The organism is Nonomuraea sp. NPDC050153 (assembly GCF_044460125.1).
Taxonomy (GTDB): Bacteria; Actinomycetota; Actinomycetes; order Streptosporangiales; family Streptosporangiaceae; genus Nonomuraea.
The window spans coordinates 1-55380 of the sequence record NZ_JBITJQ010000044.1; the positions used below are offsets into that span (position 1 = coordinate 1).

The following is a 55380-nucleotide window of genomic DNA, read 5'->3' on the forward strand; positions in this document are numbered from 1 at the left end:
TGCGCAGCAGGTACTTGCCGTCCAGGTTGGCTTCGCGTTCGATCGCGCGGGCGTCGATGCGTAGCAGCCCGCGTGGGGTGGTGCGCAGGTAGCGGTGGAGGCCGGGCTTGGCAGAGATCTTGCCGCGCAGTTCGGCCCGCTGCTCGGCGGTGAGCGTATCGGTGCCAGCGGAGCTTCTCGCCGATGATGTAGTGGTGGTCGCCCTTGCGCAGGTAGCGGCGGTTCTCGGCGGAGGCGAATCCGCGGTCGGCGACCCACACGATCTTCGACAGGGTCCAGTCCCGCATATCGTCCTTGACCTGGCGAATCAGCTTCGAATCGCTGGTGTTGCCCGGCCAGGACCACACCCGCACCGGGATGCCGGAGCGGGTGACGGCCATCCCGATGACGATCTGCGGCAGGTCATCGCGGCTGTCCTTGGACTTGCCGAAGGTGCGAAAGCCCACACATCCTGTGGGGCTCGAATATTCAGCCACAGAGTCCGACCTGCGGGTTCGCTGGACACGCTGGATCTTCAGCCTCAGGGTTTGGGCAGTTGCTCAAGCCGTTTTGAGTAACCGCTCAGACGGCAACGCCAAAGATCTGCAAGCCTGCCAAGGACTGCAAGTCAGCGCATGAATCGCATATTCGAGCCCTGCACCGTGCCGGCGTGCGCCGGTCGGCAGCCTCGACGGCGGCGGCCCCAGGACACCCTTCTGACCCCCAGGTATCACAGAACGTGATCGCGGGTAGCGACCGCTTGGAACAGTGAGTGACTGAGGGGGATGGCGATGTTGGATGGCCGCTGGATGCACGGTGTGCTGGCTGCGCTGGTCCCGCTGGGGCTGACCGCGGGCCAGCCCGGCCCGTCCGGGTCTCCGGCGCGGGAGAAACCCCCGGTCGTGCTGTTCCCCGCATTCCATTTCACCAAGCTCCAGGCGACCGTACGCGACCAGACCACGGCGCCGGGCTGCCCGCGCTCCGGCACCTTCCAGGACTGGTTCCGCAACGACCGGCCGAGCAGGTTCAGCCAGATCTGCCGAGACCGGCTGCTCACCCTGCGCTACCGCGACGATCCGTCGCTGCCGATGCCGGGGCGCTTCGCCGAGCAACCAGGCGTCACCGTCGAGATCATGAAATACGGCCGCACGGACAGCGCACCGTAGACGCTGATCGGCTTCGGCAGCGCCGACCCGGCGGCCAAGGAACGATTCGACTCGACCGAGCACCACACCTACCGGGGCCGCACCCTCGACGTGGTCAAGCCGACCGCGCCCGGCACCATCCGCCTGACCGCCGTCGCCTCAGGCTGCGACCCGGTCGAAATGCTGGTCACGGTCGAAAAGCCGGACCGGTGACCACGATCGACGCCTGTGGGTGCCGAAATCATGTCACACAGGTCGCCGCTCCCCGGCCATCGTGGGCCGTCCGAGCGAGAATCCGATCTGGGGATACCGGCGCATCGCCGCAGAGATCGCCGGCCTGGGCCGCAAGGTCTCCCCCGCCACCGTATGAGCGATTCCGAAGAAGGCCGGAATCGATCCGGCTCCCCAGCACACCGGGCCGACCTGGACTCAGTTCCCCAAGGCCCAGGCATCCGGGATCCTGGCCGCTGACTTCTTCCAGGTGGAGACGATCACACTCGCCAGGCTGTACCGTTTCGCAGTGGCCGAACACGCCACTCGCCGTATCCACGTGCTGGGGGTCACGGCGAACCCGACCGCCGTTCGGGTTGCCCAGCAGGCCCGCAACCTCATACTCGCCCTGAGCGATCGAACCGGCGACTTCCGCTTCTTGATCAGAGACCGCGACAGCAAACTCACCGCTCCGTTCGATGAGGTACTCACGACCGAGGGCATCCGCGTGGTACTCACTGCTCCTGAACGCGATCATGGACCCACAGCCTCGGCATCGGCCACCCGGCTCATCGCCCAGACCCTGCCGACGTGACTCCCGCGGCGGTCAGTCGCAGCCGCAGCCGTCGCAGCAACAGCCGTCCTCGCCCGGGCAGCAGGAGCAGCAGTTGCTGCAGCAGTCGTATCCGGAGCAGTCGAAGCGCTCGCAGAAGGAGCCCTCGCGGTCCTCGTCCCAGGCAGGCCGGTACAGGCCGCACGTGCAGCAGGTCAGCGCGGCGCACGCCAGCGACAGCAGCCCGCCGGTATCCCGCTTCGACGGCCGTCGTCCCGGCGGCGCGCCGGGATCGCCGGGCGGGTGGCCGGGCGGGTGGCCGGTGCCGTGCGTTCCGGCGATGGCGAAGGCTCGGGAGACGGCGCTGCTGGTCTCCCTCACCAGCAAGGCTCGCGTCAGGCCGGGGCGGGGCAGGTCCAGCCCGTCCACGGCGGCGCGCAGCTCGGCGTGCGCGGCGTCGCAGTGGCGGCGCGCCTCGTCCAGGCCGGTGCCGGTGGCTGCCAGCGGGTTGTACGCCCCGGACGCCCGGTCGTCGGCCAAATCCTCCACCGCGTCGATCAGGTGTGCCAGCTTCCCGAATCCGCGACCGGCCGCCTCCAGAGCCTCCCGGTTGTGCAGCTTCCCCGCGAGCACCGCTGTGTGCGCGAACGCGGCGGCTACGGCGTCCTCAGTGGGCCCCGTCAACTCTCGTAACCCGGGCGCCGCGCTGCGCCCCGGGAGCGCCTGGGCGGGGACGCGTTCCAGGAGAGCCTGGCGGTCGGCTGCCGCCGTCAGCGGGGTGGGGTCGAACCCCAGCGTGCCGGCCATGGCCGTGCCGGCCGAGGACCAGCGGCCCGCCAGGCGGGTGGCGCCGGCGGCCACCGGGCGGCGGGCGTACACGCCGTCCCCGTCCGCCACGTGGTCGCTCACCTTGCCGGCCGCCAGGAGCAGCGACACCGAGGCCGCCAGCCGTACCCCCTCGGACTCCACAACGTCGGCGCCCTTGAAGCCGCGTAGCGCACACGGGCCCGCCCTCCGGCGCGACGTGGACGTGGGCGACTGGGCTTCGGTGAGGACGGACACGAGCAGGCCGTCGTAGTTGGTCACCAGACGGGACAGGTGTCCGTGCTCGTCGCGGAGCGCCAGGCAGAGCCCGCACAGGTGGCCCATCCAGTCCGCGTAGAGCCCTTTGCACAGGACGTGCCGACACGGGCGGACAATGCCGAACATACGTCCCCTTATGCGCGTATTAGAGAGCCAACCGTAGCACCAGGCCGCCGGAAGATACCGCGGCGGCGAACGGATCCCCAGGAGGGAGACGATGCCCTCACCGGCCGGCCCTGGAGCACTGCGCTTGCCGACCGCCGGGTGGCGACGGCCTTGGCAAGCTGATGGCCACCGACCGAGACAAGCCAGCCCGCCGAGCGCACCACCACAGCCGCCGTCACCAACACCGCCCGCCACCTGACCCGCCCAGCCGTCCCGCGCCGGCCGGGCTGCTGCAACCCCTCGGTCTGGCCTGGCCGTTCCTCGTCGCCGGGACCGTCAAGACCCTCTACGACCTGACCCTGTGGCGGATCTTCCGCCGCGTCCAGCTCCCCACCAGAGGCCCATCGTGATCGAGGTGACCAGGCCCGGCCCGAGACCAACCGGATCGCCTGCCCCTGGCTGATCCGCCGCTTCATCGACCCTGACGCCGAGATCCGCTACGCGTCCCGCGACCAGGTCCTGACAACCGCCCGGGAACTGGGCGGGCGCTCCTTCGACACCCCGGTTTCCTGACGATAGGGCGCATCCTGAGTGTTCATTCGGCCGCCGCGGTGGAGGACATCGGATGGTTGACGTACTACGGCGGGCCTCGGGCAACGTGCCCGAGGCCCGCCGGGCGTCATCGCAGGTTGTAGGCGCGGATGACGGTGTAGTCGACGGTGCCGCCGTCGGCCCGCTCCGCGTGCGCGCGCACGGACACCGACCCCTTGTCCGGGTGGTTCAGCGTGGCCAGCCACGTGTCCGTTCCGGTCGGGATCAGGACCGCCTTCCGCCACGTCGCGCCCTCGTCGTAGGAGACCTCGACACTGACCCGCCGCGTCCGCGAGGCGGCCGAGCCCGGCTGAGCCTTCAAGCTCACCGGCACCGTGAACGGCCGGCCGGCCGGCGCGCTGTTGGCCAGGTCGACCTGCGGCGTGAAGGAGAACGACGCCAGGGGCAGGTACGTCCACTTGTCCGTGCCCACCTCACCGGACTTGAACGTCCACGCACCGCTGATCTTGGTGGAGGCGTTGAAGCCGGTCGTACGGTCGACGTCGTACTCCAGCCGATAGGTGCTCTCGGCCGACGGCACCGGCCCGCTGGCGTCGTAGAAGTACTTCGGTATCTCGGCCAGCTGGACGCCGTCACGGTAGAACCCGACCCGGCCGCCGTCGAGCAGCGAGTAGCCGGTGTGCCCGGAGTCGTCGCCGAACGGCGGGATGTTCAACATGATGGTGTTGCCGACCCGGGCGACGTACGTGCGCGGGTTGAACTTCGGCCCGGCAGGTCCGCGTTGCCAGTCGACCACGTATTTCCTGCCCGGCTGCCAGGTGGTGTCGTCGTACCAGAACTGCGTCTGGCGCGCTCCGCTCGTCTCCCACCGGTTGTCCCAGACCACGCCCTTCGCGCTGTAGTAGATGGTCCGGGTGCTGGGCACGTCATACCGGATCGGTCCCGACATCGCGCTGCCGCCCTCGGGCGGGAATCCGAAGTTGTGCATGTAGCCCTGCTGCTTGTCCGGGGTCACGCCGTGGTTGCGGTTGACCACGGTCGCCAGCTCGCCGGGGCGCACGGTGTGGCGGTAGCCGGTGAGGAACCGCCCGCGAACGAACTGCACGAGGTCGTACTCGTACGGCGAGCCGTAGAAAGTGCCGTCGGCGCCCGGCTCGGCCCAGAAGCTGCGCACCTCCGACACCAGCGTGCCCTGCTCGGCCGTCACCTCCTCACCCAGGTCCGCTGTGAACAGCTTGCCGAAGTCGGCGCCGACGATCCGCGTCGCCAGGCCGTATCCGCGCGGCAGGACGCGGAAGAAACCGGCCGCGGCCAGCCGGGTCCGCGCCGTGGACTTCGGTACGGTCACCGACACCGGTGTGCCCTGGCGCGCGTCGAGCGTGAGGACTCCGTCGTCGGTGTTCCCGACGGTGAGGTTCGGCTGCACCAGCAGCGTCGAGGTCCCGTCGGGTGTGATCACCGTGGCCTGAACGTGGTAGCGGCCGGGCCGGAGCTTGGCCTTCACGGTGCCCGACGCGTCGTAGGGAACCTGGAAGACGTCCAGATCGAGACCGACCACCGACAGGTCGTAGTCACTCGCCGGCGTGCCCGCGCGGTCGGTGAGCTTGAAGGTGACGGTGCGGGTCTCGTGTCCCTTCGTGATCGTCAGTGGGGTCCGCACCGACACGCCGTCGGCGTTCGAGGCCAGCAGCATTCCGGTGAAGGTGCCTGTCGCCGACGGCACCCGGGTGTCGGCGGTCAGGGTGACCGCCGCGGTCCCACCGGCCGGCACGACGGCCCGCGCCGGACTGGCCGTGAACAGCCCGGCCGGCGCGACGACCCCGTCCGGGCCGGTCGCCGTGATCGTGAGGTCGAGGGTGACGGGCGCTGTGCCGTCGTTCCGGTAGGTGATCGTCTTCGTCACGGGAACGTCGTCTTCGGCCGGCCACGGTTGCGACCCGAGCGCGAGGCCGGTGACGTCGGGCAGGATGGCCTGCTGGACCGCGCGGCCGACGTCGACCCGGCCGGCGCCCTGCTGGAAGGCGTTCAGGCCCGGGTTCGGCTTGGCCGTGGCGACCAGCGCGGCTTTGAGGTCGGGGCCGGTCCACTTCGGGTGCTGCTGCGCCAGCAGCGCCGCGGCTGCCGCGACGTGCGGCGTGGCCATCGACGTCCCGTTCAGCTGGGTGTACCCGGGCGAGTACTCCGCATAGTCGGATCCCTTCGCCAGCGCCGCGACGATGCCCACGCCCGGCCCGGTGATGTCCGGCTTGATCGCGCCGTCGACGCGCGGCCCGCGGTTGGAGAATGACGCCAGGGCATCCTGCTTGTCGACCGCGCCGACGGCGAGCGCGGCGTCCGCGGTGGCCGGCGAGGACACACCGCCGTTCCGGCCCTCGTTGCCCGCGGCCACGACGAACAGCGTGCCGGTGGTCGCGGTCAGGCGGTTCACCGCCTCCTCCAGGACGTCGACGCCCGGGAAGTCGGTGCCGCCGAGGCTCATGTTGACCACTTTCGCCCGCTCGGCCGCCCACTCCATCCCGGCCAGGATCGCCGACTCGGTGCAGTTGCGGGTGCTGCACACCTTGCCGATCAGCAGGTTCGCCCCGGGCGCCACGCCGCGGTACTTTCCGCCCGATGCCGCACCGCTGCCGGCGATGGTGGATGCGACGTGCGTGCCGTGACCGACGGTGTCCACGGTGTCGGCGGCGTCGGTGAAGTTCTTCTCCTCGACGATCTTCCCGGTCAGGTCCGGGTGGGAGTTGTCGATCCCGGTGTCCAGGACGGCGACGGTAGTCCCGCTGCCGTCGTATCCGGCCGCCCAGGCGGTCGGCGCGCCGATCTGCTTCACGCTCTGGTCCAGCGAGACCTCGCGCTTGCCGTCGAGCCAGATCCGCCCGATGCCGGACGCCGCGGTGCGCTGGGTCGCCGGGCCTGCGGTCACCTCGGTCCAGAACTCGTGCGCTCTCGCTTTGCCGACCTTCACCGCGGCGGCGCCGATGCTGGGTAGCGTACGGGTGACCTTCCCGGCCGACCTGACCCGGGCAGCGGCCTTGGCCTCGTACGACACGATGGTGGGCACGTCGTCGACGTGCGCGTCGTCGTATCCGGCCTGGACGAGCCCGGTCACGTCGAACAGCCGCCGGTCGAGCCGGGCGGCCGACACCAGCTTCTGGGCGTCGTTCGGCACGACGAACTGGTGCCCGTCGCGTTCGTACTGGCTGAAACCGACCTTTTCGCGGCCGGGAGCGGGGTCGATCGAGACCCGGTTCCCCTCGACATAGACCCGGTCGCCCGTCAGCAGGGTGACCCACGAGCCGCGGGGCGCCGTGGACTGGGTGCCGGAGGTCCACCGGGAGGGTGCCGGATCGGCGCTCGGCGTGGGCTCCGCGCTCGCGGTGGAGGTCAGGCTCGCGGTTAACAGGGCGGTGGTGAGTAAGAAACCGGGCAGGCGCCGGCGCAGAGACGTCCTGGACATCAAATTCCTTCCTGATGGTGCAGGGAAGATTCTGAGATCTGGACATCGGGCGTAGGTACTCCTAATCGGGCATAACATCGCGTTATGCAGTTGGAGATCCGCCACCTCCGGGTTGTGGCGGCGATCGCCGAGTCCGGCAGCATCAGCCGGGCCTCGGCCGTGCTCGGCCACAGCCAGCCGGCCGTCACCGCGCAGTTGCAGCGGATCGAGCGCGCGCTCGGCGGGAGGCTCTTCGCCCGCGACGGAACCGGCGCCAAGCCCACGGCGTTGGGTGCCATGGTCCTGTCCCATGCCCAGGGCATCATCGCGTTGCATGACGATCTGGTGCGCGACGTGCAACGCCGTGACGCCGACGGCGACCTGGCGACGCTCAGGCTCGGCGCCACGGCCGGGCCGATGGCCGCCGGCCTGATGACGGTCAGCCGCCGGTTGCTGCCGGAGGCCGAGGTGTCCCTGCACGTGAGCGACGCGGACGAGGAACTGCTCGAACTGCTCGCCGAATCCCGGCTGGAGATCGGGCTGAGCGTCGACTATCCGGGCTACGAGCTGCCGGTGCCCGAAGGGCTGAGCGAAGCGGTACTGGGCGTCGAACCCGTCTTCGTCGTCCTGTCGAAGGATCACCCGCTCGCGGCCGAACCCGAGGTGCCGCTGGCCGCGCTGGCCGGCGAGCGCTGGCTGCCGGGTGTCGGCAAGGACGTCAGGATGCGGGCGATGTTCCGGGACACCTGCCGCCGCGCGGGGTTCGTGCCGCGGCGCATCCAGCGCACCGACGCCAGCCTGGTGTTCTCCCTGATCAGCCAGGGGCACGGAGTGTCCCTGTGCAGGGCGATCACGGCCGAGCGCGAGAACGTGGTGGTCAGGCCTTTGGCCGGCGACCCGATGTGGGTACGGGAGCGGCTCCTGTGGTCGGCGGGCTCGCCGGTCGCCGAGCACGTACTGGGGATCCGTGACGTGCTCGCCGCGGCGTACCGGGAGCAGGCGGAGGCGATGCCGGCCTACCAGGCGTGGCAGCGCAGCCGCCGCAGGTCCTGGCCGGAGCACGACGTGGAGCCCTTCGCCTAGCAAGTACCGCGAGCTCGCCGACGTCGGCATGAAGCGTTGCATCTGGAGGCGTGCAAACCGGTTTATGCGATCTTTCTGACTCCTGACCCGCAGGCTGGTGACTTCGCCAAGCCGGTGCGGGTGACCAGTGGCCAGGTCGTCCCGAACACCTTCTCGCCCGACCGTTTGAACAGGGTGAATCAGACACCGCCGATGCTCCTCCCGCATCTCCACGCCGCCCCGCAGACCAGCGAAGGCACGCGGAAACACCCCCTTCGCCACATGCATGGCGATCAAGGAAAACTGCGAAATACGAGCGGTCACCGCGACCTGCGAAAACACTCAAGATCGCATTGCCGCGCAGGACTATCTCACCAGGTTCGGGCCGAAAGCTGACTCAACACCCTTGGTTGTGCACGCCGAACCTCTCGTTATACCCCGTGGCGACCCACTGACGCTCCCCGCACCGCCACGGCCGGCCCTGGCGGTGCGGGCCCACGCGCGCTGATACAAATGCGGCATGAGCGAATCCGTCGGGTATCCCCCGCAGCCGAACGTACCGTCGGCGCGGCGTGTCTACAGTCGGACGTACCGTGTGTGGGCCCACGTGCTCCTGTGGACACCGATCGCGCTCACGGTGGCCGGTGTCGTCCTCGGCCTCGGGCTGTTCGCGGCCGCTGACGCCGACCCGACGTACGGTTCGTCGGCGCTCGGCTATCTCGGCCTCTTTGCGTGGGGCGCCCTCGCGGTCCTGTCACCGGCCCTGCTCGGGTCGTTCATCACCGGGCTGGTCATGCTGAACCGCACGCGCCGCTGAAGCTGAAGGACGCTCCCAGGAGGAAGCCGAGACCTGACGCGGACAGAAAGTAGCTGACGTCGACGCTTCCACCCCGGTGCCTCACGCCGAAGGGCATGAGCAGAGCGGTGAGCGCTGCGTTCGCGGCGGTGGCGCGCCGGTGACTCCATCAGCGTGATCTCCCGGGCACTGGGCAATCCCCCGGGGTCGGTTTTCGCGGTGCTGAAGCACCATGGCGGCATCGCGCCGGCCGAGCGGGTGCCCCGGGCCGGCCGTTTGAGCGCCGAGGACCGGGAATCGATCTCTCGCGGCCTCGGGGCTGGAGCCTCACTACGTTCGATCGCCGTGTCGATCGGCCGCCCGGCCTCCACGGTGAGCCGGGAGGTCGCCCGTGATCGAGGCATTCGCGCCTGAGGGTGCCGACGAACCGCTCGGCGAACGCCTTCGCCCTTGGCGAGCGCGGCGGAATCTTCAGGACGCGCACGTCGGCGCCGGTGAGCACCTTGTCAAATCCTCCGCTGAACTTGCCGTCCCTGTCCCGGATCAGGAACCGGAACCCGTCGGCTCGCTCGCCCAGTTCCATCAGCAGATTGCGCGCCTGCTGCGCCGTCCAGGCACCGATCGGATGAGCCGTGACACCGAGGATATGCACGCGCCGCGTTTGGATCTCCATGACGAACAACACGTACAGGCGCTTGAGGAACACCGTATCGACGTGGAGAAGGTCGCATGCCAGGGTGCCGGAGGCTTGAGAGATGAGGAACTGGCGCCAGGTCGGTGAAGCCCGGCGCGGCGTGGGCCCCAACCCCACGCCGCCAGGACCCGGCGGACCGTCCCCTCCCCCACCCTGTATCCAAGACCGAGGAACTCGCCCTGGATGCGTCGCCGACCGTGCTTGGCGGGGTAGGTCCACTTCTTCTTGACCATCCTGCGGTGCCAGGCGAGCAGGGTGCCGGGTGTCGCGATGCGATGCAGTCGAAGGCGAGCGGGTAACAGCGCTGCCCCATATGAGCAGCAGCAGCCAGCCGAACACCCTGACCACCAGCAGATACAGAAGTCGAAACAGCACGAGAGCCGAGCCTGGAAGACCGGGTCAGAACCTCGTTACCAGTTTCTGGCACCGAACACGCAGGGCGCCTCGACCCTCAACTCCAGCGACTGGCGTGCCGTCAGCCGAGGAAGTGGAGCGTCGCCCCTAGCTTGGTGACCTTCAGCACGCGGAACTTGAGGCCGCTGATGTTGCCCCAGCCGCCTTCCCACACGGCGACACTGCCGCCAGCCGTGAACACCCTGCCGCCGATCCGGCGGTTGAAGCCCGTGTCCACGACGACCGTCTCCGCATCCTCCTTGTAGACGATGACCTTGGAAAAGCCGTACTTCTTGCTGGAGATGCGGAAGCTCACCACGTACTTGAAGGTGAACTTGCATTTCCCGTCGTAGCAGCCACTCAGATGCGGCTTGGCCGCGGCAGCGGCAGGCTGTGCGGCGAGGGCCGGCGCCGTGGCCAGCGCGCACGTGAGGGCGAGGGCGGTGAGGGTAAGCCGTTTCACGATTCCCTTCTAGAACTCACCGCCCGGGAGGGGTCCCGGTTCGTCGAGGGGGCCGATCAAGTCCGCCGTCACATCGGCAATGGCAACTGGCAGAGGCCCAGTCCTCGTCGTCTTGCTCGTCCTCCTCTCGTTCTTGTCTGCGGCCGATTGAGCCCGGCGATCGAAGTCGTCCTGGGCGCTGTCGCTGTCGGGGTTCCTGGCCGGCCGCAGACTGGATGCGAGCGCTGGCTTTCCCCGGAAGGTCTAGGCGCGTGCTTGCCCAGGCCGGTGGCCGTACCCGCGCGGAGACCGCTCGGGAACAACGCGCCCCAATTCTTCGGCAAGGCCACCACCCTGTGCGGCGCCAAAACTCGTCCATGGTAGCTGGCCTGGCCTTCGATCCTCGGCACTCGTGTTTCTACGCCTGCTGTATCTGCTGATGGTCCGGTTGTTCGGCTGGTTGACGCTACTCTCGCGGGGCGACGCCTCCAAGGACGTGGAGATCTTGGTGCTGCGTCATGAGGTCACCGTCCTGCGTCGTCAGATCTCCCGTCCACGACCAGACTGGGCCGACCGGGCGCTGCTTGCCGCACTGGCGCGACTGCTGCCCACGCGGCTTCGCCTCCATCGGATCGTGACGCCGAGCACCTTGTTGGCCTGGCACCGCCGACTGGTCAGCCGACGCTGGACCTACCCGAACGCAACCGGACGTCCACCGATCCCGGATGAACTGTGCGAACTGGTGATCCGGCTGGCCAGAGAGAACCCACGATGGGGGCACCGGCGGATCCAGGGCGAACTGCTCGGCCTGGGCTATCAGATCGGAGAAGGCACCATCCGCCGCATCCTCACCACGGCTGGCCCCGGCCCAGCGCCACGCCAGACCTCACCGACCTGGCGACAGTTCCTCACCTCCCAAGCCTCCGGCATCCTGGCCTGCGACTTCATGCACGTCGACACCGTGTTCCGCAAACGCCTGTACGTCATGTTCGTCATGGAGGTCGAGACACGCCGCGTGCACCTGCTGGGCGTCACCTCCAACCCAACAGGCGCATGGACCACCCAGCAAGCCCGGAACCTGCAGATGGACCTGGGCGAACGCGCCGGCGCCTTCAGATTTCTCATCCGGGACCGTGACGGCAAGTTCCCCCGCTCGTTCGATGAGGTGTTCACCTCCAATGGCGTGCGGGTCATCAAGACGCCCGTCCGGTCACCACGGGCAAACGCGTTCGCCGAACGGTTCGTGGAAACGCTACGCCGTGAGTGCATCGATCACCTGCTCATCCATGATGAGCGGCACCTGCGCAAGGTCCTGACCGAGTACGAACGCCATTTCAACCATCATCGCCCGCATCAGGGCCGTTCCCTCCGCCCTCCCTTGCACGACCCCAGCCAGATGATCGACATGACCTCCCGGATTCACCGCCGAAGGACCGTCACAGGACTGATCAACGAGTACCGCAGAGCAGCCTGATCGTCCGGCAAACGCCCAGCTCAGCAGCAGTATCCGCGTTTTGGCACCGCACAGGCCACCGGCATGGCGGGCGATGTCAAGGATCTGGCCGTCCGGAGGCGCGGCGTTGACGGTCGCGCTTCACAAGTGCAAGGATCTTGAGTGGTAGGAGTGGCGAGCGGGCCTCATGTTGGTTCGGGTGCCCTTCGCCGGTCGTTCTCGGGGAGTCTCCCCGGCTTGAGATTGAGAGCGAGGAGATGTCGATGAAGAAGAAGAAGAAGCTCGAAGTCAAGATCAGGAAGCTCGAGAAGATCGAGACCACCATCAACCGCGGCGGACAAAGCGGCTGATCTACAGACACACAGAACCGGTCGGATGTCGTCCGGCCGGTTCTGCTTTTTCACCGTGTGAAGGAGAAGGTGGCCGAGTGCGTCTGCCAAGGGTGAAACGCGTTCACCAGCCGTTCGTGCTGCCTGGGAACCGTATCGTCATCGGACTGTCCCAATTCGGGGTGGCCTCCGAAATAGCAGACGACGAGGACGGCAGCATCGCCACGATCGTGGCCCTGATGGACGGCACCCGGACTGTCGACGACATCTGCGCTGACTTCGCCGAGACCCATCCCGATGTGGACGACGACAGCGTGCGCGGCGTCATCGCCGACCTGGTCGAGAGCGGCTTCGTCGAGGACGCCGGAGCGCCCGTGCCGGCGAACCTCACAGAGCGAGACCTCGTCCGGCACGAATCGGTACGCCACTTCTTCAGCTGGATCGACACCTCGCCGCGTACGTCACCGCACGAGATCCAGTCCAAGATCAAGGAAGCCAGGGTGAGCCTGCTCGGCGTAGGCGGCACCGGATCAGCCGTCGCGGCGGGGCTGGTGTCGAGTGGCATCGGGGCACTGCGGATCGCCGATTTCGACAGCGTCGAAGAGTCGAACCTGACCCGCCAGCTCCTGTACGCCGAGACAGACCTGGGCAAGCCCAAGGTCGACCAGGCGATCACCCGGCTGCGGGCGATGAACGGCGCGGTCCTGGTGACCGGTAGCGACACCAAGGTGACCGGCCCCGATGACGTCGTGGAGCTGATGACCGGCTGCGACCTGTTCGTCCTGTGCGCGGACGAACCGCATCCGGAGATCGTCGAGTGGACCAACGAAGCGGCCCTGCGGACCGGCACCCCGTGGTTCATGAGCCTGTACACCGGGCCGATGGTCGTCGTGGGCTCGTTCGTACCGGGCGAGACCGGCTGCTGGGCCTGCCTGGACCGGCAGGAGGAGGCACGCAAGGAGAAGGAGCTCGCGCGGCTTGTGGCCGAGCCGCGGCCGAACGCGGTGGTCGCGGCCAGCGCGAACATCAGCGGCCACCTGTGCGCGCTGGAGGTGCTGTATCAGCTCGGCGGCCTGCCGGCACAGACCCGCGGCAGGGTCTTCCACTGGAATCTGGCCGTCTGGGACCACCAGTACTACATCGACGTCCCGCGTGACGACGACTGTCCGCTCTGCGGGCCGAGGGCTCGGTGAGCGCCCCGGCAGCCAAGGTCGGCGCGGCCAGCGTCGTACGCCTTCATCACCTCGTCGTCCGTCCCGACGACGACGACCCGGACGCGATCATCGTCGGCCGCCCGGACCTCGGCGAGTTCGTCGAGCTGCCCGCGGTGTGCGGAGAGGTGATCCGGCTGCTCGGCGAGGGACATCCGGTCGCGGACGTCGAAGCCGCCCTCGCCGCCGAGCACGACGTCGAGTTGGACGTGGCCGACTTCGTAGAATCCCTTGTCGACCTCGCCTTCGTCGTCGAGGTCGATGGGCTCCCGCTGCCCGGCCCGGCGTCCGCGCCGATGGCCGGCCACTTCATGGGCATCACCGAACGGCACGTCCGCTGGCTCTTCGCCAGGCCCGTGAAGCTCTTCTGGCTCGCCGTCGTCGCAGCCGCGTCGCTGACCGTCCTCATCGAGCCCGGCCTGTTCCCCCGGCACCAGGACTTCTTCTGGAGCAAGTACACCGGGCTCTCCGTGCTGGTCAACACTGCCTTCTTCTCCGTCGTCGCGAGCGTGCACGAGATGATGCACCTGATAGCGGCGCGTTCGCTTGGCGCGCCGGCCAGGATCGCGTTCGGCACCAGACTGCACTACCTCGTCGTGCAGACCGACGTCACCGCCATCTGGGGAGTTCCCCGGCGGCGCCGGTACCGCGTGTACCTGGCCGGAATGGCCTCTGACGTCTTCCTCATCGCGACGATGGTGCTGACCGTCGCGTACCTGCCGCTGTCCGACCTGGCCCAGGCGCTGCTCCGGGCCTTCACGCTGACCACGCTGCTGTGCCTGCCCCTCCAGGCTCAGATCTACATGCGGACCGATCTCTACTTCGTGCTCCGCGATCTCCTCCGGTGCAAGGATCTGTTCGGCGACGGGCTCCGCTACGCCCGATATCTGTTCGCCAAAGCGGTCGCTCCGTTCACGAAGCCGGGCTCGCCGGTGACCGACCCCACCGGCGACCTGGCCCCGCACGAGCGGCGCGCCATCAGGATCTACGCCGTCGCCCTCGCGCTGGGCAGTTCCATCACGTTGACGGTCTTCGCCCTCTACGGCGCGCCGATCGTCCTCACCGGGCTGGCCCACGCGCTCACAGCCGTCTGGGATGGTCTCCACGGCGGCCCCACCCTCGCCGCGTTCGACGCCGCGCTGCTCATCCTGGTCGAGGGCGGCATCCAGGTACTGTTCCTGGTGACGTTCATCCGGAGGCGCCGCCTGTGGTTCCGCCGATCGAGGTCATGACCGGGTCTTCCATCACGTGGGCCGACTTCCTGCGCTCGCAAGCCGACGCCCTACTGGCCTGCGACTTCATCGAGACCGTCACTCTCAGCGGGCAACGCCAGTACGTCCTGGCGGTCATCGAGCACGCCACCAGACGCGTCCGCGTGCTCGGCACCACCGCTCACCCCATCGGAAACTGGGTCACACAGGCGATCAAGAATCTGGTGGTGGACCTGGACGATGCGGGCTGCCGGGCACGTTTTCTGCTCCGCGATCGGGATGGGAAGTTCCCGGCGCTCATGGACGAGATTCTCGCCGAGGCCGGCATCAAGACGGTGCCCACAGGTATCCGAATGCCGCGGATGAACTCGCTCATGGAGCGATGGGTCCAATCCTGCCGCCACGAGCTTCTCGACCGCTGTCTCGCATGGAGCGAACGCCACCTGCGGCACGCCCTGCGCGAGTACGAACACTTCTACGACCAGCACCGAGCCCACCAAGCCCTAAACCAAGCGACTCCGCTGCGTCCCGCCCCGAACCCGATCACCGATCCCGGGCGAGTCATCGACCTGAACATACGCCGACGAGACCGGCTCGGCGGCGTCCTCCACGAATACTCACATGCCGCTTGACCTGCATGGATGCAATTTTCGGCAGGCGCAGTGTGCGGGATCGGTGCGCGCGAGCACGCACCGAGCACGGCGGACATCCCAATTTGATCATTGCATCGCGGCTTCCCGGCATGGATCTCGCGCAATCCACGGATGACGGTCGCAGTGCCCGGCACGTGCTCCAACCCGTACGCAACTCAAATGATCTCCGCGGCGCGAGCTGCATGCTCGGATCAAGGTCGTCGCTGATTCCAGCTGTCATCCCCTGCGCCGTCAACGTGGGCAAACCACGCGGACGACGCCCGGAATGACGTCGCTTCAGGACACCGCGGCGGTTCTGATGTGATCGGCCAGTGGCGACAGCGACGACAGCGGCAGTTCCCGATGCGTCCATGCCTGCTTGAGATCCTCGGGGGTGTAGCGGGGAAGCAGGTGAAGGTGGAAGTGGAACACGGTCTGCCAGGCCGTAGGGCCGGTGGCGTGCCAGATGTTCATTCCGCCCGGTTCCAGCGCGCGCCGCAGGAGGGCGGCGGTGTGCACAGCACCCCGCATCAGCAGGGCCGCGCGGTCCGGGCCGATGTCGGTCAGGTCGCGACAGTGCTCGCGGGGGACGACCAGGGTGTGACCGCGAGTCGCCTGCGAGATGTCGAGGAAGGCGACCACGTGCTCGTCGGAGTAGACGATCTCCGCGGGGATCTCCCCAGTAACGATGCCGCAGAATGTACAGGTTTCGGTCATGGCCGCCCTTCCTCCACTTGATCGAACCAGAGCGTATCGACGCCGGATCAGGCGCAAGGGAGCGAGGCATGTCCGTCGAAGCTGGGCGCCGGCCGCAGGCGGGCGGGACGGGCGCTGCCGGCACGCGGTTGCCGAGCCATCTCGCAGAACTGGCGAGTTGTAAGAGAGGTGGTGAGACAGCGACCCAGGCGAACGCGACGATGACCATGCGGCAGGCTGGCCTCGCACGGCTCCACATGCATGACAATGGCCACCGTCAATCCGCACGACACGAGAGGCACAGCACGATGGCGAACCGCGACGGCCAGGTGGCCGCACTCGACGACCCGGTGGGTGAATCACTGCGCGGTCACCACGCACACCTCGCCCGCCGGCTTGGACGGGCTACCACCTACCTGCCGGAAGTGGCGACCTTCTCCGCGGTAACCGCCGACCCGGGCCCGCAGGAGTGGGCCGACCTCGCCCAGTTGCTGGGGCGAGGCGAGTTCGCCGACATGTTCAGCTGCGCGGCCACACCACCGTCGGACTGGCAACCGGTCTTCGTCCTCGAAGGCCGTCAGATGATCTGGCCGGGCGGCAGCCGGCCCGATCACCCCCACGGCGCGACCGTCACCGGTGTGGTCGAACTGGGCGCGGACAGCGTGCCCGAGATGCTCGACCTCGTCGCGCGGGCCCAGCCGGGACCGTTCTGGCCGCGCACCCACGAGCTCGGCGCCTATCTCGGCATCCACGACAACGGCACGCTGGTGGCGATGGCCGGCGAACGACTCCGACCACCGGGATGGACCGAGATCAGCGCCGTCTGCACCGCTCCCGAGGCACGCGGGCGAGGCCATGCCGCCCGCCTGATCACTGCGCTCGTCGCGCGTATCGCCGCTCGCAACGAACGTCCTTTTCTGCACGTGGCCGAGGCCAACACCGACGCGATCGCCCTCTACGAGCGGCTCGGCTTCGAAACCCGCAAGCACGTGACCTTCCGGGGGTTCCGCACACCGTGACCGCCTGCGCCGCGCCTGGCCTTCCAGCGACTTCTCGCGGATGTACGCGCGCTCGGACTCGGCCATCCCGGCGAAGAAAGCGAACAACGCCGCCCATGCCCGGCAGGGCTGTAGAGCCTCTACACCCACGAGGTCTTCTTCATAGCCCGCGGACGCTACGCCCGTGCTTTCATCGCGGTCACCGAGGGATGGCACGTCACCGCCGAGGAGCCTGTGCCGCTCGAACATTGAGTTACGTAGGCTGAGCTGCGGTCAAGCGGCGTGGCGGTATTCGCTGATCATGCCCGCGACGATGGGTTTTCGGTGGATGGACCGCAGGCCGTTGAGGTCCGCGGCCGCACCACCCGCGTCCACCCGAAATTCGCTGACGACCCACCGGCGCATCCTGCTTGACACTTCGAAGTCGAGCGTTACCGCGCAGTAGGTCACCGCGAGCTCCAGTCTCCACGGCACCACCCAGCGCCCCACGTGCTCGACCGCGCCGCTGTGGGCGCGTTCCAGTCGCGCCGGCCGTAGCCGATACGGGCGGCCGGCCAATGCCATTGATCGCGTCACGGGCGACGAGACGCGACGACGGGCTCGCGATCCTCGTGCGGGGCCCGAAGAAGTCAGACAAGACGGCGCAGGTCCTGTGCGCCGGCCTCGTAGGGAGGCGCGCCAGGCTGGCGGAGGTCCGGCAGTGAAAGGGCTTGCTGAGGTGTCGCGTCGGCGTCCGTGTCAGCGCGACAACGGCCCAGTGTCAGCGCTTCCGGCGATGGTTGATGCCATGAACAGATCGGCAATTGCTCTCTCTCGTGGTCGCGGGCACTCCCGCCGCACCCGCGGCGATCGAACTCTTCGCCCAAGGGATGGCGGACTCGCTCACGAACAGCGATCAGACCGCCCGCACCCACACGCTCAAGATTCCGGCTTGCACCTCAACTATTCGGTGTTGCTATGTACTGGTAGTTAGTGTTACTTTGTACCGGTAGTCAGCAACACCGAGTAGTCGAAGTGGGAGGTGACGATGAGCAGGCAACTGACGGAGATGCTCAAGGGAACACTGGAGGGCATCGTCCTGGCGATCCTGTCCGGCTGGCCCGCCTACGGCTACGAGATCACGGCGCGGCTACGCGACCGGGGCTTCGCCGACACCGCCGAGGGCACCATCTACGCCCTGCTGGTCAGGATCGAGCAACGCGGCCTGGTCGACGTGCGGAAAGTACCGTCGGAGAAGGGGCCGCCGCGCAGGGTGTACTCCCTCAACACCCAGGGACGGAAGCACCTCGACGAGTTCTGGAAGACCTGGAGCTTCCTGGCCGAACGGCTCCAACAGCTTCGCAAGGGAGGCAAGTAGACGTGGCTGACGAACCAAAGAGCCGCTACCTGCAGTACCTGGAGATCGTCACCGGGTCGCTGGAGGAGAAGAAGCGCTATCGGCAGTACAAGGCGCGCATCAAGCAACTTCCGGAGAACTACCGCGCGGCGGTCGAAGCGCTGGAGCGGTACCTGATGCACTTCGGGCCAGCCGATGGCGCCGGCGCGATGGCGATGTACGAAGACCTCGCCGAGCTGTTCGAGCAGAGCGCCGCCGACCGGACCCCGATCCGCGACATCTTCGGGGACGACCCCGTGGAGTTCGTCGAGGCGTTCATGGCCAACTACCCCCTCGGCCAGTACCGAACCCGGGAGCGCAACCGCTTCACCAACGCCATCGACCGCGCTGCCGGCGAGAACACCGTAAGAAGGGACAGGACAGACTGATGACGACACAGCAAGCCCCGGCGATCCAGGTGCACGGCCTGGAGAAGTCCTACAAAGACCTGCGAGTGCTGCGCGGCGTGGACTTCACCGTGGCGCGCGGCAGCATCTTCGCCCTGCTCGGCTCCAACGGGGCGGGCAAGACCACGGCCGTGAAGATCCTTTCCACGCTGCTCAAGGCCGACGCCGGGACCGCCCGCGTGAACGGCTTCGACGTCGCCACGCAGGCGGCCGACGTACGGGAGTCCATCAGCCTCACCGGACAGTTCGCCGCCGTGGACGAAATCCTCAGCGGGCGGGAGAACCTGGTGCTGGTCGCCCGGTTGAGGCACCTCAGAAACCCCGGCAAGGTCGCCGATGACCTGCTCGCCCGCTTCTCGCTCACCGACGCGGGCGCCCGGAAGGTGTCCACGTACTCGGGCGGCATGCGCCGCCGTCTCGACATCGCGATGAGCCTCATCGGCGATCCGCCGGTCATCTTCCTCGACGAGCCCACCACCGGGCTCGACCCCCAGGCCCGCATCGAGGTCTGGCGGGCCGTCAAGGACCTGGCCGCCAGAGGCACCACGGTGCTGCTCACCACCCAGTACCTGGACGAGGCCGAACAGCTCGCCGACCGGATCGCGATCCTGCACGAGGGCCGGATCATCGTCAACGGCACCCTGGACGAGCTCAAGCAACTGCTGCCGCCCGCCAAGGTCGAATACGTCGAAAAGCAGCCGACCCTCGAGGACGTCTTCCTCACCCTCGTCGGCACGAAGGCATAAGGAACAACGATGACCAAGCATTTCTTCGGCGACACCACCGTCCTGCTGGGACGATCCCTGCGCCACATCACCCGCAGCCCGGACACCATCATCACGACCGCGATCATGCCGATCGCCATGATGCTCATGTTCGTCTACGTGTTCGGCGGCGCGATCAGAACAGGGTCGGACACGTCGTACGTGAACTACATGCTGCCCGGCATCCTGCTCATCACGATCGCCTCGGGCATCGCGTACACCGCATACCGGCTGTTCATGGACATGCAGGGCGGCATCTTCGAACGCTTCCAGTCCATGCCGACCGCGCGCTCGTCCGTGCTGTGGGCGCACGTGCTGACCTCGCTGGTCGCCAACCTGGTCTCGCTCGTGGTCGTCATGCTCGTGGCCCTGCTCATGGGCTTCCGCTCGAGCGCGGGAGTGCTGGCGTGGCTGTCGGTAGCCGGCATCCTGGTCCTGTTCACCCTGGCCTTGACCTGGATCGCCGTCATCCCCGGCCTGTCCGCCAAGACCATGGAAGGCGCTAGCGCGTTCTCCTACCCGCTCATCTTCCTGCCCTTCCTCAGCTCGGCCTTCGTGCCCACCGCCACCATGCCCGGCCCGCTGCGCTTCTTCGCCGAGCACCAGCCGGTGACCTCCATCGTCAACGCCATCCGCTCCCTGTTCGCCGAGCAGCCGGTGGGCACCGACATCTGGATCGCCCTGGCCTGGTGTGTCGGCATCCTCATCGTCGCCTACGTCTTCGCCATGAACACCTACCGCCGCAAGATCTCCTAGGGAGCCTGGCGGTCAGGCAGATCGCGGCGCGGTTGCCCTGAATAGAACAGCGCTTCCTCGGCTCGTCTCACGCCGCCGGTCGGAGGCTTCCAGGAGATTTGCGTGAGATGAGCACCGGGCTGTGAGCGGACCACTCGGGGCACGTGCGGCAGCCGCTGAACCTTACCCCGGCGAGCGACGAACGGTCTCCACCACGGGCCAGAGCACATGCCGGCCTTCCCCGCCCTGCTCAACCGCTTCCCCACGCTGCGCCTGGCCGTACCGGCCGAAGAAGTCAGCCTGCGCCCGGAGGCCGCCGACATCTACGGGGTCAAGAGCCTTCCGGTCACCTGGGACGCGTAACCACGAACCGATGACAGGCGAGGGCTCGTACGAGCCGGACGATTCACCACCAGTTCCATCAGTGGCACCGCCCCATACGAGCCGGAGCGAGACAACGGCATGGGGCCGACGGCCGGGTGCGCTCTTCGACACAGAACTGCTCGTGTTCCTCGCTCACGCTCTTGCCGCGCCGATCCAGTGACGCGGACCGCCCCGGTCGATTCGACCGCACGTCTCCTCCAGAAGTCCCCTGAGTTTCAGCCCTCCAGAAAGGAATGCCAGCATGGCGAACACGACGAGCGGAACACCTGAACAGGGACATGTCGGGCGCCGGACCGTGTTGAAGGGCGTGCTGGGTGCCGGTGCGCTCGTCGGCACACACGCCGCCCTCACCGGCCGCGCCAACGCCTCCGTGAGTGGCGGTGATGACGATGGCGAGCGCGGTGTCGAACACGGGTGGGGAAAGGTCGCCGACGCGTTCCGCGCGAACTTCAAGAACCCTGGCGAGGTCGGCGCGGCGTGCAGCGTCTACGTGGGCGGCCGCCCCGTCGTCAACCTGTGGGGCGGCCTCGCCGATCGCGAGGCGACCCGGCCGTGGCGCAAGAACACGATCGTCCAGGTCGCATCCACAACGAAGGGCGCCACCGCCATCTGTGCCCACCTGCTGGTCCAGCGCGGTGAGCTGGATCTGGACGCCCCGGTGGCGCAGTACTGGCCGGAGTTCGCCGCCGCCGGCAAGGAGCAGATCCCGGTGCGCTGGTTACTGTCGCACCAGGCCGGCCTGCCCATCGTCGACGGACCGCTGACCTTCGAGCAGGCGTGCGCCTGGCACCCGGTCATCCGCGCACTGGAGGCCCAGGAACCGCTGTGGCGGCCGGGCACCGAGCACGTCTACCACAGCGTCACCTACGGGTTCCTGGTCGGGGAGGTCGTACGCCGGATCACCGGCAAGTCGCTGGGCACCTTCTTCGCCGAGGAGGTGGCCGGCCCGCTCGGACTGAGCGCCTGGATCGGACTGCCCGAGAAGCAGGAGAAGCGGGTGGCCCGGCTCCACGACGCCGCCCCGTTCAGCATCGAGGAGCTGCTGGCCGGGCTGATCGCGACCACCGGGCTCGACGCGGACACGGTCACGGCCTGGGTGAACGCCATATGGGCTCCAGGCTCGGTCCAAGCCCGCGCCGGCGAGCTCGGCGGAGCCCTGACCACTCCCGGATATCACACCACGCGTGCCTGGCGTGCCGCCGAGTTCCCGGCCGCGAACATGCTCGCGGACGCCCGATCGGTCGCGCGCATGTACGCCGCCACGGTCAGCGACGTCGACGGGGTACGGCTGCTCAACCCGTCAACGGTCGAGCGGATGACGGACGTGCAGACCGACACGACACCGATGCACGGGCTGCCGCCGGGCCTGAACCTCCCGGCCGACCGCTCCTTCAACATGTCGCTAGGGTTCTGGCGAGCCTGCCAGCCGCTGCCGATGACCGGGCCGGGCTCGTTCGGCCACCCGGGCTCCGGCGGGTCGATCGGCTTCGCCGACCCCGACGCCGGCGTCGGCTTCGCCTACGTCACGAACCTCTGGAACTACCGGCCCGACGACCCGCGGGCGGCGAACCTGGCCAAAGCCGTCCGCTCCTGCCTCGGATGACGACGGCTCCCGCGTGACTGCCGGTGAGCGGGCGACAAGAGCGGCGATGAACGAGCGGCGCCGCCAGATCCTGCGAATGCCGGCCGAGGCAGGATCACCGCAGAGCCCACGGTGCAGCTGTTCTGCGCGTGACCGCCACGGGCCAATGGAAGGGGAGAACCCGATGACGACACAGCAAATCCGCGTGCAGGGTCTTGAGAAGCCCTCCTCACCGGCGCTGCGCGCGTCCGGCGAGGACCGCGACCGGGTCACCGAACTGCTGCGCACCGCCGTCGCCGACGGCCGGCTCGATCTGGTCGAGTTCGACGAGCGGCTGGAGGCGGCGCTGACCGCCTGCTCGGTGCGCCGCGACGGCCGGTGGAGGCTGTCGCACCAGCTGGTGCTGCGCACCGCGGCAGGGACGCCGACGACAACACACCGGAGACGTTGCGCATCCGCTTGACAGGCCGGATGCGGCACGGCCGGCTCGATGTCCGCCGGCAAGCGCCGCACCGGTGACGCGGCACGGTGCCAATCGATGCGCCTACCTGCCGGCCCGTCCTGGGCGAGTCACCAGCCGGCGGTCGATCTCACTGGGCCAGTCGGGACGAACTCGACACGAACGTCACTTCGACCTCGTGCACCACTCCGGCATGATGGCCTGGGGATAAAACTTGATCTTCTGGAGGAACGGCAGTCCGTGATGCGGGTCCTCTCCTCGATCGCCGTTCTTGAACGGCAGCTCGGCAACGCCGAGGTGCAATTCGCTCCCGAGGATCGCGCCGTCCTGTCCGCACTTCGCTTACTGGACATTTGGCCCACTACTCTGTGATGCTGTATAGTGGTACTCGGTGCTACCGAGTACCAGGAAGGATGGAAGAGGACCCACGATGGACGGCCTGACGGAGATGCTGAAGGGCACGCTTGAGGGCTGCGTGCTTGAGATCATCGGCAGCGAGGAGACCTACGGGTACGCCATCACGCGTCGGCTGAACGAACTCGGCTTCGCCGATGTCGTCGAGGGGACGGTTTACACCATTCTGCTGCGGCTGGAGAAGAACGGGCTTGTCCAGGTGACGAAACGACCGTCCGGGCTGGGCCCGCCGCGCAAGTTCTATGCGCTCAACGACGCGGGGCGCGAAGAACTCGCGACGTTCTGGGCGAAGTGGAAGTACATCACATCACGAATCGACAAGCTCAAGGAGGGCGGGAGATGAGCTTCTGGGACTCCATTACAGGCAGCGATCTCACCAGGGAATGGAAGGCGTTCGAAGCTCGGGCCGAGGCATTGCCGGCCGACTACCGGGCGGCGTGGGAGGAGATCAAGGGTCATCTTTCTCCCTACGCGGACTTCACAGGCCGGAACCTGATGCCGATTCTCGACGGTGCTCTGGGGCTGCTCGAGGAGACAGCGGCCGATGGGCAGAGCATTCACGAGGTGCTGGGTGACGACATCAGGGGCTTCTGCGCGGCGCTGACCGGCGGAGAAGGGGCTCAGAGCTATCGCGACCGGTGGCGCGAGCAGTTGAACAGGAACGTCGCAAGGAAATTGGGCCGGCTAGGAGGCTGACGTGGGCATCCAGGACATCATCGAGGGCAAGAAGCAGTGGCGGGCGCACATGGCCCGGGTCAAGGCGCTCCCACGGGACTACCAGATCGTCTACAAGGAGATTCAGAGGTACCTCTTCAAGGTTGGACCGATCGACCTGCTTGACGGGTCCCTGCTCTCAGGGATCCTCGACTTCTTCGAGGAGGGCGTCGCGGCCGGCAAGGGAGTGCTGGAACTCATCGGCAACGACGTCGCCGCCTTCTGCGACGGCCTGATCAAGGACTCGCGCACCTACGCGGACATCTATCAGGAGTCCATCAGCGGGGAACCCGGCACGGCCGAGAAGTAACACCTCGTCGACCCGGCCTTACCGCTTGATCAGCGCATGCACCGTGTTGGCCGACCCGAAGTCCAGCGCCTCGATGATCTGAATCAAGACCGTGCGGTAGCGGTTGGCGTAGGAGGCCCTGAACATGCGCTGCTTGTGCTGCCGGCACGAAGATCCCTTGACCTTTACTCGTGCAGCAGCGTAACCGAAGTCTTGTAGCCGCCGGGCACCGCGGGACAGATGACGTCCTCGACCGTCTCAGTCGGTGCCTCCAGCTCGGCCTCGGTCATCTTGGATCTGAGATCGCCCGTAAGAGCACTCACATCTGAAGAGCGGGAACGCAGTTCTGCCGCGCCCGCGTCACCGTCGCTACGCCCGGTGACAGCTGCGTGAGCGAACGCGGCGTCAGCAGCTCGGCGTGGCCGTGGTCTGTCCCGTCTGCAGCAGGTAGGTCACCTGCGCACCCTGCGCCTGCCGAAAACTACATCCATGCAGCTCAAGCGGCATGTGAGTACCCGTGGAGGACCCCGCCGAGTCGGCCCGTCTGCGTACGCTCAGCTCGGCGATTCGCGTCGGATCCCTGATCGGGTCCGGGACGGCGCGTAGCGGAGCCGCTTGATCCAGGGCTTGATGGGCGCGGTGCCGGTTGTAAAACCGCTCGTACTCACATAGGGCATACCGCAGGTGGCGTTCGTTCCACAGCAGGCAGCGGTCGAGCAGCTCACGGCGGCACGACTGCACCCACCGCTCCATGACCGCATTCACCAGCGGCATCCGGATCCCGGTGAGCACGGTCCGGATACCGGCCTCAGCCAAGATCTCGTCCATGAGGGCGGGGAACTTCCCATCCCGGTCCCGGATCAGGAAACGCACCCGGCAGCCGACCTCCTCCAGATCCATCACGAGGTTCTTCATCGCCTGGACGATCCAGCTCGCGGTCGGGTGCGCGGTGGTGCCCAGCACGCGGACGCGCCGGCTCGCGTGCTCGATGACGGCCAGGATGTACTGGCGCTGCCCGGTGAGGGTGACGGTCTCGATGAAATCGCACGCCAGCAGCGCCTCGGCTTGGGCGCGCAGGAAGTCGGCCCAGGTGGTGGGACGCTCGGTCGGGTGCCGGGTCAAGCCCTTCCTGCTGGAGGATCTCCCACACGATGGAGGGCGCGACCGTGATGCCGAGCATGGCCAGCTCACCATGCACCCGCCGATATCCCCGAGACGGGTTTTCTCGGACCAGACGTAGGACAAGCGTGCGGATGGAGCGGACCGTGGGTGGGAGCCCCCGCCGCTTCGGCCGACAGGTACGGGCATGACGCCGCCTCATCAGATCACGGTGCCGGCGCAGGACGGTATCCGGGCGGACGAGGAGCCGCAGCCGACGCAGGACCTGGTGGGGCAGCGGTGTCAGCAGGGCGGCGAGGAAGGCACGGTCCCCGGGGGCCGAATCGCACCCTGGCGCCGGCACCGAACTGCCGTTCGAGAACGGTGATCTGGTGACGCAGGGCGAGAATCTCGACGTCCTTGTCCCGATCGCCCATCGGCAGCAACCGTAGCGTGACGAAGGTGTTCGTGACCGCAAGATAGGCCAGGCGAAAGAGCACGGACGATCATCATGCAGATCCCGGCCGACCTCGACGTGTTCCATTTCGCCGTACTCGACGAGGCGGCGAGACTGCTCTTCGTCCAGGACCGGCCCGCGCTGCGCCGCGCCGTCGTTCATGTGATTCCTCCGTTTGGTCGCACTGCTTTCGCCAGGCGGCGTGAACCCTGGGGACAGGGATCTCATGCCGGTGAGAACACGACTGCGCGAGGTGCGCCTGCCGCTTGAGGCAGCGGACGAGGCCACGCCGTCACACGGAGTCAGAACGCATCTCCGGCTGGAGTTCCGCTCGGGCCGAGCTGCTTAGCGGGGAACGGGGAACGGGCTTCACCCGGGCCACGGTCACGATGTACAGGAGCAGGCCGGCGCTGGTGAGGGCGAAGCCGGCCCAGACGGTGGACAAGGTCCCCCAGCCGGCATTGAGGGTGACCGCGCCGCCGATCGCGCCCAGCGAGTTGGCCAGGTTGAGTGCGGCCAGGTTGAGCGCGCCCATCAGAGTCGGGGCGTCCGGCGCGAAACCGGTCAGCCGCACCTGGATGGTGGGGATCGCGAACATCATGGTCGCGCCCACGCCGAACAGGCAGGGCAGCAGGATGACCAGGTTGCCGCCGGCCACGCCGATCAGCGCCAGCAGTGCCAGGACAGCGCTGTAGCCCCAGGTCAGGCCACGGTTCTGGTACCGGTCGGCGACGCGTCCGCCGAGGTGGTTGCCGGCCGCCATGCCCAGGCCGAAGACGGCGAGCGCGATCGGGATGAGCGAGGCGTCCTGCAGCGCCGCGTCGGTGATGAACGGGCCGATGAAGGTGTAGACGGCGAAGATGCTGGAGATACCGAGCGCCGCGACGGTGACCATCAGCCAGACGTTGAGCCGGCGCACGGCCTCCAACTCGCTGGTGATGGAGCCGCCGCGCAGGTCATCGGTACGGGGCAGCCAGGTCACCAAGGCGGTGCCGGCGAGCAGGCCGATGGCGACCACGACCCAGTACATGGTGCGCCAGCCCGCATCCTGACCGATGAAGGTGCCGAGCGGCGACCCGACGACGGTGGCGATGGTGAGTCCTCCCATGACGGTGGCGAATGCCTTGCCGCCCTTGCCCGGGCCGTACACGTACGCCGCGACGACGGCTCCGGCGCCGAAGAACGCGCCCTGCACGCTGCCGGCGACAAACCGGAAGGCGACGAGCAGCGCGATGTTCGGCGCCAGCGCGGACAGCCCGTTGCCGACCAGGAACAGGGCGATCATGCCGAGCAGCAGCGTGCGCCGGTTGACCCGGGCGGCGAGCAGGGTGATCGCCGGCGAGCCGATCACCACCCCCATGGCGTAGGCGGTGATCGCGTGGGTCGCGACCGGGATCGACACGTTCAGATCGGACGCGAAGAGCTGGATGATGCCGTTGCTGCCGAACTCGCCGGTGCCGATCGCGAAGGTGCCCAGCGCCAGCGCGAACAGCGTCAGCTTCGGATTGCGGTTAGGTGACTTGGCGGAGGTGTGCCGGTTCTCTTCGGCGGCGCACTGGCCTTCGTAGGCGCGCTGATGCAAGGTCCCGTCCTCGTGGGAGATCGGTGGAAAGCGTGGTCAACGTGCGGCGCGCTTGATGAGATCGGCCGTCACGGCAGGCTGCGAGATCATCGCGACGTGCGAGGCCTTGACCTCGGCGGTACGTGCGCCGGCCCGCTGCGCCATGAACCGCTGCGCCGCGGCCGGAAGCACGTTGTCGTCACGGGCCACGAGGTACCAGGACGGGATCGTCCGCCACGCCGGCGGGCCGGACGGCTCCTGCAGCGCGCGCACATCGCTCGGCCGCTGACCGGCCCACATCAGCTCGGTGGTCGCCCGCGGCAGGTCGCCGGCGAACACCTCGCGGAAGACCTCGTGCTTGACGTACCCGTCGACGAGGCCCTCACCGTAGGGACGGAAGTCCAGCGCCGTCTCCCCCAGCTTGCTCCCGGGGTACTTCGTCTGCAGACTCAGCAACGTGTCACCCTCGTCGGGCGTGAAGGCGGCGACGTAGACCAGCGCCTTCACGTTGGCCTTGCCGGTCGCGGCGTTCGTGATGACCATCCCGCCGTACGAGTGCGCGACGAGCACCAGCGGACCGCTGAGCGTGGCGAGGATGCCGGCCAGGTAGGCGGAGTCGGCGGCCACGCCGCGCAGCGGATTCGCCGGGGCGAGGACCGGATAGCCGTCGCGGATGAGCCGGCCGGCGACGCCGTTCCAGCCGGAGGCGTCTGCGAACGCGCCGTGCACCAGCACGACGGTCGGCTTGGACCTGCCCTCCGGCCGGGTGTGTGCCTGCGCCGCGGGCGCGCCGAGCAGGGCGCCGGCGGTGACCGCGGCCGATCCGGCAAGCAGGGTACGGCGGGTGGTCGTCATGAATGCGGAACCTTTCAGCAGAGGTTGATCGCCGGCCAGCGTAGGGTCGGGGACTTGACGATCTCTGCATGGCCGGGTCCGCCAACGATTCCGTCGTCATCAAGTGTGCCGATCTAGCCTGGCGCCGTCGTGCAGGTAGGCCGTCGAAGAACGGGTCGAGATGAAGTCGAGAAAAAGCGAGCGTCAACTGAAGGTGGGCCTGCGGATCCACGTCATCTGCTATGTCGTGGCGCATGTGATGCAGGTCGTGGTGTGGCGGCTCTTCACCCCGCAGCGCTTCTTCTGGCCGCTGTATTCGCTGGTCGCCTGGGGCATCGGGCTGGCGTTCCACATCTCGGCGGTCTCCTCGCCTTCACGGCGGGATTGAGCGGTGTCGTTCTTTCTCGAGTTCGTACGCGATCCCATGACGGTCGGTGCGGTCGCGCCGAGCAGCCCGGCATTGGCCAGGGTGGCGACGGCGGCCGTCCCCAGTACCGGCTCTCCGATCGTCGTGGAACTCGGTCCGGGTACCGGCTCGTTCACCGAGGCCATCCAGCGGCGTCTCGCCGGACGCGGCCGGCACATAGCCGTCGAGGTCAATTCAGGGTTCGCGCGGAAGCTGGCCGCCCTCCACCCGGAGGTCGACGTCGTTCACGCGGACGCGGCCGATCTCACCAGGGTGCTGGCGCAGCGTGGGCTGCGCCAGGCCGATGTCGTGGTCAGCGGCCTTCCATGGGCGGCCTTCACCGAGAACCAGCAGCGCGACGTGCTGTCCGCGGTCGTGGCGACGCTGTCACCGCACGGCGTGTTCACCACCTTCGCCTACGTGCATGCCCGGTGGGCCCCGCCGGCCCGGCGCCTGCTGCGTTCCATGCGGTGGCGGTTCGACGAGGTGGTCATCAGCCGAACGGTGTGGGCGAATCTCCCACCCGCTTTGGTCTACTACTGCCGTCGCCCGACGGAGCTCGACGTGGACGACGCGGTGCGCTGAAGATCAGCATCCGGACGCCGCTACGAGACGATCCACACCCCCGGCTTGTTCGTCCTGCGGGCCAGATTGGCGGAGCCGACTTGATGCGGACGGAACAATCCGGGAATCCCGCCGCAGAACGGCGCTCTGGCCCGTCCATTTTCCGTTCAGTCCGCCGCCGTAGCTTTCCACCATCACGTCATGAAAGGTGAGGAAATGGCACACAAGAAACCGACTATCGTGCTGGTGCACGGCGCCTTCGCGGACGGCAACGGCTTCACCGCGATCGTCAGGCGGCTTGTCACCGACGGCTATCCGGTCATCGCCGCGCCGAACCCGCTTCGGGGGCTCTCCTCCGACGCGGAGCAACTCAAGGCGCTGCTGAACAGCATCGAGGGACCGATCGTGCTGGTCGGCCACTCATACGGCGGTGCCGTCATCTCCACCGCCGCTGCCGGAAACCCCGAGGTGAAGGCGCTGGTCTACCTGGCGGCGTTCGTACCGGAGACGGGCGAGAGCGTCCAAGAGCTGGTCGAGAAGTTCCCGGGCAGCACGGTGGGCGAGTCACTCAAACCCGTGCCGCTGCCCGGCGGGCAGGTCGATCTCTACATCGACCCGCGCGTGTTCCATCCCCATTTCGCGGGAGATCTGCCCGCCGAGGAGGCCGCGCTCTTCGCGATCATGCAGCGCCCGGCCACCGGCGCCGCCCTCGGTGAGCCCGCCGCCGGCCCGCAGGCCTGGCACACGATCCCGAGCTACAACCTGATCAGCGGCGCCGACCGGATCATCCCGCCTGCGGCGCAGGAGTTCATGGCCCAGCGCTCCGGCGCGAAGGTCCAGGTGGTCGACGGCGCCTCGCACCTGGTGTTCGTCTCGCGCCCGGACCTGGCCGTGGCCCTCATTCAGAAGGCGGCGAGCGAGAACGCGTAAGGGCGAAAGCTCGATGAGATGGGTGATCCGCGTCTGGGCGGTCCGGCCGGCATCGGCCTGCGCTGCGCGGATCAGCCGGCCTGGAACGGGCCACCTGGGATCATATTTCGTGATCTTGTCCACGGTGTACGCCGTCACCCGGCGTCTGTTGTCTTTGCCCGCGCTGCTGCTACGAAGGAGCGCCTCCAAAGAGGCGGAACTGCTGGTGCTTCGGCATCAGAACACTGTCCTGCGCCGTCAGATCCCGCGGGTGCGTTACGAGCCGGCCGATCGCCTGTGGTTGGCGGCGCTCTCGCACCTGATACCCCGCTCGCGATGGGCGGAAATCTTCCCGATCAGACCGGCCACACTGCTGGCCTGGCACCGCAGACTCGTGGCCAAGAAGTGGGACTACAGCAATCGTCGCCGTCCCGGACGGCCACCCACCGCGGCTGCGGTCAAGGCACTCATCCTGCGCATGGCCGCGGAGAACCCGAGGTGGGACACCGGCGCATCCATGGCGAACTGACCCGCCTCGGCCACCAGATCTCCGTTTCTACCGTCTGGAACATCCTGAACCGGGCCGGGATCGACCCCGCCCCGCGCCGCAGCGGGCCGACATGGAAGCAGTTCCTGACCGCCCAGGCCGAGCACATCGTCGCCGTCGACTTCCTCTATGTGGACACCATCAACCTCACACGCCTGTACGCCCTGATCATGCTCAAACACGGCAGCCGCCGCGCCCACCTGCTCGGCGTCACCACCAACCCCACCGACCCGTGGACCGCCCAGGCCGCCCGCAACTTCCTGATGAACACCTACACCGACATGACGAAGCTGAAGTTCCTGATCCGCGACCGCGGCGGCCAGTTCACCAAAGCCTTCGACGCGGTCTTCGCCGACACCGGCCTGCGAATCCTCAAGAGCCCACCGCAGGCCCCGAAAGCGAACGCACACTGCGAAAGAATCATCGGCACCCAACGCCGCGAACTCCTGGACAACATGCTCATCCTCAACGAACACCACCTACGCCGAGCCCTCACCCGCTACCTGCAGCACTACAACACGACCCGACCCCACCGCAGCATCGGACAGTTGTCCCCAGCGCAAGCCGAACAGGACCGCCAACCCCCATCGACCTGGCCAACCACCGGGTCCACCGCAGAGCCATCCTCGGCGGCCTCATCAACGAGTACCAGATCGCCAGCTAATCAGATGGCCAGCTGACACCACCCGAGAACCGGCAGGTCAGACACCGCATCCTATTTTTGAGCCCCACACGTCGGCGAATCCCGCGAGGTGGAACGCGGCGCCGATATGCAGGGCCTCATCGGGCAGCCGGTGCCCGGCTTGGCCCGTGCCGCAGACCGACAGATACGCGAACTCGGCCCCCCGCAGCAGCCGGCTACCGGCAGCGGGTGCGCGGTCGGCCCAGGACAGTGACCAGGCGGTCGAGCAGGGCGGGGTCGTTGGGTAGCGCGCCGTGCTCCACGCCGGGATTGTCTGTCAGGCTGAAGTGATGGCAGTGCATGGCCCGCCAGGCCAGGATGGCGTTGTTGGTGATGTCCTCCTGGTTACCGTCGCCGTCGCGCCGCAGGAAGCCACCGGGGTCGGCGATCTGGCCGGTGGACAGGTTCGCCAGCCGGGCCCCGACGACCGTAGGCAGGCCGGACCCCTTCTCTCCGTAGACGTCCACGTCGGGGTACGACTTCGGATCGGCGAACCGGACGAAGCCGATGTAGTACGCGGCGATCTTTCCGGCCGTCGGCAGCCCCGCGTCGGCGAACAGGCGCGGGTAGTCGCGAGGCGTGTAGGAGCGGCCTGTCGAGGAGTCGCGGATGACGATCTCACGGTCGCCGAAGATCGCCGGGTCGGCGGCGCTCATGTAGGTGGAGGGGGCGCTCTGGTACATCCGCGCGCTGCTCCGCGCGTTTTTCCTGGTCGTGGGGTAGCCGAAGTCCTGGATGTTCTGCCCGGTGAACATCACGGAGTACATCAGACCCTGCCCCGGCATGTTGCCCGCGATCGGGGTGAAGCCGTGGATGTAGCGCTCTCGCCATGCCTGGCTGGTGTGGGTGAGCAGGTATTGGGCATACAGCGGCCCGTTGGAGTGGCCGACCAGGTGCACCGGCCGCTCGCCGTTGTCGTGGTAGGTGTCCTCGATGAGCCGGCGGGTGCGCTCGAAGAAGCCGCCCATGTCGGGGGTGAGCCGGGCGTCGTATCCGGCGACCCGGATGTCCCGGTCGCGGACATACCCGTTGGTTTCCAGCCTGCGGTAGAGAGCCTCGTAGTACGGTGCGCTGTCCGTGCGGCCGTATTTCATGATCTCGACGGTGATGCCCGGTTGCTCGGCGAAGCGCTCCGGCATCGGCAGCGAGGGATCGTCGCGGTAGCGCAGGGTGAGCAACCGGTCTCGGCAGACCTGGCTGAACCTGCTCGGCCGGTCGTTGCGGAACCAGTCCTGGAAGGTGCCAGAGCGCGGGCAGCCCGGCGCCGTGGTCTGGTCGCGTACGGTCGCCTGGAGCTTGGTGAAATGGAATGCGGGGAACAGCACGACCGGGGGTTTCTCCCGCGCCGGAGACCCGGACGGGCCGGGCTGGCCCGCGGTCAGCCCCAGCGGGACCAGCGCAGCCAGCACACCGTGCATCCAGCGGCCATCCAACATCGCCATCCCCCTCGGTCGCTCACTGTTCCAAGCGGTCGCTACCCGCGATCACGTTCTGTGATACCTGCTGGTCGGATGGGCGGCCAGGACCGCTCGATCGGCCCAGTTGGGCTTCGGCCGGACGACCTCACGCCGCAGCACAGCCAGCTCATGCCGGAGCACCATGATTTCCATGTCTTTGGACGCTTGACCACGTCCCAGGAGCATCAGCAAGCCGAACACCTGGATCATGAGCAGATAGATGAGACGGAGAGGCACGGGAACTGATCCTGGACCGAGCCGCCACCTCAGGTCGATCCGCAGGTCAAGCACCCCGCGACGGATTCTGAAGCGGTACGGGCCAGCGCCTTCGGCAGCGTGCCGCGGGCGATCTCGGCGGGAACGCCCGTGTTGGCGCCGGGCCCGCTGCCGGGCACCACGATGAGGTCGGCCGGCTCGGGTGCCCCGTCGTTCTCGACCTCGACCGTCGTCCCGTTGGACAGGTGCACCGTGCCCGGCCCGTCGACGCGTATCTGCACCAGCGGGCGCGACCATCGGCTCCTCACCGGAATGGGGAGACGTACGGAGGGCATTCGCCGAGCTGACGGCTACGCCGCCGGAGGCGTGATCTCCACCGCCGACGACCTCAGCGCCTTTCACCGGGAGCGCTGGACACGTACGAATTGCTGACGAAGGAGGAACCAAAGGAGCTCAACGCCGGCCGGACGCCCACGGATCCCCGCTACCCACCCTCGAGGTGTGCGAGAGCCAGGGTGAGTACAAGGCCGTCAAGAGCAGCTCGCCCGGCTTCACCACCCCCACCTTCGGCTCGCGGGACGGAGCGGGTCCAGCTTGTCATGTCCCTCACCCTGGCCAGCGCCCACCGCGATCCGCCATCGACCCGCTCGCCTCCAGGACGGGGGACGCCATCCTCTGCCCCGAGTAGTGACTGGCGACACTCGATCCGCTGTCCATGCCGAGCGAATGCTCAGGTGCCCATCCGGAAACCGGCTCCTGACCAGATGCGCCCTGAACCCGACCCGAGTGCCCTGCGGAGCGTGACCATATGCCCCTGCTCAGGAGGTCACGCTGCTCAGAGCAGATCTGCCGCAGGCGGATCGTGTCGACGCCGATGCGAATCGCCTCACATGATGGACGCATGAGCGAAGAATCGAAACTTCCCCTGTTCAACCAGCGGATGAGACGCGAGCTTTACGAGCAGCGTGTTCTCATTCTCGACGGCCCTCTCGACGACGACAACGGGACACTGCTGGTCACGCAACTGATAGCACTCGCCACCCAGGACGCGTCGACCGATATCGCATTGTGGATTCACTCCCCGGGCGGCTCGGTCCCCTCGATGCTGGCGATTCGCGACATCATTCGCCTCATTCCCTGTGACGTGTCGACCCTCGTGCTGGGCATCGCTTACAGCGCCGGGCAATTCCTGCTGTCGTCGGGGACCCGAGGCAAGCGCCGCGCCCTGCCGCACGCACGCGTCCTGATGCACCAGGGCTCGGCGGGAATCGGTGGCACCGCGGTCGACATCGAACTGCAGGCCGGCGACCTCCGGCATACTCGTGACACGGTGCTCGGTCTTATCGCCGAGGACACGGGCCAGCCCGTCGAGCGCATATTCGAGGATTCTCTGCACGATCGTTGGTACACAGCGCAAGAGGCGCTCGACTACGGTTTCATAGATGCGATCGTGCAGACCTTCGACGAAGTCGCGCCGCACAATCGCCCGCGGCCCGGATTCGGCGTCACCGAAGGAGTCGGCAAGTGACCACATATACGATACCGAACGTCATCGCGCAGAATCCTCGAGGCGAGCGGATCATGGATGTCTACTCGCACCTGCTCACCGAGCGAATCGTTTATCTGGGCACCGCGATCGACGCGGGCGTCGCCAACGCGCTCATCGCGCAGCTGATTTTTCTGGAGTCGGACAACCCCGATGCCGAAATACAGTTCTATATCAACTGCGAAGGTGGTGATCCGAGTGCGATGCTCGCGATATACGACACCATGCGCCATATCCGCCCGCGGGTTTCGACAACCTGCGTCGGACAAGCCGTCGCGGTCGGTGCCGTCCTTCTCGCCGCGGGTGCCGAGGGAAAACGTGCCGCTCTCCCCCACGCACGCGTGATCCTGCACCAACCAGCCGCTCAGGGGCGCGGAACGATCCCCGACCTCATCTTGCAGGCCGACGAGGTTGTACGAGTCCGGGCAGACATCGAGCGCATCCTGTCACGGCACACCGGCCAGACGATCGAGACCCTACGCGCCGACACCGATCACGATCGCGTGTTCACCGCGACCGCGGCCTTGGAGTACGGGCTCCTCGATCAGATCATCGAGGAGCACTCATAGGCCCGCGAACAACCCCGGCAAGCCGCTAAGCGGCCAAAGCATACGCCGCCGAGCAGACAGCATCCCTCGACCTGCTGGGCTGAGCAGACCGCAAACTCTCTGCGACAGCAAGAGTCAGATCGACCAGGGTCACATCCAGCGCGCCGGCGACCGCGGCGATCATTTCACTCGACGGCTCTTTGACGCCTCTTTCCATCTCGGAGAGATATTGCGGCGAGACTCCGGCGCGACCCGCCGTCTCACTCAACTTCTCGCCCCGCTGTTGACGAAGGCCCCTCAGACACTCACCGAGCACCTGCCGCCACAGCGGCTCGCGAGCCGGAGAGGGCTTGAGGGCGGTCCGATCGATCGCTGGACGTAGCGGCGAGATGGAAGATGGCTGCGGGATGGAGGAGGCCATACTCCACACCATAGGTAGACAGCGCGGTCGAGTTCCGCCGGCTTCGCGCAGAGCGGAACCACTCCCTGCCTCCTCCGTTCGGCCTCAGGCGCACCTGCGCGCTCACCACGTGGTCACCGCGGCGGCGAGCGCTCGGGTGACGTCGGTGACCGGCCACACGAGCAGGGCGCGCACCGTACTCGGCGCAGCGAGATCAGGCGGGTCGGGTTGCCGGCGATGTGGGCTTGGGCCGGTCGTCCGGGTGGTTCGCAGCGGTGAGGTCCGGGTGGCCGTCGCACAGGGCGTGGCCTGCCTGGGCCAGCCGAGCACGCCGCCGCCGGTGTAAGGCGGCAAGCCCCTCCCACACCCGGCAGACCCTCGTCACAGTCCTGCATCCGGCGACGTGACGGCGCGTTCACGACGGGGCCGGTTCGTCGAGCCCCACGTATTTCGGCCACTCGCCCTGAGGTCGTCCCTGATCGAGTGCAAGTCCTAGCCGACGCGTCTGTCATCGCACACCGTGGGGGATGTGGGGCAGATGGCAAAGACACGTGTGCAGGTCAGCAGGTGATGCGGCTGCGTGGATGCGGAAACGGGACGTCAGCGAGGCGTCACGTGTCCGCGTCTGCCGGTAGATGACGATCACGGCAGCTGGTATTTCGCGGTCCAGGTACGCGGCCTGGACGGGCAGCAGCAGCGCGTCCGCCAGGGTGGTTACACCGACTCCGAGGAAGCGGAGGCGGCAGGCCGAGCCCTGGCCGCTGCCGACCGCGACGGCGTTGGGGCCGGATGCACGCTCGGGCAGTGGCTGGCGCGCTGGCCGGCCACCAAGGACGCCCTGCGGCCGTCGACCCGGCAAGGCTACGCCATACACATCCGCCTCTACCTCATCCCCCGCCTCGGGCGGATCCGGCTGCTCAAGCTCACCTCCCGCGACGTCAACGGACTGCTCGCGACGCTCGCGTCCCGTCCCTCGCCGACCGATCGCCAACTGTCACCCGCCACCGTGGTACGGATCCCCGCCACCTTACGGACCGCGCTGAACGCGGCGGTCCGCGCCCGGCTGATCCCGCTCAACCCAGCCAACGGAGCCGAACTCCCCCATCCCCGCCGACCGCACCCAGTCGTCTGGACCGCCGGACGGACCGCCCGGTGGCAGCAAACAGGAGAACGTCCGGCAGTGGCGGTCTGGACCGAACAACAGCTCCCGGCCTTCCTGACCGACGTCGCGCAGGACCGCCTGGCCGAGGCGGCCGCGCGCATCGACGCGGCACTGCCGCACGGCAACGTGCTGACCGTGCTGGCCGAGCAGGACAGGACCGGGACGGCGCCGACGGGCGACGCCGTCTATCCCTTCCTGCCCGATACCTGGCTGCGGCGCGTCATGCGCGAGCTCGTCGGCCACTTCGGCGTCGCCTTCGGCGCCGTCTGGCGGGCCGACCCCGACCGGCTGCTCGGCGAGGCAGTCGCACTGCTGGCCAAGCTGCGCCTGGTGGCGGTCGTCGAGGGCGGCGTGCTGGCGTTGCCGTTGCTGGCCCGATACCGCGGCGTCACCGCGGAGGTGAAACAGCGCCCCGAACAATCCGCTCTCTTCGAGGATGTGAAGTGACCAGGTTCGTCCCCTCTCGGGCCGGGATCATCAACCTGTGGGACTACCGGGATGAGGAGTTCGCCTTCGCGGGCGGCTGGCTGATCCTGCGCGGGCCCAACGGGTCGGGCAAGACCAAGGCGCTGGAGGTCTTGTTCCCGTTCGTGCTCGACGGGCGGATCGATCCCAAGCGGCTCAACCCGTTCGCCTCCGAGGACCGGACGATGAAGTCCAACCTGCTCTTCCGCGGGCAGGACTCCGCGCTCGGCTACGTCTGGATGGAGTTCCGCGATCCCGGCACCGGCCGGTCGGTCACGGCCGGCGTCGGGCTGCACGCCCAGCGGCACCGCGACACCCCCGTACGCTGGCATTTCGTCTGCGACGGCCGCGTCGGCGAGGACTTCTCCCTGCTCACGCCCGACGACCGGCCGATGACCCGCAAACAGCTCGCGGCGGAGCTGGGCGAGCAGGCGCTGATCGGCTCGGCCTCCGACTACCGGGCGGCCATCGACCGGCGGCTGTTCGGGCTGGGCAGGGAGCGCTACGAGCAGCTCATCACGCTGATCCTCACCCTGCGCAGGCCGCAGCTGGCCAAGAACCTCGACCCGGCCAAGCTGTCCGACACGCTGACCGACGGCCTGCGCCCGATCGACGACGAACTGATCGCCGAAGCGGCCCGTTCCTTCGACGACATGGAGTCGGTGCAGCGCACCCTGGAGGGGTTGGTCGCCGCGGACGAGGCCACGGCCGCGTTCCTCTCCAGCTACAGCACCTACCTGCGGACCCACGCCCGCTGGGCGGCCGACGCGCTGACCCGCCGCCGCGGCGAGGTGGCCGCCGCCGTCGAGTCCCGCCGGACAGCGAGGGAGAAACTGACCGTCGCCGAGCAGGAGCGGTCGCGGGCGGAGGCCCGGACGGCCACCGCCGAGGACGCTCTGGCGGGGTTGCGCGCCAGGCTGGACCAGCTCAAGTCGAGCGCCGCGTACGAGGCGCTGCAACAGCTCGCCGACCTCGAACGGCTGGTGCGCACCTGCGCGGACGCCGCCGCCGGCGCGCGGGCCGAGCTGGAGCGGCGCACCGCGGCCAAGAGCAGGGCCGTGGCGGAGCTGGAAACCGCGCGGCGCAACCTGGCCGAGCTGGAATCGGCCGTCTCCAGGACGGCAGGTGAGCTGGCCGACGAGGCGCACGCCGCCGGCATCCCGTGGAGCCCGGGCGACGCCGATGAGGGCGGATTCACCGATCGGGTCGGCGCCGGCGCCGCGGCCCGCGCCGACGACGTGCGCGCGGTCCGGGGCGCACTGGCCGCCCTGAGCAAGGCCGAGCAGGCCCGCGACCTGGCCCGTGCCGCGCTGGAGCGGGCACAGACGGCCCTGGCTCAGTCCGAGGAGGCCGCCTCGGACGCCGAAGCCGAGGTGGAGCGGACCAGGAGCGCGGCGCGCGAGGAGCTGTCGGCGTGGGCCGAACGCCACGGCGTCGTGGCGGCCGACGCCACCGCGCTGACCGAGGCCCTGGACCAGGTGGGTGAGCCCGACGCGCCCACTCTGGAAGCGGTCTTCGGCGAGCTGACGGCGCCGGCCGTGCAGGACCTGCGGGACGAGCGGGACGCGGCCGGGATCGAGGCGGCGATGGAGGCCACCGGCTTGCTGGACGCCTGGATCACGCCGGAGCCTGAGCCGGTGCGGGTGGGCGACTCCGACGCCTACCTTTTCGAGGCGTATCCGTTCACCGGACCCAACCTGCTCCGCGTACTGGAGCCGGAGGAAGACAGCCCCGTCTCAGCGGATCGGGTCACCGCGATCCTGCGCGCCGTCGAACTGCAGGACGACGACCACTTGGTGGTCAACGGTGAGCAGGGCGGAGTGTTCTCCGCCGAGCCGGTGGTCGACGACCCTCTGTTCCGCCCTGTCATCACGCCCGGTGGCCGCTTCTTCCAGGGCATCCAGGTCGGCGCCCATCACAAGGTGCACGCCGAGTACATCGGCGCCACGGCCAGGGCCCGGCGCCGCGCTGCCCGGCTGGCCGAGTGCGACACCCGGCTCGCCGCTCTCGACGACGCTCTCGCGAGCCTCGGCCGGCAGGACGCGGCGGCCGAGGCGAGGCTGGAGGCCGTGGCGGAGGCCAGATCCGCGCTGCCCAGGACCGGTCCCATCGTGACGGCCCTGCGTGCCCGCGAACAGGCGGCCGGACGGCTGCGCGGCGCCAGGGAAGGCGCGGACGAGGCCCAGCGGGGCTTCGACGAGGCTGTCGCCGCGCATGGCGCCGCCGAGCGGACGCTGCGCCGCACCGGTGCCGAACGCGCTCTGGCGCCGGACGCCGTCGACGAGGTGGCGGGGGCCGTACAACGATTCGAACGCGCCGCCGGGACCCTGGCCGGGCGGCGGCGGGAGGCGGCCCGCCAGCTCTCCAGCGTGCAGGCGGCGGCCGACCGGCTGACGGAGGCCGCCGAGGACGAGGCGAACGCCGCCAAGACCGAGCAGACCGCGCGCCGGCGGCATACCGAGGAGGCCGCCAAGCTGGAGGCGTTGCAGGCGACGGTCGGCGCGGAGGCCCGGCAGATGCTGGCGGAGGTCGAGCGGACCGAGCGGAACATCACCGACGCCGAGCGGGAGACGCAGTCCGCCAGGTCCGCCGAGCGGGACGCGCTGACCGCCGAGGTGAGCGCGCGCACCCGGGTGGAGACGTCCGCCGAGGCGCTGGCGGTGGCGCGGCGCGAAGAGCGCGAGACAGCGCGCGAGCTGGCCCCCTACGCCCGCCGCGAGCTGCTCGACGTGCTCAAGTGCCCGCCCGGCCTGGCCTGGCCCGCCCAGGAGGCCGACTGGCAGGCCGAGGAACTGCCCGCCGGCGTTCGCGAGGTGCACGAGGCCGTCCTTGCCGTCACCCGTGACCTGACCCCGACCGAGATCTCGCTCAAGCAGTCCACCACCCGGCTGACCAAGGCCCTGGAGGACCTGCAGGCGCAGCTGACCGCCGCCGACCAGAACTACCGGCCCGAGTGGGACGGCGCCGACGGCGTGATCGTCGTACGCGTCACCGATGAGGAAGGCCTGCTGCCGGTCGGCGCGTTCGCCACGAAGATCAGCGCCAGCAGGAACGACCAGCAGCAGTTGCTCAGCGACTCCGAGCAGCGCATCCTGGAGGACGCCCTGCTGACCAGGCTGGCCCAGCAGATCCACGACCGCACCGTGGATGCCCGCGACCTGATCCGCAGGATGAACACCGAGATGCGCTCACGCCGGATGTCCTCGGGCACCACCGTCGGGGTGGGGTGGCTGCTGGCCGACGCGCTGGACGACGAGCAGCGCGCGATCTGCGGCCTGCTCGACGGTGACGCGGCCCGGCTGCGCCCCGACGACCTGACGAGGATGCGTGGCCACTTCGCCGTCCAGATCAAGAACGCGCGGGCGCGCCACCGCGACAGGCCCTACCGTGAGTTGCTGGCCGACGTGCTCGATTACCGCAGGTGGCGGCAGTTCGCCTTCCAGCTCGTACGATCGGACGGTACGGAAGAGCGGCTGACCAGGTCCAGGCACAGCCGCCTGTCGGGCGGTGAGCAGTCGGTCTCCCTGCACCTGCCGCTGTTCGCCGCCGCACATGCCATGCTCAACTCGGCCCGGCCGGACGCCCCCCGGCTGCTGGCGCTGGACGAGGCGTTCGCCGGGGTGGACGACACCGGGCGCGGCGAGTTGATGTCGCTGGCGGCGCAGTTCGACCTCGACCTGTTCATGACCGGCTACGACCTGTGGGCCACCCACGCCTCGGTCTCCGCCGCGGCCCATTACGACCTGGCGCACTCTCCCGTCGACCACACCGTCAGCCCTCTGCTGCTGGTATGGGACGGCGGGCAGCTGCTGGCCGATGACACCGGCGATCTGACCACCGCCCTCGGCTCACCGGACACCCGCAAGGTGGCTCTGCCCCCGGAGGAGGTCATCCCGCTTGAACTCCCTGGATGAGCTGCGTTCGGAGGGCTGGGCCCGCCTGCTTGCCGCCGCCAGGCGCAAGCTGGAGCGCGACGGCGCTCTGTCGGGCTCGGTCAGCATCGGCGTGCCCTCCGAGGAGGAGCGCCGGGTGATCATCGGGCTGACCGGCCGCTACCGGCCGGAGGACGTCAAGCGTCTCACCGTGCCCCTGACCGACCTGGACCTCTTCCTCACCAACCGGTACACCCACGGCCTGCGTGATGTGCTGGCCGAGCTGGGCGGTCCGTTACGGGACCGGGCCGGGGAGCGCCGGGCGCTCGACGAGGAACGCGATCGGCTCCTCGCCGGCGCCTCCCACGGCAGGCACTCCGGCGACGCCTGGCACGCCGCCTGGCTGGAGGCCATCGCCGTCGACGGCACGGCGACCAGGCTCATCAGGCGCGGCGAAGGGCGGCTGGTCACCACGGCGGCCCAGGTTCTCGACCAGTTGCCCGCCCAGGCCATGCCGCTCCCCGTGCTGGCCGAGCGTGCCACGGGCGACACCAAGGCCCTGTCCGCCGGCTCACCGCTGACCTTGCTGGTGCTGCGGGCCCTGGCGCTCCGCGCCAGCCTGCCGTCTGTTCCAGGCGACCGGGTGGGGCAGCGCACGCTGTGGGAGTCGGCCGGGGTGATCGTGGACGACCTGGCCAGCCAGGTCCTGGTGCTCAACCTCCCCGTACTCGGCCAGGGCCCGGTCGCGGGCTGGCTGGCGGAGGCGGCCAGGTATGGCGTTCCATACCGGCTGACGTTGCACCAGCTCACCACCTTCCCGGTCGCCCTCGACGACGACCCGATCTTCATCTGCGAGAACCCGGCCGTGCTCCGCGCGGCGGCCACCGAACTCGGCGCCCGATCCGCGCCGCTCATCTGCACCGAAGGGATACCTTCGGCGGCCTGCCACCGCCTCCTGGAGACGGCCAAGGGCGAGCTGCGGTGGCGAGCCGACTTCGATTGGACCGGCCTGCGGATCATGGAACGCGCGATCTCCCGCCACCGGGCGACTCCGTGGCGCATGTCGGCGGCCGACTACGCCGCGGGACTCGCCGAGAGCGAGTCCACCCCGCTGAGCGGGACGGCCACGCCGAGCCCATGGGACGTGGAGCTCGCACCACTCATGGCGAGCCGAGGCTGGACGGTGATGGAGGAACGCCTCATCCCCGCCCTCCTGTATGACTTGAACGGCGAGCACCCGCGCACAGCATGACGATCATGAGAGGGAGGCCGACCATCAGCCAGATCAGCGCGGCGCCCGGGATCGCCGGACTCAGACCAGGAGCGGGGCGAGGTGGTTGGTTCGCGTTCCCTCGGCGGAGGTCAAATAACCACGCAGCCGCCCCGCGATGCTGCCCAGTTCGCCGGACAGCGCGTACGCCGGGCCGTACAGAGCGGGTGGCCGGATCGCGGCGACCTGTGCGTTGAGGTCGGTGACCAGGCCGGCGCTGGTGCCGCCGTTGGGCACGATGCGGATCGTGTAGTCCAGGATGCTGTCGGCTTCCCCGCCGATGATGTGGGCGCCGGGCAGGATGCCGATGCCGGTGTCCCAGTCCATCGAGTTGCGCACATTCTCGAACACGGCCGAGGTGGCGTGCTTCGTGCCCGGGTTCTTGGAGAAGACCACGGCCACGTTGGGGGTGGTCCGGTGCGTGCCTTCCTGGTAGACCATGGCGTAGCCGCTGGTGGTGCTGGTCGGCGTCCACGGGTAGTAGGGGATGTTCTGGCCCGCCCGGTACCACTCGCTCGGGTCGCCGTTGGCGTCGAGTCGCAGTGCCAGGGCGGTGAAGGCGTCGGCGGAGCGCAGGAAGGGCAGCCAGTTCTCCAGGTAGAACTCGACGTTCGCGACTGTCGTTCCGGCGTTGACGACCTTGGGCAGCCGGATGACGCGGCGGATCTCCAGCGTGCCGTTGGACAGTCTGGTGTAGCGGGTGAGCTGCGGGACGGCGTCCGATCCCGCGAAGTCGGCGACGAGTTCGGCGTACCACTGCCGGTCGGCGATGGTCCACACGTCGGTCGTGGTCGGGGTGGTCCGCTCGACGCGGACCGTGCGCTGGTAGGCGCCGGGGCGGGTGCCCGCCTGGTTGACGTTCCAGCGCCGGTCGAGGACGTTCGTCGCCGCTTCGACGTTCAGGCCCCACAGGACGGCCTGCATGACCCGGTCGGTCTCCTCGCCCTCGTAGGTGGGCGAGAGCAGTGGCCGGTAGCCGGTCGGGCAGTGCCGCATCTGCGGGATGCAGCCGCCACCGCCGAGCCGGAAGTCGAACTGCTCCCTGCCTTTCCAGGAGTTGCGCTGCCACACGTCCGTGCCCTCGGTGAGCAGCTTCCACGTCCAGCCCTTGGCCGCCGCCGCGGCGGGCGTCACCGCGATCAGGGGTAGTGTCGCGGCGGTCGCCAGGACGGCGCGCCTGCTCAGGCCGGTGCTCCGTTTGTCGCTCATGTTGGTGTTCTCCTTTGTTGGGGGGAATTCAGGAGGTGTAGGGCTCCAGCCCGGCCGGTACGGCGGTGCGCTCCCATTCGGCCTCGTATCCGATGCCGGGCGCGGTTCCCGCATGGACGAGCCCGTTGGCGTCGACCGTCTCTTCCCTGGTCACGGGGTTGGCGGGGACGAACGACTCGTAGTAGGTGGTGTTGGGGATGGCCATGCACAGGTGGGTGTGCACGATGCCGCCGCCGTGGACCTCGGCGCGCATCCGGTAGGCGTCGGCCAGGTGGGCGATCCGCATCGCCCCGGTGACGCCGCCGCGCAGGCCCGCGCTGGTGCGCACCGCGGTGGCGGAGCCGTTGGCGATGAAGTCGGCGGTGTTCATGTGGGCGCCGTCGCTGGTCTCGGCGACGATCAGCGGTACGTCCACCTTCTCGGCCAGGCGCTGGTAAGCGGTCGCGCTGAACTCGCGCATCGGCTCCTCGTACCAGAGGTATCCGGCCTCGGACAGGACTCTGCCCAGCTTGATCGCGTCGAGCAGGTCGAACCCGGCGGACCCGTCGTACATCAGCGGCACCGAGCCGCCGACGTGCTCGCGCAGTGCCGCGCACAGGGCGATGTCGCGGTCGACGTTCCCCCAGGCGTGCAGCTTGATGGCCGGGTAACCCAGTTCCAGGCACTGGTCGGCGACGTCGAGGTACTCGCTGACGGTGGCGAAGGTCGAGGTGGAGGCGTACGCGGGGATGGCGGTGCGGTACCCGCCGAGCAGTTGGTGCACCGGCAGCCCGGCGGCCTTCCCCGCGATGTCCCACAGCGCCACGTCGACCAGGCCATGGATGTAGAGCGGCATCTCCTCGATGCGGTCCAGCTCCCAGACGCGGTGCCACAACCACTCACGCTGCAGCGGGTCGGCGCCGAGCAGTTCGGAGCGCAGCCGCCGGTCGGCGATGTCGGCCAGGATGGCGCCGCGTTGGCTGTAGGCGTAGCCGGTGTGCCCGTCGTCGGTGGACAGCACGAGCCAGCCGCCGGTGTGCGCGGGCTCGGACCCCGGCAGGCCGTCGCGCCAGCGGAAGGCGGGTGTGACGGCGGGCTGCGCGCACAGGACGACGTCGACAGCGGTGATCTTCACATTCACTCCGTTGCGGTTCAGTTCTTGACGGCGCCGTCGAGCAGTCCGCGCACGAGGTGGCGCTGGGCGAACAGGAAGACGAGCGCCACGGGCACCACGGTGAGCACGCCCGTGATCGCGGCTTCTGGTCGGTGGATGGGGAGATCGCTGCCGCCCAGTGCCGGGTTGAGCGCCGGTGAGCCGGAGATCAGCACGCCGAGCCCGACCGGCAGGTTGAAGGTCTCGTCGTCGCCGAGCATCACGAACGGGAGGAAGTAGTTGTTCCAGTTGCCGATGAAGGCGAAGAAGGTCAGCAGCGCGATCAGCGGCTTGCCCAGCGGCAGGGCGACCCTGGCGAACAGGGCGGCCTCCGAGCAGCCGTCGATCCTGGCGGCCTCCAGCACCTCGCGCGGCAGCAGGGTGGAGAAGTAGATGAAGGCGAGGTAGACCCCGAACGGGTAGAGGCTGGCGGGCAGGATCACCGACCAGGCGGTGCCGGTGAGCTGGACCGCGTTCACCTCGAGGAAGAGCGGGAGCACGAGCGCGGCGGGTGGCACGATCATCGCCAGCAGCGTGGCGATGAGGATGACCCGCCGACCGGCGATCCTCGTCGCCGCCAGCGCGTACCCGGCCAGCAGGGACGTGGTCACCGACAGCAGCACCGCGCCGCCGGTGTAGAGCGCCGAGTTGACGATCCACTGATAGATGACGCCGTCGTTGAAGGTGGTCAGGTTCCGCCAGGCGGTCAGGTAGCCGTCGAGCGAGCCGAAGGACAGCGGATGCCCGCCGGTGATCTGGGCGTCGGACTTGGTCGGCGCCAGCACCAGCCACACCAGCGGCAGTGCGCAGGCCAGGGCCACCAGGCCGAGCACGACGGACACGGACGTCCGCCACACCCACGGCCCGCCGAGCCGCTCGGTCATCGGTCGACCTCCGTCTCGAAGAACTTGGCCTTGAACACCAGGAAGCAGGCGGCCACGGTGCAGACGGCCAGGAGCATCAGGCACAGCGCGGCGGCCGCGGCGAAGTCGCCGTTGTCGAAGGCGAACAGCAGGCCGAGCTGGTTCAGCGACCACGACTTGGAGCCGGTGAAGGCCACGCCGTACAGCAGTTGCGGCTCGATGAAGATCTGCAGTCCGGCGGTGAAGGCCAGGATGACCATGTAGACCACGTACTTGGAGATGAGCGGCAGCTTGATCCGCAGGGCCGTCTGCCACCAGGTGCAGCCGTCCACCTTGGCGGCCTCCAGCACCTCGCGCGGCACTCCCTGCAGGGCGCCGTACATGATGACCACCCACTGACCGAAGCCGGTGGCGAAGGCCATCAACGCGAAGATCACCACCAGGTACGACGGTTTCAGCACGTCGTTGCCGGTCCGCAGGCCCAGGCCGTGCAGCAGCGGGGCGAAGGGGCTGAGCGCGGGCTGGAGCATGACGTACCAGAGGAGCACGCCGGCCGAGCCGGTGACCGCACCCGGCAGCATGTAGACCAGGCGCAGCGCCGTGCCGTACAGGGGACGCTGGTCCTGGACGAACAGCGCCAGCAGCAGCACGCCGATCACCATGACCGGCAGGTACAGCGCCATGAACAGCGACACGTTGCCCAGCGCGGGCAGGAAGCGGAAGTCGGCGATCGCGTTGCCGTAGGCCCGCGGGTCGCTCAGGGACTCGTAGAGGGCGTACATCACGGGGCCGATCCCGAAGACCGCGAGCAGCACCAGGTACGGGGTCACGCACAGCCAGCCGAACAACTTACCCGACGTCATAGCCCTGTGCCTTCGCCAAATTCACCAGCTCGGCCTGCAACGCGTCCAGGCCGGCCCGGACACTGCCGCCGGAGCGGATCACGGGGACCACCGTCTGGGTGAACGCGCCCTCGACGTCGTAGCGGGTGGGCTGCTGCACCGGGTTGACCTTGGCCGCCTGCTCCCGCATCACCGGGAACGGGTCGGACGCGTAGAACGGGTCACCGGCCAGCCGCTTGGCCCACGCGTCGGCCGAGGGGCCGTAGGCGGGGTAGGTCGGCGCGCCCTTCTGGTAGCCGGCGTCAGTGGTCATCCACTGGATGATCTCGGCGGCCCCCTTCATGTTCTTGGAGTGGCGCGAGACCAGGTAGACGCCGCCACCCGCGCTGCCGGACCAGTTGGTCGTCTCGCCGTCCCAGGACGGGTACGGCGCCGCGGCGATCTGCCCGTTGGGGGTGGCGAACAGGTCCTTGGGCTTGAACAGGTAGTCGCCGAGCCAGGAGGCCCCGGGCAGCATGAGGACTTTGCCCTCCTTGCCCAACTTGGCCATCTCCGGGTCGAAGAGCCCCGCCTTGGTGACCGAGCCGTTCTTGACCAGCGGGTCGAGCACGTCCGCGACCCGGGTGCACTTGGGGTCCTTCAGGTCGATGTGCACCTTGTCCGGCCCGGTCACCTGCTGGATCGGGCAGCCGCTGGACCAGAAGTAGTCGTAATAGGTGAAGAAGCTGCCCGCGCTGCCGATGACGTAGCCGGGGTGCTCCTTGGCCACCCGCTCGCCCAGCGCCCGGTAGTCGTTCCAGGTCTTGGGGAGCTGGTAGCCGAAGCGCTCCATGAGCGGCTTGTTGTACCACAGCACGGTCTGGGCCAGGTCGTTGCGCAGGCAGTACAGCTTGCCCCCCACCTCGCAGGGCGCGTTGGCCGTGCCGAAGCCCTTCCGGATCTGCTCCTGCACCAGTGAGTCGAGGGGCTGGGCATAGTCGAGCTTCCCGGCGAACTCGGAGACCATGTTGGGCTGCCCGGCGAAGATGACGTCCGGCCAGCCCTTGCCGGTGCGGTTGAACAGCTGGATCTTCGTCAGCAGGCTCTGCCCGTCGTAGGTCTCGACCTTCATCTTCAGGTTCGGGTGCGTCCTCTTGAACTGCTCGAATCCGGCCAGCCGGGTGGGGTCACTCCACACCAGCAATGTCGCGTCACGATCCTCGGTGATGGCACCGCTGACGGCTGCGGGCGTGTTGGACGAACAGGCGGCGAGCAGGGCGCCTGCGAGGCACGCCGTTAGGGGGATGCGAATTCTGATCACAGCTGCCTCGACAAAATCGTGTACAATGTCTGAAGTCAGATGTTGCATGCATGTTACGGCGACGTCAACCCCCATTTGTCGCTATGTTGTGAACGTCAGGAGGCTTGGATGACCGACTCACCCGCGCCGGCACCGGCGCTCCCCCGGCGGCAAGTGCTGGCCGACGACGTGTACGACGTGTTGCGAGAAATGCTGCTCAGTGGCCACATCCCACATGGCAGCCGGGTCAAGATCGACGCCCTGGCGGCCCAGCTGAAGATCTCCAACACGCCGATCCGCCAGGCCCTGGGCCGCCTGGAGGCCGACGGCCTGGTCAGCAAGCACCCCTACCGCGGCTTCGTCGCCGCCGACCTGCCCGACCACAAGACGATCTCCGACCTGTACGAGTGCAGGCTGCTGCTCGAACCTCCCACGGCCGCCCGTGCCGCCCGGGAGTTCCGCGCGGAGGACCGGGCGTTCCTGCGCCGGCAGGTCGACGTTCCCGGCGGGGACCTCACCATGCTGGCCAAGGCCGACGAACTACTGCACGGCAAACTCGCCGAGATGTCCGGGAACCTGGTCGTGGCCGAGACGCTGGAGCGGCTGTTCGTCCGTTCGCGCGCTTTCCGGATCTTCTACGCCCGGGAAGGCGCCGCCGAGCTCACCCGGGACGAGCACGAAGCCATCGTACGAGCAGTCGTGGCGGGCGACAGCCCGGCTGCGGCGGCCGCGATGACCGCCCATCTGCGATCGGCGGGAGAGCGGATGCTCGCGTCACTGCCGTGAGATCCAGAGGTCCGCGGCCGCCGATGCCAGGGGCTCTGGTGGCCGACGGCGGCGAGGTCACCCACGTCAAGGCCCATCTGGTCATCCCGGTCGACGCATCCGGCGCGGGCGACACGTTCGACGGGGCCGCCCTCCGAGCTCCCACCAATGATGAGTCCGACGTGATCCCGCTGCCGCTGGGTCGGATCGAGCGTCGTCACGTTCTCGGCGGGCTGATCAACGAGTACCAGCGCGCTGGCTAACCAACGAGGTGCCGTCACGAATGCGCAGGTCAACGCCTTGGTCCTGATTTTGACACCCTTCAGGCCCGTTCGACCTCCTCGACCGGTACGTCGGCCTCGCCATCGCCGAGGGCGGATTCACCCGCCTCCAGGACATCGCAGTGTTCCTGGGCGTCTCCGAGCACATGGTCGACCGGGTGCTGCGCTTCCTGGGCGGCATCGGCCGCCTGGAGGGCAGCGCCGACGCCCTCTCCCTCACCGAGCGCGGCCTGCGGTCGGTCCGCGACGACCGCCGCTACACCGAGAAGCAGGAGCGGCTGCGCCTGTACTTCGACGGCGTGCGATGCGGACCACTGGGTACCGCCCACGGCTATGAGTCCGCGGGTATCGCGGTGTCGACCAGCGCTTGAGCAACGGTGCGGGCGGTGGTTTCGGCGCTCGGGTCGTGATCCAGCCAGGCGCTGATGCCCGCGCCGTCGTACAGCAGGACGAGTTGGCGGGCCAATCCCTTGGGGTCGTTGGCCCCGGCCTGTTGGGCGAGATCGTGGAAGAGCGAGTGCAGCCAGGTGCGGTAGTCGGCGGACGCCTCCTCGACGGCCCCGCCGGGTGGCATGTTGGCGCCGGCTGTGACGAAGGCGGACCCGCGAAAGCCCGGCGCGGTGAAGGACAGGCCCTGCACCTCGAAGACCCCGGTAAGACGCTCCCGTGGCGTGCGGTAGCGCCGTTCGAGCTCGCGGCTCATGTGCTCCCGCGTAGCGGCGTGGCGGGCCCGCAGGTAGGCGCGCACCAGTTCTTCCTTGCCGCCGAAGGTGTTGTAGAGGGTGGCCTTGGCCACGCCAGCATGCTGGATGACGCGGTCGATGCCGACTGCCTGGATGCCCTCGGCGTAGAAGAGCTCGTCGGCGGCGGCCAGAAGCCGTGCACGTGCAGCGGCGCTGCGCTCCTGGGGCGAGGAATGTTCGGCAAGCATATGTGTCCTCCCACGGTCAGGCATCGTGCCAGACCAGCATCGGGCGGATGGTTGCTCAATTCCCAGGCCGGTTCGTGTCCACAAAGTGCCCATTTTGCCCGGCACAGCGGTTCAGGAGTGCGTCTCGGCTGGGCGAGGCAGGGGCTACTGCGTTGCCAGCCACAGGGCGTGGCTGTCGTAGACGGTCTCGAATCGCTGCGCCATCCCATCCCTCAGGTGCCAGACATGGACGAACCTGGCCGCTCCCACCTTCCCGCTCGCTCGGTGCACCCCCCGGTACTCACCCACGACGAAGAGCTTGGCGCCGGCCGGAGTGAGCTCGAAGGGGGTGACTTCGAAGTCGGCCCAGTCCGCGGCGATCGGTGCGAGGACCATGCTGACGATCTTGTGCCTGCCGTAGTAGGTGCCGCCGGTCCCGGCGCCGGCGATCACCGTCCACTTGACGTTGGGCGCCAGGCACTCCTCGAACGCCTCCATGTTGCCGGTGGCCAGCGCCGAGTAGATCTCGGCGATGGTTCTGCGGTTGGTCGACTCGGTCGGGGTGAGGGCCTTCGCCTCGGTCTCCATCACGTTTGGCTCCTTCGTCGTCTGGGCCTAGCTGACCGCAAAGGACTGCTCATTTCCCAGGCCGTCCGGCCACCAACTCCTGTCCACGCAGGCGCGGACAGTGCGCAATGCCCCAGGAACGCTCATGCCGACGTTGTCGCGGCGGCCCGCCCTGGCGGCGTTGTCATCGGCCGGATGGTCATTCGATGTCCGGTCGCCAGATCCAGCTCCGCCTGCGCGGAACGATCTGGAGAACGGCGCCGATCATCGCCTGCTCGGGCGACGGCGATTGCCCACGATAGGCACGGTGATGGGCGGCAACCACGCGGCCCTGGGGAGGAATGCCTCCAGGCGCTTGCGGCCGGTGCCCACCTACTTCCTGCGAAACGAGCGCCCCGCGCACGTACCGACCTGGTGACCTGCTGCACGGTCAGACACGTGGCTCCGTCCTCCCAGGAGTGGATCGCGAGCCGGATACCCGGTGCGGAGCTTCAGCCGCGCCGAGAGCGGCGCGCCAACGTACCGGGCCAGGTCACCGCCAAGGCGCAGGTGTTCGATGCCCCGGCGAAACTCAAGGTGAGCGGGTTCGAGGCGGCGCTGAAAGGGACGACTACGCGCTGCACCGGTCCGGCACCACGACGAGACTCCGGCCCGGGGTCGCCGACGATGGCGACGAACTGTTGACGCCCCGCCCGGGATCCCGGCCGGGGACGGACTGCGGAGAGTGGCTAGGGAACCGCGTCTGCTCAGGATTCCCGATCCCCTTCTCCGCGGTGATCAGATCTGGGGAGGCGTTCCGCGGATAGGCACGGTGTCCGGCCCGCGGTCCGACACCGCGCGCTGCCCTGCCGATACCCGTTCTGGACCATGGGGTCCAGGCGTTCATCGAGGTCATCGGCCCTTGCCCGTAGCGCAGGCGGACCAGGACGGCGAGGCCTGACCGGAGGTGGCGGCTTCGCCGGAGCAGGACGCGGACATCGAGCAGGAGTGGTTCTCCCTGTCGGGCGGCCCCACCGGACGGGTACGGGCATGTATCTTGCGGTACTACACCACCTCGGCGCACGGGCCGAGATCATGGTCCCGCGATTGCGTGCCGGGCTCGACCAGCTGGTCGGCCTGCCCCGGCGCCGTTATAAGCATCCTCTGCCTGAGTGCTCGTCCTGGCACCCGGCGGTTACACATCCAGGGCGACTATGGCGGCCCCGAAGGCGTACAGACCTTGTGATGCCGGCACTCAACCGCCGATCCGACACCCACGGCCTGGACCGCCGGCGAGCCCCGGTCAGACAGGCTCCGCTGCAGGTCCTTTGACAGTTAGTGGACAGCGATCGGATTGGTACGTGAGTAGTCTCGCCGACCAGTCTGATGGCTCACACACAGACGTACCCCCGAAGAACTCAGGGAGCCATCAATGTTCAGACCCATTGCCAAGGCGGCGGGTTGCGCCATGGCCGCCGTCCTCATGGCCGGAATCACCGCTGCGGTGACCGCGACCCCGGCACTCGCGGACGGCACCGCCTGTAAGAGCGGAACGCTGGAGTCCGTGCGCTCGGACGCCATCAACGGCATCAGTTGGAGTGCCAAGGTGCGGGTAAAGGTCTGCATCCACACCAACAACAGCAGTAGAAAGGCCCTTGTTTCCAGTTGGGTCACTTGGGTGGACACGAGCCCCAGCTGCAGCATCAAGCTGCAATATCACGGGCCGAATGGCTGGAGCGACGATGGCGACCCGGTGCTCTGGTCCGGCAACCGCTACAAGTATCCGGCGCCGATGGGCGGCGTGAAGGGCAACTACATTGGCCGTGTCAAACTGTGGTGCCAGGGCGAGCGAGCTTATCTGGACTCCCCCAGCCGGCACCTGACCTGGGCGTGACAGCCGGTGATCCCAGTAGCGATCTCTTGATCGAGGCCAGGGTCCGGTAGGCCTGGCGGGTGCCCCCATGCCTGAGCCCAGACCGAGCTCGCGCCACCTACATGCCGGACGCCGCCCGAGCGGTGGACAGGTAGCCGCCGGACTTATTCCAGAGCCCGCCCAGGAGCTCGCCACCGTCACCGGCCAGCAGCACTTCGGCGGCGCGGCGTTCGCACTGTCCAACCTGGGCTCCCACACCAAGCTGACGATCCGCGTCGGCTTCCTGGCAGTGGCCGTCAACCGGGTGGCGGCGGCCGCTCGACACGGCGCTGTTCCGCGTGTGCAAGGTCGCCGATGGGCCGGACGCCACCTCCCGAGCGGATTGCTTCGCTGACGAGGGCGACGCCAAGGTCAGGCCCCGCCTGGTACGCATTGAGCCGTCGCGGTCATCGGCTGCGAGGGCCGCCGGTCCCGTGTGGGTACGCCGACGCTCAAGGGCGACGAGTGTCCGACTATGGGACCGGCAGGGGGCGCGAATCAGTTCTCCTGGCCGGCGAACATGACCTGTTCCTCGGTCTGGCCGTTGGTGGCCGTCAGACGGCCTTGGCGATGCAGATGCGCACGCTCAGGCGCTGGCCCGCCTCGTAGAACGTGTACTCGACGCCGTCCTGGGTGCCGAACGATGGCGCGGCCACGCGGCCGTTGTCCGAGGCGATCGGCGAGTGGAAGACGCCGAGGTGGACCTCCTTGTCGAAAGCGTTGCCTACCTCGGTATCCGCATCCTGCCGTCGCTGCCGTGGTAGGCGACGTACGTGGTGCCGTTGCGCTTGACGAGGCTCGGCCCGGAGATGTCGGTGACGCCGTCGGGCTCGTGGTTGACCAGCGGGGTGGGGCTGAACTGCCAGTTGTCCCAGCCGTTTGGAGACCAGCCGTAGAAGATGCGGCGGCCGTTCTTCACCCCCATGAACACCATGACGTACGTGTTGTCGCGGCCCGGCAGCGAGTGCTCGAAAACGCGTGCATAGGACGTCTCGGACGTGCCGGGCACCAGTCGGGTGCTGAGGATCGGTGTCTCGTCGCTGAGCTTGTCTGCCACCCCGCGGATGGTGGGAAAGATGAACTCTCCCGTGACATGGACCTTCGATCTCCTTCGCTTCGCTGAGCGGCGTGGGCCGAGAGCGGGCGGACGACTGGCCGGAAATGCACCTCTGCCGCTCTGCTCCCGGCACGCACGCACTCTGGACGGGCACGCGTCCCGCCCGATCAGGGCAGCCACCGTGGGCGAGAAGGAGTCATGTCATCGGGTGATCGCGCCGAGCAGTTCCGCCCGCCCCAGGGCGGGCGCCGACTCGTCCGCCCCCAGGGACATCGCCCGGCCCACGACGCCCGGGCGCGCCAGTGCCTCATCGGGCGAGACCAGCATGGAACCGATGTCTCCCATCGCCGTCAGCACCTCCGGGTCGGCCAGCTTCGCGGCCTCCAGCGCTTTGGCTGTGGTCCAGCCCGCACTGCCGTAGAAGCGCCCGCCGCGTATCCGGGTGTAGATCTCCGCCAGCCGGTTGCGCTCCCAAAAGCGCAGCGTGTCATAGAACGGGCCGAGGGCCGCCTGCGCCGCCTCCTCGTACCGGAGGATGAGGTTCTCCGGGTCGGCCTGCGCCCGTAGCGCGTCGCGTAGCAGCTCGGCCTGTACCAATGCCATCGACGTGCCCTGGCAGAACGTCGGATTGGTGGTCGCCCACGCGTCTCCGACGCTGACCAGTCCCGTCACTGAAGGGCGGCCCTCGCTGATCAGGTGGCGCCGCCGAGTGGCCGGGCCGGCCGTGGTCAGCACGCCGGTGATGGGCTCGCCATACGTGGTCCACTCGCGCAGCTCGGGGAACAAGGCCGCGGCCCGGTTCCAGATGTCCTCCTCATAGAGCGACCGCATGACCCAGTCCCTCCTGGAGACCACCAGTGTCAGCGACCACATGTCGTTGTCGCCGGGCAGGGCAAGTGTGGAGACGCTGTCGTGGTGGTCGAGCAGCCAGGCCGGCTGGGCAGGCAGGGAGCCATCGGCGCTGCGGAAGAAGCGCGAATAGTAGTTGAATCCCGCGTCCGTCCGTACCGCGGACCGCTGAACGCGGCGAAGGTCGCCCAGCATGCCGCTCACCGGAGAATCGCATCCGCTCGCGTCCACCACAAGCCCGGCCTCCAGCGTCTCGCCGTCTTCTGTCGTCACCGCGCGAACGCGGGGGAGGCAGGACTTACGCGAATGCCCGGTCAGCAGCGCGCGGACGGCGGCGCCGCGCCGGATCTCGATGTTCGGCTCGTGCGCCGCAACGACGGTCAGCGCGGCCTCCAGCAGCGGCCGTCGCGCCGCCATGGCCTCGTACCGGCGACCGGGCTCGGCGCGCGCGCCGGCAAGCAGGTTGCAGCGTCGGCCGCCACTGTTCTCGATCGCGGCGACCACCTCGGGCAACAGCCGTTCCAGGACGGCCAGTCCGCGAGGCAGGAGCAGATGTGGCTGACGGAACCGCGACATGCCCTGACCATCACGAGCAGTCGGCTCGGCCGGATCACGGTCGAGCACTGTCACTCGGTACCCGTCAGCGGAGAGAAGGAGAGCCGTGGCCAGCCCCGCGGGCCCCGCTCCCAATACCACTACGTCAGCCGTCATTGGTGCATGGTCAGCCGGACCGGCGCTCACCTCCCAGGCCAAGTTGTTGACCAATATCTACCCATTCACAGGATGCGAGCCGGGCCGGCGCGGATTATTCAACCGCCAGGTTCAGCGACCTTCATACCGGTAGGGACATCGGCCCTGCAGTGACAGCCCGATGCCGTCCAATGAACGGTTCCTGCATTAACCGAATGGGCCCCCAGCGCCATTGCGGTAGACCTTGAGAATTTCCCGCTTTATGGCGCATTCGAATGCGCCGGAATACGCATTGATTCAGCAGAACCGGCAGCCGACCAGCGGCTAGAGTCAGCGTCATGTCACCGGGAATTGACAACAAGTCCGAGCTTCTGGGCGGGCGTTTGCAGGCGGCGCGTGAGCAGGCGTTCGTGGGCAGGGACGAGGAACTCGCGGTCTTCAGCACGGCTCTGTACGGCGGCCGGTGCAGCGTCATGTACGTGCATGGCCCCGGCGGCATCGGGAAATCGGCGCTGCTACGGCGGTTCGCGCGGCAGGCGGCGGCCGCCGGGCGGTCGGTGGCGAGGGTGGACGGACGAACTCTGGAACCCTCGCCCGAGGCGTTCGAGGCCGAGGCGGAGCCGATACTGCGAGACGAGCAGGCGGTGCTCCTGGTGGACACCTTCGAGCGGATTCAGGGGCTGGAGGGCTGGCTGAGGGAGCGCTTCCTGCCTCGGCTGCGCGTGGGGGCGTTGATGGTGATCGCGGGCCGGTTCCCACCGGACCTGCAGTGGCAGGCCGATCAGGGGTGGTCGGGGGCGCTGGAGGTGATGTCGCTGCGCGACCTGCCGCCGGGGGACGCCAAGGCGCTGGTGAACAGCTGCGGAGTGGCCGACGAACTGCGCGAGCCCCTGCTGGCCTTCGCCGGCGGGAATCCGCTGGCCTTGCTGCTGGGGGCGGCGGTGGCGGTG

Annotated in this window: 60 protein-coding genes and 2 pseudogenes (1 of these 62 only partly in view); 39 read left to right on the forward strand and 23 right to left on the reverse strand. The window is 68.4% G+C overall.

Translation table 11 applies throughout. The annotated features are described in order from the left end of the window. A partial coding sequence (locus ACIBQ1_RS54555; protein ID WP_397290683.1) for a transposase occupies positions 1 to 446 on the reverse strand: 446 nt, incomplete at its 3' end. 318 nt (positions 447 to 764) lie between these two features. Between ACIBQ1_RS54555 and ACIBQ1_RS54560 the strand changes: the two genes are divergently transcribed. From ACIBQ1_RS54560 to ACIBQ1_RS54570, 3 genes are all read left to right on the forward strand, one after another. Beyond that, the gene (locus tag ACIBQ1_RS54560) at positions 765 to 1145 is read left to right on the forward strand and encodes a hypothetical protein (RefSeq protein ID WP_397290685.1); all 381 of its coding nucleotides are present in this window, start codon (positions 765 to 767) and stop codon (positions 1143 to 1145) included. Positions 1146 to 1151: 6 nt separating this feature from the next. Continuing rightward, positions 1152 to 1337, forward strand: coding sequence for a hypothetical protein (locus tag ACIBQ1_RS54565; protein WP_397290852.1), 186 nt, complete (start codon positions 1152 to 1154; stop codon positions 1335 to 1337). A gap of 307 nt (positions 1338 to 1644) precedes the next feature. Continuing rightward, positions 1645 to 1929: a hypothetical protein gene (locus tag ACIBQ1_RS54570; protein ID WP_397290687.1), complete on the forward strand. Its 285-nt coding sequence runs from the start codon at positions 1645 to 1647 to the stop codon at positions 1927 to 1929. A 12-nt stretch (positions 1930 to 1941) separates the two neighbouring features. Here ACIBQ1_RS54570 and ACIBQ1_RS54575 read toward each other — a convergent pair whose 3' ends face one another. Continuing rightward, complete coding sequence (locus tag ACIBQ1_RS54575; protein ID WP_397290689.1) at positions 1942 to 3096, reverse strand: DUF5685 family protein; 1155 nt, start codon at positions 3094 to 3096, stop codon at positions 1942 to 1944. 161 nt (positions 3097 to 3257) lie between these two features. On the opposite strand from ACIBQ1_RS54575, the gene ACIBQ1_RS54580 reads away from it, so the two are divergent. Continuing rightward, entirely contained in the window at positions 3258 to 3485 is a 228-nt protein-coding gene (locus ACIBQ1_RS54580; protein WP_397290691.1) for a hypothetical protein, read from the forward strand. Positions 3486 to 3510: 25 nt separating this feature from the next. Next, positions 3511 to 3648 (forward strand): annotated as a pseudogene (locus tag ACIBQ1_RS54585) (chromate resistance protein ChrB domain-containing protein); the annotation flags it as partial. A 106-nt stretch (positions 3649 to 3754) separates the two neighbouring features. Here ACIBQ1_RS54585 and ACIBQ1_RS54590 read toward each other — a convergent pair. Continuing rightward, positions 3755 to 7081 carry a S8 family peptidase gene (locus ACIBQ1_RS54590; RefSeq protein ID WP_397290692.1) on the reverse strand — a complete coding sequence of 1109 codons (3327 nt, stop codon included), beginning with the start codon at positions 7079 to 7081 and terminating at the stop codon, positions 3755 to 3757. A gap of 84 nt (positions 7082 to 7165) precedes the next feature. On the opposite strand from ACIBQ1_RS54590, the gene ACIBQ1_RS54595 reads away from it, so the two are divergent. From ACIBQ1_RS54595 to ACIBQ1_RS54610, 4 genes are all read left to right on the forward strand, one after another. Continuing rightward, complete coding sequence (locus ACIBQ1_RS54595; protein ID WP_397290694.1) at positions 7166 to 8143, forward strand: LysR family transcriptional regulator; 978 nt, start codon at positions 7166 to 7168, stop codon at positions 8141 to 8143. Between the two features lie 499 nt (positions 8144 to 8642). Next, positions 8643 to 8939, forward strand: coding sequence for a hypothetical protein (locus ACIBQ1_RS54600; protein WP_397290696.1), 297 nt, complete (start codon positions 8643 to 8645; stop codon positions 8937 to 8939). 237 nt (positions 8940 to 9176) lie between these two features. Beyond that, positions 9177 to 9332, forward strand: coding sequence for a helix-turn-helix domain-containing protein (locus ACIBQ1_RS54605; RefSeq protein WP_397290853.1), 156 nt, complete (start codon positions 9177 to 9179; stop codon positions 9330 to 9332). Next, a complete protein-coding gene (locus tag ACIBQ1_RS54610; protein WP_397290698.1) occupies positions 9310 to 9699 on the forward strand; it encodes a hypothetical protein in 390 nt (129 codons plus the stop codon). Before ACIBQ1_RS54605 ends, ACIBQ1_RS54610 begins: the two co-directional genes overlap by 23 nt. 388 nt (positions 9700 to 10087) lie before the next feature. Here ACIBQ1_RS54610 and ACIBQ1_RS54615 read toward each other — a convergent pair whose 3' ends face one another. Then, positions 10088 to 10468, reverse strand: coding sequence for a hypothetical protein (locus ACIBQ1_RS54615; RefSeq protein WP_397290700.1), 381 nt, complete (start codon positions 10466 to 10468; stop codon positions 10088 to 10090). Between the two features lie 391 nt (positions 10469 to 10859). Here ACIBQ1_RS54615 and ACIBQ1_RS54620 point away from each other — a divergent pair, with 391 nt between their 5' ends. The 4 genes from ACIBQ1_RS54620 to ACIBQ1_RS54635 all read left to right on the forward strand — a co-directional run bounded on the left by ACIBQ1_RS54620 (position 10860) and on the right by ACIBQ1_RS54635 (position 15283). Further along, positions 10860 to 11921 carry an integrase core domain-containing protein gene (locus ACIBQ1_RS54620; RefSeq protein ID WP_397290701.1) on the forward strand — a complete coding sequence of 354 codons (1062 nt, stop codon included), beginning with the start codon at positions 10860 to 10862 and terminating at the stop codon, positions 11919 to 11921. Between the two features lie 406 nt (positions 11922 to 12327). Further along, positions 12328 to 13422 carry a TOMM precursor leader peptide-binding protein gene (locus ACIBQ1_RS54625; protein ID WP_397290703.1) on the forward strand — a complete coding sequence of 365 codons (1095 nt, stop codon included), beginning with the start codon at positions 12328 to 12330 and terminating at the stop codon, positions 13420 to 13422. Continuing rightward, on the forward strand, positions 13419 to 14672 hold the full coding sequence (locus tag ACIBQ1_RS54630) for a hypothetical protein (RefSeq protein WP_397290705.1): 1254 nt from the start codon (positions 13419 to 13421) through the stop codon (positions 14670 to 14672). The genes ACIBQ1_RS54625 and ACIBQ1_RS54630 overlap by 4 nt, the downstream gene beginning before the upstream one ends. Next, positions 14648 to 15283, forward strand: a complete 636-nt coding sequence (locus ACIBQ1_RS54635; RefSeq protein WP_397290707.1) for an integrase core domain-containing protein — start codon at positions 14648 to 14650, stop codon at positions 15281 to 15283. Before ACIBQ1_RS54630 ends, ACIBQ1_RS54635 begins: the two co-directional genes overlap by 25 nt. A 297-nt stretch (positions 15284 to 15580) precedes the next feature. On the opposite strand, the gene ACIBQ1_RS54640 is transcribed toward ACIBQ1_RS54635, so the two are convergent. After that, positions 15581 to 16000 (reverse strand): HIT family protein, encoded by a 420-nt coding sequence (locus tag ACIBQ1_RS54640; protein ID WP_397290709.1) that lies wholly within the window; start codon positions 15998 to 16000, stop codon positions 15581 to 15583. A gap of 68 nt (positions 16001 to 16068) precedes the next feature. Between ACIBQ1_RS54640 and ACIBQ1_RS54645 the strand changes: the two genes are divergently transcribed. Continuing rightward, entirely contained in the window at positions 16069 to 16998 is a 930-nt protein-coding gene (locus tag ACIBQ1_RS54645) for a GNAT family N-acetyltransferase (RefSeq protein ID WP_397290711.1), read from the forward strand. A gap of 252 nt (positions 16999 to 17250) precedes the next feature. On the opposite strand, the gene ACIBQ1_RS54650 is transcribed toward ACIBQ1_RS54645, so the two are convergent. Further along, positions 17251 to 17541: a hypothetical protein gene (locus ACIBQ1_RS54650; protein WP_397290713.1), complete on the reverse strand. Its 291-nt coding sequence runs from the start codon at positions 17539 to 17541 to the stop codon at positions 17251 to 17253. A gap of 463 nt (positions 17542 to 18004) precedes the next feature. Here ACIBQ1_RS54650 and ACIBQ1_RS54655 point away from each other — a divergent pair, with 463 nt between their 5' ends. The 10 genes and pseudogenes from ACIBQ1_RS54655 to ACIBQ1_RS54700 all read left to right on the forward strand — a co-directional run bounded on the left by ACIBQ1_RS54655 (position 18005) and on the right by ACIBQ1_RS54700 (position 24122). Beyond that, positions 18005 to 18334, forward strand: a complete 330-nt coding sequence (locus tag ACIBQ1_RS54655; protein ID WP_397290715.1) for a PadR family transcriptional regulator — start codon at positions 18005 to 18007, stop codon at positions 18332 to 18334. 2 nt (positions 18335 to 18336) lie between these two features. After that, positions 18337 to 18741, forward strand: a complete 405-nt coding sequence (locus ACIBQ1_RS54660) for a DUF1048 domain-containing protein (RefSeq protein ID WP_397290717.1) — start codon at positions 18337 to 18339, stop codon at positions 18739 to 18741. Continuing rightward, positions 18741 to 19505: an ABC transporter ATP-binding protein gene (locus ACIBQ1_RS54665; protein ID WP_397290719.1), complete on the forward strand. Its 765-nt coding sequence runs from the start codon at positions 18741 to 18743 to the stop codon at positions 19503 to 19505. Before ACIBQ1_RS54660 ends, ACIBQ1_RS54665 begins: the two co-directional genes overlap by 1 nt. A gap of 9 nt (positions 19506 to 19514) precedes the next feature. Beyond that, the gene (locus ACIBQ1_RS54670) at positions 19515 to 20279 is read left to right on the forward strand and encodes an ABC transporter permease (protein WP_397290721.1); all 765 of its coding nucleotides are present in this window, start codon (positions 19515 to 19517) and stop codon (positions 20277 to 20279) included. Positions 20280 to 20492: 213 nt separating this feature from the next. Further along, positions 20493 to 20621 (forward strand): annotated as a pseudogene (locus ACIBQ1_RS54675) (cytochrome P450); the annotation flags it as partial. A gap of 262 nt (positions 20622 to 20883) precedes the next feature. Then, positions 20884 to 22245: a serine hydrolase domain-containing protein gene (locus tag ACIBQ1_RS54680; RefSeq protein WP_397290723.1), complete on the forward strand. Its 1362-nt coding sequence runs from the start codon at positions 20884 to 20886 to the stop codon at positions 22243 to 22245. Positions 22246 to 22408: 163 nt separating this feature from the next. Continuing rightward, positions 22409 to 22687 carry a DUF1707 domain-containing protein gene (locus ACIBQ1_RS54685; protein ID WP_397290725.1) on the forward strand — a complete coding sequence of 93 codons (279 nt, stop codon included), beginning with the start codon at positions 22409 to 22411 and terminating at the stop codon, positions 22685 to 22687. Positions 22688 to 23114: 427 nt separating this feature from the next. Further along, the gene (locus tag ACIBQ1_RS54690) at positions 23115 to 23441 is read left to right on the forward strand and encodes a PadR family transcriptional regulator (protein ID WP_397290727.1); all 327 of its coding nucleotides are present in this window, start codon (positions 23115 to 23117) and stop codon (positions 23439 to 23441) included. Continuing rightward, a complete protein-coding gene (locus ACIBQ1_RS54695; RefSeq protein WP_397290729.1) occupies positions 23438 to 23794 on the forward strand; it encodes a DUF1048 domain-containing protein in 357 nt (118 codons plus the stop codon). The genes ACIBQ1_RS54690 and ACIBQ1_RS54695 overlap by 4 nt, the downstream gene beginning before the upstream one ends. A 1-nt stretch (position 23795) precedes the next feature. Beyond that, positions 23796 to 24122 (forward strand): DUF1048 domain-containing protein, encoded by a 327-nt coding sequence (locus ACIBQ1_RS54700; protein ID WP_397290731.1) that lies wholly within the window; start codon positions 23796 to 23798, stop codon positions 24120 to 24122. 384 nt (positions 24123 to 24506) lie between these two features. Here the strand turns inward: ACIBQ1_RS54700 and ACIBQ1_RS54705 are convergent, their stop codons facing one another. From ACIBQ1_RS54705 to ACIBQ1_RS54715, 3 genes are all read right to left on the reverse strand, one after another. Continuing rightward, positions 24507 to 25223, reverse strand: a complete 717-nt coding sequence (locus ACIBQ1_RS54705) for an integrase core domain-containing protein (RefSeq protein ID WP_397290733.1) — start codon at positions 25221 to 25223, stop codon at positions 24507 to 24509. Between the two features lie 725 nt (positions 25224 to 25948). Further along, the gene (locus tag ACIBQ1_RS54710) at positions 25949 to 27238 is read right to left on the reverse strand and encodes an MFS transporter (protein WP_397290735.1); all 1290 of its coding nucleotides are present in this window, start codon (positions 27236 to 27238) and stop codon (positions 25949 to 25951) included. A gap of 36 nt (positions 27239 to 27274) precedes the next feature. Then, positions 27275 to 28072: an alpha/beta fold hydrolase gene (locus tag ACIBQ1_RS54715; protein WP_397290737.1), complete on the reverse strand. Its 798-nt coding sequence runs from the start codon at positions 28070 to 28072 to the stop codon at positions 27275 to 27277. Between the two features lie 160 nt (positions 28073 to 28232). On the opposite strand from ACIBQ1_RS54715, the gene ACIBQ1_RS54720 reads away from it, so the two are divergent. From ACIBQ1_RS54720 to ACIBQ1_RS54740, 5 genes are all read left to right on the forward strand, one after another. Further along, complete coding sequence (locus tag ACIBQ1_RS54720) at positions 28233 to 28439, forward strand: 2TM domain-containing protein (RefSeq protein ID WP_397290739.1); 207 nt, start codon at positions 28233 to 28235, stop codon at positions 28437 to 28439. A gap of 3 nt (positions 28440 to 28442) precedes the next feature. Beyond that, the gene (locus ACIBQ1_RS54725; protein WP_397290741.1) at positions 28443 to 29042 is read left to right on the forward strand and encodes a class I SAM-dependent methyltransferase; all 600 of its coding nucleotides are present in this window, start codon (positions 28443 to 28445) and stop codon (positions 29040 to 29042) included. A 195-nt stretch (positions 29043 to 29237) separates the two neighbouring features. Then, complete coding sequence (locus ACIBQ1_RS54730; RefSeq protein WP_397290743.1) at positions 29238 to 29951, forward strand: alpha/beta fold hydrolase; 714 nt, start codon at positions 29238 to 29240, stop codon at positions 29949 to 29951. Positions 29952 to 29973: 22 nt separating this feature from the next. Continuing rightward, positions 29974 to 30459 (forward strand): hypothetical protein, encoded by a 486-nt coding sequence (locus ACIBQ1_RS54735; protein WP_397290745.1) that lies wholly within the window; start codon positions 29974 to 29976, stop codon positions 30457 to 30459. Further along, the gene (locus ACIBQ1_RS54740; RefSeq protein ID WP_397290747.1) at positions 30429 to 31157 is read left to right on the forward strand and encodes an integrase core domain-containing protein; all 729 of its coding nucleotides are present in this window, start codon (positions 30429 to 30431) and stop codon (positions 31155 to 31157) included. The genes ACIBQ1_RS54735 and ACIBQ1_RS54740 overlap by 31 nt, the downstream gene beginning before the upstream one ends. Positions 31158 to 31335: 178 nt before the next feature. Here ACIBQ1_RS54740 and ACIBQ1_RS54745 read toward each other — a convergent pair whose 3' ends face one another. Genes ACIBQ1_RS54745 through ACIBQ1_RS54755 form a run of 3 tightly spaced genes read right to left on the reverse strand, consistent with a single transcriptional unit; the run spans position 31336 to position 33113 of the window. Then, positions 31336 to 32595 (reverse strand): hypothetical protein, encoded by a 1260-nt coding sequence (locus tag ACIBQ1_RS54745; RefSeq protein WP_397290749.1) that lies wholly within the window; start codon positions 32593 to 32595, stop codon positions 31336 to 31338. Between the two features lie 48 nt (positions 32596 to 32643). Further along, positions 32644 to 32826, reverse strand: coding sequence for a hypothetical protein (locus tag ACIBQ1_RS54750; RefSeq protein ID WP_397290751.1), 183 nt, complete (start codon positions 32824 to 32826; stop codon positions 32644 to 32646). Between the two features lie 56 nt (positions 32827 to 32882). After that, a complete protein-coding gene (locus ACIBQ1_RS54755) occupies positions 32883 to 33113 on the reverse strand; it encodes a hypothetical protein (RefSeq protein ID WP_397290753.1) in 231 nt (76 codons plus the stop codon). A 620-nt stretch (positions 33114 to 33733) separates the two neighbouring features. Between ACIBQ1_RS54755 and ACIBQ1_RS54760 the strand changes: the two genes are divergently transcribed. Then, a complete protein-coding gene (locus tag ACIBQ1_RS54760) occupies positions 33734 to 34360 on the forward strand; it encodes a ClpP family protease (RefSeq protein ID WP_397290754.1) in 627 nt (208 codons plus the stop codon). Then, complete coding sequence (locus tag ACIBQ1_RS54765) at positions 34357 to 34947, forward strand: ClpP family protease (RefSeq protein WP_192787173.1); 591 nt, start codon at positions 34357 to 34359, stop codon at positions 34945 to 34947. Before ACIBQ1_RS54760 ends, ACIBQ1_RS54765 begins: the two co-directional genes overlap by 4 nt. A 25-nt stretch (positions 34948 to 34972) precedes the next feature. On the opposite strand, the gene ACIBQ1_RS54770 is transcribed toward ACIBQ1_RS54765, so the two are convergent. Beyond that, positions 34973 to 35347 (reverse strand): helix-turn-helix domain-containing protein, encoded by a 375-nt coding sequence (locus tag ACIBQ1_RS54770; RefSeq protein WP_397290756.1) that lies wholly within the window; start codon positions 35345 to 35347, stop codon positions 34973 to 34975. Between the two features lie 559 nt (positions 35348 to 35906). On the opposite strand from ACIBQ1_RS54770, the gene ACIBQ1_RS54775 reads away from it, so the two are divergent. The 3 genes from ACIBQ1_RS54775 to ACIBQ1_RS54785 are packed head-to-tail and all read left to right on the forward strand — an operon-like array spanning position 35907 to position 42077. Then, entirely contained in the window at positions 35907 to 36935 is a 1029-nt protein-coding gene (locus ACIBQ1_RS54775) for a hypothetical protein (protein WP_397290758.1), read from the forward strand. Continuing rightward, entirely contained in the window at positions 36932 to 40867 is a 3936-nt protein-coding gene (locus ACIBQ1_RS54780; protein WP_397290760.1) for an SbcC/MukB-like Walker B domain-containing protein, read from the forward strand. Before ACIBQ1_RS54775 ends, ACIBQ1_RS54780 begins: the two co-directional genes overlap by 4 nt. Beyond that, complete coding sequence (locus tag ACIBQ1_RS54785) at positions 40851 to 42077, forward strand: TIGR02679 family protein (RefSeq protein ID WP_397290762.1); 1227 nt, start codon at positions 40851 to 40853, stop codon at positions 42075 to 42077. Before ACIBQ1_RS54780 ends, ACIBQ1_RS54785 begins: the two co-directional genes overlap by 17 nt. A gap of 60 nt (positions 42078 to 42137) precedes the next feature. Here the strand turns inward: ACIBQ1_RS54785 and ACIBQ1_RS54790 are convergent, their stop codons facing one another. From ACIBQ1_RS54790 to ACIBQ1_RS54810, 5 genes are read right to left on the reverse strand one after another with little or no spacing between them, the layout of a single operon-like run. Beyond that, positions 42138 to 43304, reverse strand: coding sequence for a hypothetical protein (locus ACIBQ1_RS54790; RefSeq protein ID WP_397290764.1), 1167 nt, complete (start codon positions 43302 to 43304; stop codon positions 42138 to 42140). Between the two features lie 28 nt (positions 43305 to 43332). Then, positions 43333 to 44418 (reverse strand): enolase C-terminal domain-like protein, encoded by a 1086-nt coding sequence (locus ACIBQ1_RS54795; RefSeq protein WP_397290766.1) that lies wholly within the window; start codon positions 44416 to 44418, stop codon positions 43333 to 43335. 17 nt (positions 44419 to 44435) lie between these two features. Next, entirely contained in the window at positions 44436 to 45320 is an 885-nt protein-coding gene (locus tag ACIBQ1_RS54800) for a carbohydrate ABC transporter permease (RefSeq protein WP_397290768.1), read from the reverse strand. Then, complete coding sequence (locus ACIBQ1_RS54805; RefSeq protein WP_397290770.1) at positions 45317 to 46162, reverse strand: carbohydrate ABC transporter permease; 846 nt, start codon at positions 46160 to 46162, stop codon at positions 45317 to 45319. Before ACIBQ1_RS54805 ends, ACIBQ1_RS54800 begins: the two co-directional genes overlap by 4 nt. Further along, on the reverse strand, positions 46149 to 47441 hold the full coding sequence (locus ACIBQ1_RS54810; RefSeq protein WP_397290774.1) for an extracellular solute-binding protein: 1293 nt from the start codon (positions 47439 to 47441) through the stop codon (positions 46149 to 46151). The genes ACIBQ1_RS54805 and ACIBQ1_RS54810 overlap by 14 nt, the downstream gene beginning before the upstream one ends. Before the next feature lie 108 nt (positions 47442 to 47549). Here ACIBQ1_RS54810 and ACIBQ1_RS54815 point away from each other — a divergent pair, with 108 nt between their 5' ends. The 3 genes from ACIBQ1_RS54815 (at position 47550) to ACIBQ1_RS54825 (ending at position 48837) form a co-directional block, all read left to right on the forward strand. Next, the gene (locus ACIBQ1_RS54815; RefSeq protein WP_397290776.1) at positions 47550 to 48206 is read left to right on the forward strand and encodes a GntR family transcriptional regulator; all 657 of its coding nucleotides are present in this window, start codon (positions 47550 to 47552) and stop codon (positions 48204 to 48206) included. 38 nt (positions 48207 to 48244) lie between these two features. Next, positions 48245 to 48448 (forward strand): hypothetical protein, encoded by a 204-nt coding sequence (locus ACIBQ1_RS54820; protein ID WP_397290777.1) that lies wholly within the window; start codon positions 48245 to 48247, stop codon positions 48446 to 48448. A gap of 140 nt (positions 48449 to 48588) precedes the next feature. Then, complete coding sequence (locus ACIBQ1_RS54825; RefSeq protein WP_397290779.1) at positions 48589 to 48837, forward strand: hypothetical protein; 249 nt, start codon at positions 48589 to 48591, stop codon at positions 48835 to 48837. Here ACIBQ1_RS54825 and ACIBQ1_RS54830 read toward each other — a convergent pair. Together ACIBQ1_RS54830 and ACIBQ1_RS54835 are read right to left on the reverse strand one after the other, a co-directional pair. Continuing rightward, positions 48798 to 49397, reverse strand: a complete 600-nt coding sequence (locus tag ACIBQ1_RS54830) for a TetR/AcrR family transcriptional regulator (protein ID WP_397290781.1) — start codon at positions 49395 to 49397, stop codon at positions 48798 to 48800. The genes ACIBQ1_RS54825 and ACIBQ1_RS54830 overlap by 40 nt on opposite strands. Before the next feature lie 144 nt (positions 49398 to 49541). Beyond that, the gene (locus tag ACIBQ1_RS54835; protein ID WP_397290854.1) at positions 49542 to 49964 is read right to left on the reverse strand and encodes a nuclear transport factor 2 family protein; all 423 of its coding nucleotides are present in this window, start codon (positions 49962 to 49964) and stop codon (positions 49542 to 49544) included. A gap of 1390 nt (positions 49965 to 51354) precedes the next feature. On the opposite strand from ACIBQ1_RS54835, the gene ACIBQ1_RS54840 reads away from it, so the two are divergent. Beyond that, the gene (locus tag ACIBQ1_RS54840; RefSeq protein ID WP_397290783.1) at positions 51355 to 51816 is read left to right on the forward strand and encodes a hypothetical protein; all 462 of its coding nucleotides are present in this window, start codon (positions 51355 to 51357) and stop codon (positions 51814 to 51816) included. A gap of 97 nt (positions 51817 to 51913) precedes the next feature. Here ACIBQ1_RS54840 and ACIBQ1_RS54845 read toward each other — a convergent pair whose 3' ends face one another. The 3 genes from ACIBQ1_RS54845 to ACIBQ1_RS54855 form a co-directional block, all read right to left on the reverse strand. Continuing rightward, a complete protein-coding gene (locus ACIBQ1_RS54845) occupies positions 51914 to 52051 on the reverse strand; it encodes a hypothetical protein (protein WP_397290785.1) in 138 nt (45 codons plus the stop codon). 507 nt (positions 52052 to 52558) lie between these two features. After that, a complete protein-coding gene (locus tag ACIBQ1_RS54850) occupies positions 52559 to 52891 on the reverse strand; it encodes a hypothetical protein (protein WP_397290787.1) in 333 nt (110 codons plus the stop codon). Between the two features lie 201 nt (positions 52892 to 53092). Next, complete coding sequence (locus tag ACIBQ1_RS54855; RefSeq protein ID WP_397290789.1) at positions 53093 to 54451, reverse strand: FAD-dependent oxidoreductase; 1359 nt, start codon at positions 54449 to 54451, stop codon at positions 53093 to 53095. 317 nt (positions 54452 to 54768) lie between these two features. Between ACIBQ1_RS54855 and ACIBQ1_RS54860 the strand changes: the two genes are divergently transcribed. Then, positions 54769 to 55380, forward strand: partial view of an AAA family ATPase gene (locus ACIBQ1_RS54860; protein WP_397290791.1) — the 5' end (the start) only. 1452 nt of this gene lie beyond the right edge of the window; the window shows 612 of its 2064 coding nt (coding positions 1–612); it begins with the start codon at positions 54769 to 54771; its stop codon lies beyond the right edge, outside the window.

Bases quoted from the DNA above. Each gene is read 5' to 3' on its own strand.
- ACIBQ1_RS54560 (WP_397290685.1), top strand. From the start codon at position 765: ATGGCGATGTTGGATGGCCGCTGGATGCACGGTGTGCTGGCTGCGCTG.
- ACIBQ1_RS54575 (WP_397290689.1), bottom strand. From the start codon at position 3,096: ATGTTCGGCATTGTCCGCCCGTGTCGGCACGTCCTGTGCAAAGGGCTC.
- ACIBQ1_RS54580 (WP_397290691.1), top strand. From the start codon at position 3,258: ATGGCCACCGACCGAGACAAGCCAGCCCGCCGAGCGCACCACCACAGC.
- ACIBQ1_RS54590 (WP_397290692.1), bottom strand. From the start codon at position 7,081: ATGTCCAGGACGTCTCTGCGCCGGCGCCTGCCCGGTTTCTTACTCACC.
- ACIBQ1_RS54595 (WP_397290694.1), top strand. From the start codon at position 7,166: ATGCAGTTGGAGATCCGCCACCTCCGGGTTGTGGCGGCGATCGCCGAG.
- ACIBQ1_RS54600 (WP_397290696.1), top strand. From the start codon at position 8,643: ATGAGCGAATCCGTCGGGTATCCCCCGCAGCCGAACGTACCGTCGGCG.
- ACIBQ1_RS54640 (WP_397290709.1), bottom strand. From the start codon at position 16,000: ATGACCGAAACCTGTACATTCTGCGGCATCGTTACTGGGGAGATCCCC.
- ACIBQ1_RS54645 (WP_397290711.1), top strand. From the start codon at position 16,069: ATGTCCGTCGAAGCTGGGCGCCGGCCGCAGGCGGGCGGGACGGGCGCT.
- ACIBQ1_RS54650 (WP_397290713.1), bottom strand. From the start codon at position 17,541: ATGGCATTGGCCGGCCGCCCGTATCGGCTACGGCCGGCGCGACTGGAA.
- ACIBQ1_RS54655 (WP_397290715.1), top strand. From the start codon at position 18,005: ATGAGCAGGCAACTGACGGAGATGCTCAAGGGAACACTGGAGGGCATC.
- ACIBQ1_RS54665 (WP_397290719.1), top strand. From the start codon at position 18,741: ATGACGACACAGCAAGCCCCGGCGATCCAGGTGCACGGCCTGGAGAAG.
- ACIBQ1_RS54670 (WP_397290721.1), top strand. From the start codon at position 19,515: ATGACCAAGCATTTCTTCGGCGACACCACCGTCCTGCTGGGACGATCC.
- ACIBQ1_RS54680 (WP_397290723.1), top strand. From the start codon at position 20,884: ATGGCGAACACGACGAGCGGAACACCTGAACAGGGACATGTCGGGCGC.
- ACIBQ1_RS54685 (WP_397290725.1), top strand. From the start codon at position 22,409: ATGACGACACAGCAAATCCGCGTGCAGGGTCTTGAGAAGCCCTCCTCA.
- ACIBQ1_RS54690 (WP_397290727.1), top strand. From the start codon at position 23,115: ATGGACGGCCTGACGGAGATGCTGAAGGGCACGCTTGAGGGCTGCGTG.
- ACIBQ1_RS54695 (WP_397290729.1), top strand. From the start codon at position 23,438: ATGAGCTTCTGGGACTCCATTACAGGCAGCGATCTCACCAGGGAATGG.
- ACIBQ1_RS54715 (WP_397290737.1), bottom strand. From the start codon at position 28,072: ATGACGACCACCCGCCGTACCCTGCTTGCCGGATCGGCCGCGGTCACC.
- ACIBQ1_RS54720 (WP_397290739.1), top strand. From the start codon at position 28,233: ATGAAGTCGAGAAAAAGCGAGCGTCAACTGAAGGTGGGCCTGCGGATC.
- ACIBQ1_RS54730 (WP_397290743.1), top strand. From the start codon at position 29,238: ATGGCACACAAGAAACCGACTATCGTGCTGGTGCACGGCGCCTTCGCG.
- ACIBQ1_RS54745 (WP_397290749.1), bottom strand. From the start codon at position 32,595: ATGTTGGATGGCCGCTGGATGCACGGTGTGCTGGCTGCGCTGGTCCCG.
- ACIBQ1_RS54750 (WP_397290751.1), bottom strand. From the start codon at position 32,826: ATGATCCAGGTGTTCGGCTTGCTGATGCTCCTGGGACGTGGTCAAGCG.
- ACIBQ1_RS54760 (WP_397290754.1), top strand. From the start codon at position 33,734: ATGAGCGAAGAATCGAAACTTCCCCTGTTCAACCAGCGGATGAGACGC.
- ACIBQ1_RS54770 (WP_397290756.1), bottom strand. From the start codon at position 35,347: ATGGCCTCCTCCATCCCGCAGCCATCTTCCATCTCGCCGCTACGTCCA.
- ACIBQ1_RS54790 (WP_397290764.1), bottom strand. From the start codon at position 43,304: ATGAGCGACAAACGGAGCACCGGCCTGAGCAGGCGCGCCGTCCTGGCG.
- ACIBQ1_RS54800 (WP_397290768.1), bottom strand. From the start codon at position 45,320: ATGACCGAGCGGCTCGGCGGGCCGTGGGTGTGGCGGACGTCCGTGTCC.
- ACIBQ1_RS54805 (WP_397290770.1), bottom strand. From the start codon at position 46,162: ATGACGTCGGGTAAGTTGTTCGGCTGGCTGTGCGTGACCCCGTACCTG.
- ACIBQ1_RS54815 (WP_397290776.1), top strand. From the start codon at position 47,550: ATGACCGACTCACCCGCGCCGGCACCGGCGCTCCCCCGGCGGCAAGTG.
- ACIBQ1_RS54830 (WP_397290781.1), bottom strand. From the start codon at position 49,397: ATGCTTGCCGAACATTCCTCGCCCCAGGAGCGCAGCGCCGCTGCACGT.
- ACIBQ1_RS54835 (WP_397290854.1), bottom strand. From the start codon at position 49,964: ATGGAGACCGAGGCGAAGGCCCTCACCCCGACCGAGTCGACCAACCGC.
- ACIBQ1_RS54840 (WP_397290783.1), top strand. From the start codon at position 51,355: ATGTTCAGACCCATTGCCAAGGCGGCGGGTTGCGCCATGGCCGCCGTC.
- ACIBQ1_RS54855 (WP_397290789.1), bottom strand. From the start codon at position 54,451: ATGACGGCTGACGTAGTGGTATTGGGAGCGGGGCCCGCGGGGCTGGCC.